Origin of the sequence: Lacihabitans sp. CCS-44 (genome assembly GCF_024343735.1) — a bacterium.
GTDB lineage: Bacteria > Bacteroidota > Bacteroidia > Cytophagales > Spirosomataceae > Leadbetterella.
Genome location: NZ_RJUE01000053.1, coordinates 1 through 57,671, shown reverse-complemented (window position 1 = coordinate 57,671; position 57,671 = coordinate 1). Strand labels below are relative to the sequence as shown.

At 34.5% G+C, this 57,671-nt stretch carries 50 protein-coding genes and 1 tRNA gene (1 of these 51 running past the window's edge); 30 read left to right on the top strand and 21 right to left on the bottom strand.

What is annotated here, in order from left to right; all coding sequences use genetic code 11:
* From EGI26_RS08610 to EGI26_RS08600, 3 genes are all read right to left on the bottom strand, one after another.
* Positions 1-49, bottom strand: the beginning of a protein-coding gene (locus tag EGI26_RS08610; RefSeq protein WP_255077727.1) for an RNA polymerase sigma factor. Its footprint begins 1,190 nt before the window's first position; only the first 49 of its 1,239 coding nucleotides appear in the window; it begins with the start codon at positions 47-49; its stop codon lies off the left edge, out of view.
* Between the two features lies 1 nt (position 50).
* Positions 51-392 carry a YciI family protein gene (locus EGI26_RS08605; RefSeq protein ID WP_255077726.1) on the bottom strand — a complete coding sequence of 114 codons (342 nt, stop codon included), beginning with the start codon at positions 390-392 and terminating at the stop codon, positions 51-53.
* Between the two features lie 236 nt (positions 393-628).
* Positions 629-1,516 (bottom strand): hypothetical protein, encoded by an 888-nt coding sequence (locus tag EGI26_RS08600; RefSeq protein ID WP_255077725.1) that lies wholly within the window; start codon positions 1,514-1,516, stop codon positions 629-631.
* A 438-nt stretch (positions 1,517-1,954) separates the two neighbouring features.
* On the opposite strand from EGI26_RS08600, the gene EGI26_RS08595 reads away from it, so the two are divergent.
* Positions 1,955-3,442 (top strand): APC family permease, encoded by a 1,488-nt coding sequence (locus tag EGI26_RS08595; protein WP_255077724.1) that lies wholly within the window; start codon positions 1,955-1,957, stop codon positions 3,440-3,442.
* Positions 3,443-3,619: 177 nt separating this feature from the next.
* Entirely contained in the window at positions 3,620-5,560 is a 1,941-nt protein-coding gene (locus EGI26_RS08590; protein ID WP_255077723.1) for a KUP/HAK/KT family potassium transporter, read from the top strand.
* A 74-nt stretch (positions 5,561-5,634) separates the two neighbouring features.
* On the opposite strand, the gene EGI26_RS08585 is transcribed toward EGI26_RS08590, so the two are convergent.
* Positions 5,635-7,080 (bottom strand): alpha-L-fucosidase, encoded by a 1,446-nt coding sequence (locus EGI26_RS08585; RefSeq protein WP_255077722.1) that lies wholly within the window; start codon positions 7,078-7,080, stop codon positions 5,635-5,637.
* A gap of 95 nt (positions 7,081-7,175) precedes the next feature.
* Between EGI26_RS08585 and EGI26_RS08580 the strand changes: the two genes are divergently transcribed.
* Both EGI26_RS08580 and EGI26_RS08575 read left to right on the top strand, forming a co-directional pair.
* Positions 7,176-8,915, top strand: a complete 1,740-nt coding sequence (locus EGI26_RS08580) for a DUF4153 domain-containing protein (protein WP_255077721.1) — start codon at positions 7,176-7,178, stop codon at positions 8,913-8,915.
* 4 nt (positions 8,916-8,919) lie between these two features.
* Positions 8,920-9,309 (top strand): DUF3052 domain-containing protein, encoded by a 390-nt coding sequence (locus EGI26_RS08575; RefSeq protein ID WP_255077720.1) that lies wholly within the window; start codon positions 8,920-8,922, stop codon positions 9,307-9,309.
* Between the two features lie 15 nt (positions 9,310-9,324).
* Here EGI26_RS08575 and EGI26_RS08570 read toward each other — a convergent pair whose 3' ends face one another.
* The gene (locus tag EGI26_RS08570) at positions 9,325-10,032 is read right to left on the bottom strand and encodes a glycoside hydrolase family 25 protein (protein ID WP_255077719.1); all 708 of its coding nucleotides are present in this window, start codon (positions 10,030-10,032) and stop codon (positions 9,325-9,327) included.
* A gap of 226 nt (positions 10,033-10,258) precedes the next feature.
* Positions 10,259-12,154, bottom strand: a complete 1,896-nt coding sequence (locus EGI26_RS08565) for a beta-N-acetylhexosaminidase (protein ID WP_255077718.1) — start codon at positions 12,152-12,154, stop codon at positions 10,259-10,261.
* A gap of 201 nt (positions 12,155-12,355) precedes the next feature.
* On the opposite strand from EGI26_RS08565, the gene EGI26_RS08560 reads away from it, so the two are divergent.
* Positions 12,356-12,835: a hypothetical protein gene (locus EGI26_RS08560; protein WP_255077717.1), complete on the top strand. Its 480-nt coding sequence runs from the start codon at positions 12,356-12,358 to the stop codon at positions 12,833-12,835.
* A gap of 84 nt (positions 12,836-12,919) precedes the next feature.
* Here the strand turns inward: EGI26_RS08560 and EGI26_RS08555 are convergent, their stop codons facing one another.
* Positions 12,920-13,762, bottom strand: coding sequence for an endonuclease/exonuclease/phosphatase family protein (locus EGI26_RS08555; RefSeq protein WP_255077716.1), 843 nt, complete (start codon positions 13,760-13,762; stop codon positions 12,920-12,922).
* A 122-nt stretch (positions 13,763-13,884) separates the two neighbouring features.
* On the opposite strand from EGI26_RS08555, the gene EGI26_RS08550 reads away from it, so the two are divergent.
* The 5 genes from EGI26_RS08550 (at position 13,885) to EGI26_RS08530 (ending at position 18,705) form a co-directional block, all read left to right on the top strand.
* Positions 13,885-15,171 carry an APC family permease gene (locus EGI26_RS08550; protein WP_255077715.1) on the top strand — a complete coding sequence of 429 codons (1,287 nt, stop codon included), beginning with the start codon at positions 13,885-13,887 and terminating at the stop codon, positions 15,169-15,171.
* Positions 15,164-15,658: a DinB family protein gene (locus EGI26_RS08545; protein WP_255077714.1), complete on the top strand. Its 495-nt coding sequence runs from the start codon at positions 15,164-15,166 to the stop codon at positions 15,656-15,658. The genes EGI26_RS08550 and EGI26_RS08545 overlap by 8 nt, the downstream gene beginning before the upstream one ends.
* A 68-nt stretch (positions 15,659-15,726) precedes the next feature.
* Complete coding sequence (locus tag EGI26_RS08540) at positions 15,727-16,593, top strand: aldo/keto reductase (RefSeq protein WP_255077713.1); 867 nt, start codon at positions 15,727-15,729, stop codon at positions 16,591-16,593.
* Entirely contained in the window at positions 16,594-17,733 is a 1,140-nt protein-coding gene (locus tag EGI26_RS08535; RefSeq protein ID WP_255077712.1) for a methionine aminotransferase, read from the top strand.
* A gap of 81 nt (positions 17,734-17,814) precedes the next feature.
* Complete coding sequence (locus EGI26_RS08530) at positions 17,815-18,705, top strand: sulfite exporter TauE/SafE family protein (RefSeq protein WP_255077711.1); 891 nt, start codon at positions 17,815-17,817, stop codon at positions 18,703-18,705.
* Here the strand turns inward: EGI26_RS08530 and EGI26_RS08525 are convergent.
* Positions 18,702-19,388: a response regulator transcription factor gene (locus tag EGI26_RS08525; protein ID WP_255077710.1), complete on the bottom strand. Its 687-nt coding sequence runs from the start codon at positions 19,386-19,388 to the stop codon at positions 18,702-18,704. The genes EGI26_RS08530 and EGI26_RS08525 overlap by 4 nt on opposite strands.
* Before the next feature lie 26 nt (positions 19,389-19,414).
* Positions 19,415-21,226, bottom strand: a complete 1,812-nt coding sequence (locus tag EGI26_RS08520; protein ID WP_255077709.1) for a sensor histidine kinase KdpD — start codon at positions 21,224-21,226, stop codon at positions 19,415-19,417.
* Between the two features lie 161 nt (positions 21,227-21,387).
* Between EGI26_RS08520 and EGI26_RS08515 the strand changes: the two genes are divergently transcribed.
* The 5 genes from EGI26_RS08515 (at position 21,388) to EGI26_RS08495 (ending at position 25,635) form a co-directional block, all read left to right on the top strand.
* The gene (locus EGI26_RS08515) at positions 21,388-22,095 is read left to right on the top strand and encodes an ATP-binding cassette domain-containing protein (protein WP_255077708.1); all 708 of its coding nucleotides are present in this window, start codon (positions 21,388-21,390) and stop codon (positions 22,093-22,095) included.
* A 16-nt stretch (positions 22,096-22,111) separates the two neighbouring features.
* Positions 22,112-22,438 (top strand): RNA-binding protein, encoded by a 327-nt coding sequence (locus EGI26_RS08510; protein WP_255077707.1) that lies wholly within the window; start codon positions 22,112-22,114, stop codon positions 22,436-22,438.
* Positions 22,438-23,682, top strand: a complete 1,245-nt coding sequence (locus tag EGI26_RS08505; RefSeq protein WP_255077706.1) for a DEAD/DEAH box helicase — start codon at positions 22,438-22,440, stop codon at positions 23,680-23,682. The genes EGI26_RS08510 and EGI26_RS08505 overlap by 1 nt, the downstream gene beginning before the upstream one ends.
* Before the next feature lie 93 nt (positions 23,683-23,775).
* Entirely contained in the window at positions 23,776-24,456 is a 681-nt protein-coding gene (locus EGI26_RS08500; RefSeq protein WP_255077705.1) for a DUF2490 domain-containing protein, read from the top strand.
* Between the two features lie 12 nt (positions 24,457-24,468).
* Positions 24,469-25,635: a thioredoxin family protein gene (locus tag EGI26_RS08495; protein WP_255077704.1), complete on the top strand. Its 1,167-nt coding sequence runs from the start codon at positions 24,469-24,471 to the stop codon at positions 25,633-25,635.
* Positions 25,636-25,637: 2 nt separating this feature from the next.
* Here the strand turns inward: EGI26_RS08495 and EGI26_RS08490 are convergent, their stop codons facing one another.
* The gene (locus EGI26_RS08490; protein WP_255077703.1) at positions 25,638-26,645 is read right to left on the bottom strand and encodes a sugar kinase; all 1,008 of its coding nucleotides are present in this window, start codon (positions 26,643-26,645) and stop codon (positions 25,638-25,640) included.
* A gap of 40 nt (positions 26,646-26,685) precedes the next feature.
* Positions 26,686-27,879, bottom strand: coding sequence for a mannonate dehydratase (gene uxuA, locus EGI26_RS08485; RefSeq protein ID WP_255077702.1), 1,194 nt, complete (start codon positions 27,877-27,879; stop codon positions 26,686-26,688).
* Between the two features lie 200 nt (positions 27,880-28,079).
* Between uxuA and EGI26_RS08480 the strand changes: the two genes are divergently transcribed.
* Positions 28,080-28,154 (top strand) — tRNA-Val (locus EGI26_RS08480).
* 239 nt (positions 28,155-28,393) lie between these two features.
* On the opposite strand, the gene EGI26_RS08475 is transcribed toward EGI26_RS08480, so the two are convergent.
* From EGI26_RS08475 to EGI26_RS08450, 6 genes are all read right to left on the bottom strand, one after another.
* The gene (locus tag EGI26_RS08475) at positions 28,394-28,747 is read right to left on the bottom strand and encodes a hypothetical protein (RefSeq protein WP_255077701.1); all 354 of its coding nucleotides are present in this window, start codon (positions 28,745-28,747) and stop codon (positions 28,394-28,396) included.
* Positions 28,748-28,751: 4 nt separating this feature from the next.
* Complete coding sequence (locus EGI26_RS08470) at positions 28,752-29,141, bottom strand: hypothetical protein (protein WP_255077700.1); 390 nt, start codon at positions 29,139-29,141, stop codon at positions 28,752-28,754.
* Positions 29,142-29,269: 128 nt separating this feature from the next.
* Positions 29,270-29,446 (bottom strand): DUF4248 domain-containing protein, encoded by a 177-nt coding sequence (locus EGI26_RS08465; RefSeq protein ID WP_255077699.1) that lies wholly within the window; start codon positions 29,444-29,446, stop codon positions 29,270-29,272.
* Positions 29,447-29,514: 68 nt separating this feature from the next.
* Positions 29,515-30,666 carry a VapE domain-containing protein gene (locus tag EGI26_RS08460; RefSeq protein ID WP_255077698.1) on the bottom strand — a complete coding sequence of 384 codons (1,152 nt, stop codon included), beginning with the start codon at positions 30,664-30,666 and terminating at the stop codon, positions 29,515-29,517.
* Positions 30,663-30,974: a helix-turn-helix domain-containing protein gene (locus EGI26_RS08455; protein ID WP_255077697.1), complete on the bottom strand. Its 312-nt coding sequence runs from the start codon at positions 30,972-30,974 to the stop codon at positions 30,663-30,665. Before EGI26_RS08455 ends, EGI26_RS08460 begins: the two co-directional genes overlap by 4 nt.
* A gap of 84 nt (positions 30,975-31,058) precedes the next feature.
* Positions 31,059-32,219, bottom strand: coding sequence for a hypothetical protein (locus EGI26_RS08450; RefSeq protein WP_255077696.1), 1,161 nt, complete (start codon positions 32,217-32,219; stop codon positions 31,059-31,061).
* Positions 32,220-32,326: 107 nt separating this feature from the next.
* On the opposite strand from EGI26_RS08450, the gene EGI26_RS08445 reads away from it, so the two are divergent.
* From EGI26_RS08445 to EGI26_RS08390, 12 genes are all read left to right on the top strand, one after another.
* Positions 32,327-32,836, top strand: a complete 510-nt coding sequence (locus EGI26_RS08445; RefSeq protein ID WP_255077695.1) for a hypothetical protein — start codon at positions 32,327-32,329, stop codon at positions 32,834-32,836.
* Positions 32,837-32,839: 3 nt separating this feature from the next.
* Positions 32,840-33,844, top strand: a complete 1,005-nt coding sequence (locus tag EGI26_RS08440; protein ID WP_255077694.1) for a YafY family protein — start codon at positions 32,840-32,842, stop codon at positions 33,842-33,844.
* Positions 33,845-34,150: 306 nt separating this feature from the next.
* On the top strand, positions 34,151-36,562 hold the full coding sequence (locus EGI26_RS08435) for an N-6 DNA methylase (RefSeq protein WP_255077693.1): 2,412 nt from the start codon (positions 34,151-34,153) through the stop codon (positions 36,560-36,562).
* Positions 36,552-37,775 carry a hypothetical protein gene (locus EGI26_RS08430; protein WP_255077692.1) on the top strand — a complete coding sequence of 408 codons (1,224 nt, stop codon included), beginning with the start codon at positions 36,552-36,554 and terminating at the stop codon, positions 37,773-37,775. The genes EGI26_RS08435 and EGI26_RS08430 overlap by 11 nt, the downstream gene beginning before the upstream one ends.
* Positions 37,776-37,781: 6 nt before the next feature.
* Positions 37,782-39,335 carry a class I SAM-dependent DNA methyltransferase gene (locus EGI26_RS08425; RefSeq protein WP_255077691.1) on the top strand — a complete coding sequence of 518 codons (1,554 nt, stop codon included), beginning with the start codon at positions 37,782-37,784 and terminating at the stop codon, positions 39,333-39,335.
* Positions 39,319-40,554 (top strand): restriction endonuclease subunit S, encoded by a 1,236-nt coding sequence (locus EGI26_RS08420; protein WP_255077690.1) that lies wholly within the window; start codon positions 39,319-39,321, stop codon positions 40,552-40,554. Before EGI26_RS08425 ends, EGI26_RS08420 begins: the two co-directional genes overlap by 17 nt.
* 310 nt (positions 40,555-40,864) lie before the next feature.
* Positions 40,865-41,752 (top strand): hypothetical protein, encoded by an 888-nt coding sequence (locus tag EGI26_RS08415; RefSeq protein ID WP_255077689.1) that lies wholly within the window; start codon positions 40,865-40,867, stop codon positions 41,750-41,752.
* 79 nt (positions 41,753-41,831) lie between these two features.
* Positions 41,832-43,583 (top strand): ATP-dependent endonuclease, encoded by a 1,752-nt coding sequence (locus EGI26_RS08410; RefSeq protein ID WP_255077688.1) that lies wholly within the window; start codon positions 41,832-41,834, stop codon positions 43,581-43,583.
* Between the two features lie 200 nt (positions 43,584-43,783).
* Positions 43,784-44,800: a hypothetical protein gene (locus EGI26_RS08405; protein WP_255077687.1), complete on the top strand. Its 1,017-nt coding sequence runs from the start codon at positions 43,784-43,786 to the stop codon at positions 44,798-44,800.
* A 230-nt stretch (positions 44,801-45,030) separates the two neighbouring features.
* A complete protein-coding gene (locus EGI26_RS08400) occupies positions 45,031-46,119 on the top strand; it encodes an AAA family ATPase (protein WP_255077686.1) in 1,089 nt (362 codons plus the stop codon).
* Positions 46,119-46,763 (top strand): DUF4276 family protein, encoded by a 645-nt coding sequence (locus EGI26_RS08395; RefSeq protein ID WP_255077685.1) that lies wholly within the window; start codon positions 46,119-46,121, stop codon positions 46,761-46,763. Before EGI26_RS08400 ends, EGI26_RS08395 begins: the two co-directional genes overlap by 1 nt.
* 19 nt (positions 46,764-46,782) lie before the next feature.
* Positions 46,783-49,986 carry a type I restriction endonuclease subunit R gene (locus EGI26_RS08390; RefSeq protein WP_255077684.1) on the top strand — a complete coding sequence of 1,068 codons (3,204 nt, stop codon included), beginning with the start codon at positions 46,783-46,785 and terminating at the stop codon, positions 49,984-49,986.
* A gap of 186 nt (positions 49,987-50,172) precedes the next feature.
* Here EGI26_RS08390 and EGI26_RS08385 read toward each other — a convergent pair whose 3' ends face one another.
* The 3 genes from EGI26_RS08385 to EGI26_RS08375 are packed head-to-tail and all read right to left on the bottom strand — an operon-like array spanning position 50,173 to position 54,396.
* Complete coding sequence (locus EGI26_RS08385; RefSeq protein ID WP_255077683.1) at positions 50,173-51,087, bottom strand: hypothetical protein; 915 nt, start codon at positions 51,085-51,087, stop codon at positions 50,173-50,175.
* Complete coding sequence (locus tag EGI26_RS08380; protein ID WP_255077682.1) at positions 51,088-53,034, bottom strand: AAA family ATPase; 1,947 nt, start codon at positions 53,032-53,034, stop codon at positions 51,088-51,090. It lies immediately after the preceding gene.
* Between the two features lie 3 nt (positions 53,035-53,037).
* Entirely contained in the window at positions 53,038-54,396 is a 1,359-nt protein-coding gene (locus EGI26_RS08375; RefSeq protein WP_255077681.1) for an ATP-dependent RecD-like DNA helicase, read from the bottom strand.
* 89 nt (positions 54,397-54,485) lie between these two features.
* Here EGI26_RS08375 and EGI26_RS08370 point away from each other — a divergent pair, with 89 nt between their 5' ends.
* Positions 54,486-55,475: a YafY family protein gene (locus EGI26_RS08370; protein WP_255077680.1), complete on the top strand. Its 990-nt coding sequence runs from the start codon at positions 54,486-54,488 to the stop codon at positions 55,473-55,475.
* Between the two features lie 270 nt (positions 55,476-55,745).
* On the opposite strand, the gene EGI26_RS08365 is transcribed toward EGI26_RS08370, so the two are convergent.
* Positions 55,746-56,966 carry a site-specific integrase gene (locus EGI26_RS08365; protein ID WP_255077679.1) on the bottom strand — a complete coding sequence of 407 codons (1,221 nt, stop codon included), beginning with the start codon at positions 56,964-56,966 and terminating at the stop codon, positions 55,746-55,748.
* A 356-nt stretch (positions 56,967-57,322) separates the two neighbouring features.
* On the opposite strand from EGI26_RS08365, the gene EGI26_RS08360 reads away from it, so the two are divergent.
* On the top strand, positions 57,323-57,667 hold the full coding sequence (locus tag EGI26_RS08360) for a transposase (RefSeq protein ID WP_255077678.1): 345 nt from the start codon (positions 57,323-57,325) through the stop codon (positions 57,665-57,667).
* Positions 57,668-57,671 lie beyond the last annotated feature (4 nt).

Genomic DNA, 57,671 nt, shown 5'->3' with positions numbered 1-57,671 from the left:
TCCTGTACTCTGTCTTAAACAATGATTGGATCAAAATATGCTGTGGCATGTTACATTGGTATTACAGCACGAACTTCCACATGGCCGCCTACAAACAAAATCGGGCAGCCTTCAGCCAAGTGCATGGCTTCGTCCATACTGTTTGCTTTTACGATTATGTTTCCTCCCACAATTTCTTTTATCTCAGCATACGGCCCATCAGTAATTACATTGTTCGATTTCAGAACTTTACTGCCAACCGAGCTCAATCTGTTTGTACTCACAAATTTGCCCTGAGCAGCTATACCGCCTATCCAGTCTTGCCATTGTTTTATGCTTGCTTGCATTTGTTCTGGCGACGGTGTAAAACTTGGGTTGTACTCACTTCTAAAAATCATCATAAATTCGCTCATGTTTTTTTGTGTTTAAATGGTTTTAAAAATCGTTTTCAAATACATGACGATTAGCTATTTTAAAATTGGACAAAAATTGAGATTTATTTTTATCCAGATAAATTAGGTTTCTATTTCCTAGCTTTCTAACCTCATTACAAAGTTTTTTTATTAAAAAACTTATAGGTTTTATATGTCTCCTTTTTTTATGAATGATATTTTATAAGAAGATGAAACAACTACGTGAATCAGTTTTTCTACTTTTTTTTTGAGTTGTAGGCGAGCTTAAATAATCCATTGGGCTTGAGATAAATTTCATTTTTCTGAAAATCAAAAATCACATTGAAACGTTTCAAGAGGTCATTACCAAACACTTTCATGGGGATATCTGAGGATCTCGCAGCAAAGCTTATCGGCACATTTTTGAGTGTTTTATTTCCAATTTTGGCTTTGGGCAATAGTTTAGTTTCTATCTTGAAAACATTACCGTAAGAATCCTTCAGTTCTGAAGTGCTGATGGTTTTGAGCGATTTCATGTTGTACTTCTCAGCTATTTTGGGGTCTAAAAGTATTGCACCACCATAGCCCGAATGAAACATGAATTTATCTTGAAATATCTCTTTGCCAATTTCTAATCTGCCATCAAGAAACATACTTCCGTTTAAAAAAGTCAAGTTCATTTTCTGGTATCCTTTCAATTTTATAGGCAGAGTTTCAGCCACTATCATCAAGTTTTTATCATAATCTAGGCTTACAATCTTTTTGGCAAACAGGTCATGTCCAAACTTGCCGTCTGTATTTGGGCCAGAATTTTCATTTACAAAAACTGTTATGTCTTCCCATTTTAATTTATTGATAAATAGGGTATTGTGTTCACTAAATTCGGCATCTGCTCTTCCGCCCCATGTTTGAATATTTGTGTTTTGTTTGTCTTTCAATAAAATTTTCTCCTTAAGACTTTCTTTCGTAACGGTAATACCTGTAGAAGATGTATGAAACATTAGACTCAATGTATCAGAATTATTTATGCGGGCTTTAATACAAATATTGTTTTGTGCATTGAGAGTAAAATATAGGGTGTCAGAATGGCTCATCGCTGACGCAAAGAATGGGAATAAGTAGAGTATGAGGGTTTTATTAAGCATTTTTAGTATAAACGTGTTTAAAATTAATGCTTAAAAAAGTTAAAATTTGCTATTTTGAATAATAATTAAATTCCTGTATTTATAATTAACTGATTTAGAATAAGTTTCTGAGTATTTTATAAAAACAATTGATTTGATATTTTTTAGAAATGGGCAATCTACTTTACATAAGGTTGTTGAAAAACTCAAATATTATATCTTTAACATAGATTGTTTTGGATGGATTATCACCTCATAATTCCTCCGAAAAACATTCTAAATCTTGGCTGAGGTTGATACAATAAAAAAACGCAGCAAAAATAGTTTTGTAGTTGAAAAGCTGCTTTTTACTATTAAAAATGTTACTATTTGGTTTTTTTTAAATATTCATAATTGCAATACAAACATTTTTTAGATTAAATTGCGTTTGATTTATTAATAAACTCTAAAACTAAAAACATGGAAAAAAGTATTTGGCGAAAAAAACCAATGTCCGCTTACGAGGCTGATATCAAAAATAACCAATTGAAACGCGTGATGGGCAAGTGGAGCCTTACAGCGATTGGTATTGGAGGCATAATAGGCGGAGGTATATTTGTTTTGACCGGTACTGCTGCACATTATCACGCTGGACCAGCATTGGCTTTGTCATTTATAGTTGCTGGCATTGGTTGTGTTTTTGCAGCCCTTTGTTATTCAGAGTTTGCAGGTATGTTGCCGGTAGAAGGCTCAGCTTATGCGTATGCTTATGGAACTATCGGTGAATTGTTTGCTTGGATTATTGGCTGGGGCTTAATACTCGAATACGCCATGGGTGCAATGACAGTGGCAGTTAGTTGGTCCGGGTATTTTAATAAGCTCATTAACTTATTCGGAATTGAAATTCCTTATTATTTAAGAAATGACCCATTTTCTGCAGCTAGTTATGCAACCAATCATAATTTAGAACCATCTTCATTTGCGTTTAATTTACCAGCTTTTATTATTACGTGGGTAGTTACATGGATTTTAGTAAAAGGAATTAAGGAGGCTAGAAATACCAATAATCTTATTGTAGTTCTTAAACTTGCAGCTATACTTTTTGTAATTATTGTTGGAGCATTTTATGTGAATGCTGACAATTGGCACCCATTTATTCCAGAGCCAGAAATGGTTAAACATGAGGATGGAACGTCGGCTGAAGCGTATGGAATAAGAGGTATATTAAGTGGTGCTGCTGCCATATTCTTTGCATACATTGGTTTTGATGTGGTTTCTACATCGGCTGGAGAAGCCATTAATCCAAAAAAAGACGTACCATTTGCTATTATTGCTTCATTGTTAATATGTACTGTATTGTACATTATGGTTTCTTTGGTGCTTACGGGAATGATCAATTACAAAGAAATTACAGGGGACGCACTCAAGGCTCCTGTAGCATTTGCATTTGATCACGTGGGTAAACCTTGGGCAGTACTTATAATTACCGCTGCGGCTACTACTGGTTTGATTTCAGTTATGTTGGTTATGATGTTGGGTCAAACTAGAGTATTTCTAGGAATGGCAAAAGACGGTTTGTTGCCAAAGTTCTTCAAACAAATACATCCAAATTTTCAAACCCCTTGGAAAAGTACAATCCTTGTAGGACTAGTGGTTTCTTTGGTCGCCTCTTTTACTCCCATAGGCGTGTTGAGTGATATGACCAGTTTCGGTACTTTGTTTGCTTTCGCTATGGTTTGTCTTGCTGTGCTAATACTTAGAATTAAAGACCCAAATAGAGAGCGTCCTTTTAAAACACCTATGCTTAAATTGATAGCTCCATTAGGAATTATTACCAATGTTGGTCTAATAGCTTTATTAAATGGCTTGGCTCAAAAGTTGGCTATAGCTTGGTTATTGGTAGGATTGATAGTTTTCTTTATTTACGGACAAAGAAACAGTAATCTCAATCAGATGGACAAGGATTGAAAATGAATTAATCGGTGTTTATTTGCAAAAGAGGAGGCTTCGGCCTTCTCTTTTGCTTTAAAAGCTTGATTATAAAATTCTAATGATACCAATTTTGTTTTATCTAATTATAACAAAAAAGATATTTGTTAAATAAAAATTTATCTTACATTTGCACACTTTTTTACAAAAAAATCAATGTCTAAAGAACACCACGAAACAAATAATTTGAGCCTTGGGGGTTTACTGGTTACACTCGGAATTATTTTTGGAGACATCGGGACCTCTCCGCTTTATGTCATGCAGGCTATTATTGGTAAAGAGATTATAGACGAAGAGTTAGTATTCGGTTCATTATCATTGATTTTTTGGACTTTAACATTACAGACCACGATTAAGTACGTAATACTTATATTAAGGGCTGACAACAGAGGAGAAGGAGGTATTTTTGCTCTTTACGCTTTGGTTCGTCGTCATGCCAAGTGGCTTACCATTCCGGCAATTATTGGAGGTGCCGCACTGCTAGCGGATGGTATAATTACTCCGCCCATTTCCGTTTCTTCTGCCATAGAAGGTCTTCAAATAAAATACCCAGAAATAGAAACAATACCTATAGTTATCGCAATACTAACTGTTTTGTTTTTAATTCAGTCACTTGGAACCAATGTTGTGGGAAGAGCTTTTGGGCCAATTATGCTTGTTTGGTTTACGATGTTAGCTGTATTGGGTCTTTCTCAAGTAATTCATAACCCTGCTATATTTAAAGCTATTAATCCTTATTACGCTTACAAACTTTTGTTTTTACACAAAGATGGATTTTGGTTGTTGGGCTCGGTATTTTTATGTACCACAGGGGCAGAGGCCTTATACTCTGACCTTGGGCATTGTGGCCGTAAAAACATTAGAGTAAGTTGGATCTTTGTAAAAATTACATTATTGTTAAACTATTTTGGACAAGGTGCTTGGGCTATTTCTCAGCACGGAACATACCTTGGAGATAGAAAACCATTTTACGAAGTTGTACCAGATTGGTTCTTGTTGCCGGCTATTCTTATCGCAACAGCGGCGGCTATTATAGCTAGCCAGGCCTTAATTACGGGCTCTTACACGCTCATTTCTGAAGGTATCAGGCTTTATTTTTGGCCAAAGGTTAAGTTAAATTATCCTTCTGATAAAAAAGGACAACTTTATATTCCTTCTATAAACTGGTTTTTGTTGGCGGGCTGTATTGGAATTGTACTGTATTTCGAAAAGTCAACAAACATGGAAGCCGCTTATGGTTTAGCGATAACTATAACTATGATGATGACAACCATATTGGCTGTTGTTTATCTTTATACACACAAGTTCAACAAAATATGGGTTGGTTTGTTTTTTGTGGTCTATTTAGCAATTGAATTGAGCTTTTTGGCAGCTAATTTATTGAAATTCTCACATGGTGGTTGGGTTTCTTTGTTGATTGCTACTTGTATAGCAGGCATAATGATAGTGTGGTATAGGTCAAGCAAAATAAAGAATAGATTAACAGAATATGTAAAACTTGAAAAGTATATTCCTGGCCTTAAAGAACTAAGTGAGGACGAAAGTATTCCTAAATATGCTACTCATTTGATTTTTATGTCAAATGCAAATAGGGTAACAGACATTGAGTCAAAAGTGATGTACTCTATTCTTGAAAAAAGACCCAAAAGGGCGGATATTTTTTGGTTTGTTCATGTAGATACCACCGATGAGCCATACACAAGAAAATATAAAGTGGATGTAATTGCTAAAGACGACATCATTAAAGTTAACTTTAAATTAGGTTTTAGGGTTGAACAGAAAATCAATTTGTATTTCAGAAAGGTAGTGGAAGATTTGGTAAAGTCTGGAGAAGTAGACATTACCAGCCGTTATGAATCGTTGAGCAAACAGAATGTGATTGGTGATTTTAGGTTTGTAGTTTTAGAAAAGTACTTATCCTATGACAACAAATTGCCATTTTTTGAGAAGTTGATAATGGAAACCTATTTCTTCATTAAACAATTCACTACTCCTGAACACAAATGGTTTGGTTTGGATGCTAGCAACGTGAAGGTAGAAAAAGTACCGTTAGTAATTAGACCAAATACAGAAATTAATTTAGAGAGGATATTGTGAGTTTTGTATTAGATTATTGATAAAAAGCCCTTTGAATCCTTGATTCGAAGGGCTTTTTGCTTAAGATTAAGTTATTACCAGACCTTTACTTCACTCAAAATCACTCCTGCTTTTGCGTCTGTAATCCTTATTCTAATTTTCTGGGTTTGAGTGGTAGTTATTTTTATAATTCTCTTGTAGCCAATCGTAGTTTCGTTAGCGGCCTCTTTCCAATTTGATCCGTTCCAGGTGTCTATTGCAAAAGATTTTACCCGTTGACCTAAAGCTATGTATTCTTGCATTTCTACGAAATTCACGGTCTTAAGCTTGTTTAAATCAATTTCAATTGTAGCATTTTTACTATTTTGGGAAGCTGCCCAATATGTTTTTGTATTTCCATCGGTGAGGTTTGTACCGGCTAGTTTTTTATTAAAATTTGAGGATACAGAAACGGAAGCATTTTTAGCTAAGTTTTCTGAAAATCTCTCATTTAAAAGCTTCTTCCAAGCAATTAAATTGGCTACGTCTATTTCATGAATTTGACCACGTTTATCAGGTGGTATATTCAACAGCAAATTTGAGCCTCTGCCTACTGAAGTCATGTAAATATCAAATAGTTGTTGGGCGGTTTTTACTTTTACATCTTCTTCGGCGTGATAAAACCAGCCTGGTCTTATGCTTACGTCTACTTCGGCAGGAACCCAATCTTTGCCGTTTTCATTGCCAGTATTTAATAGGCTTTCAATACCCGCTTTGCCAGCATAAAGAGTGTCTCTGCTTATATTATTCCAGTTCGTTTTGCCGGCTAATCCACGTTCATTTCCTACCCACCTGATTTCAGGGCCAGCGTCTGAGAAAAATAGTATTTTTGGTTCAAGTTCACGTACCAACTCTATAGTTTTTGGCCAATCATAAAAAGTTTTCCCGTTTATTTTTCGCATTTCTTTAGTGCCGCCATAAAAGCCATCTCCGCCATTTGCCCCATCAAACCACATCTCGAAAATTGGCCCATACGCTGCAAAAAGCTCTTTTAGTTGGTTTCTATAATATTCTACATAACTTGGTGAGCCATAATCAGCTCGGTTTCTGTCCCAAGGTGAAAGGTACACGCCAAATTTCAAACCGTATTTTTTGCAAGCTTCTGATACTTCTTTTACCACATCGCCTTTACCGTTTTTGTATGGACTGGCAGCTACTGAATGGTTTGTAAATTTGCTTGGCCAAAGCACAAATCCATCGTGGTGTTTACAGGTCAAAATCACAGCTTTTAAGCCTGCATCTTTTATGGTTTTTACCCATTGGTCAACATCCATATCGGTCGGGTTAAATATGCTTGGGCTTTCGTCACCATATCCCCATTCTTTACCTGTAAAAGTATTGGTTGTGAAATGGATAAATGCATAAGTTTCTAACTCATGCCATGCAAGCTGATCAGCCGTTGGAATAGGAAATACGGGTTTAGGGGAAGATATTTGGGAAGTTTTACAGCTTAAAATCGCAAAAATTAGAGCAAAAAAAACATGATATTTTGAAGTTTTCATTTTGGTTTTTTAATTGATTGGAAGCAATAAAATTAATTCTAAATATCCGATTCAGAAAAAAATATGTTTTATTTGAACATTAAAACCTCCAAAAAATGGCTAATGTTTTTTCTTCCGAAAATTTCAAATCTCTTTTTGGGTCTTTTCTAAAATCCTTCCGCAGGTTTCCGCTTACATTACTTTGTAGTTTGGTGGCTACTGTTTGTGTTATTCTCGTTGCCAAAGATGAGGCTCACAGCAAAGTTTTGGAGAAAATTGCCGCAACGTTTGGTTTGTTTTTACCTTTGTTTTTTAGTGCAGAAATATTTGAGGAAAGAAAACAAACTCCTAGATTTTTGATTTTAGGGTTAAGTGTATTAGCTATTTTAGCTTTTTATTTTCTTGGTTTTCCTGAGGTCGTAGATATTTTTAATAATAAATCTTTTCTGATTCGCTTTGGTGTTTTGGTTGTCGTTTTTCATTTGCTTGTTTCGGTAGCTCCCTATATTTTCACTAAAAATTTATCTGGTTTTTGGCAGTATAACAAAACCCTATTTATCAACATTCTCACTGCATTTTTATACAGTTTTACATTAAGTGCTGGCTTGGTTCTGGCGGTTTCAGGCGTTCAAAATCTATTTGAGATCAAAGTGACCGATGACTGGTTTGTGTATATTTGGTTTGGTGTTAATGGCTTTTTTAATACCCTCATTTTTACTTCTAAATTACCCACTTTAGAGCAAATTGATAGCGAAACTTCTTATCCTGTAGGTTTGAAGTACTTTACGCAGTATGTTTTGTTGCCGTTGGTGGCCATATTTTTAACAATTTTACTGGCCTACGAAGGTAAAATTATTTTAGCTTGGTCATTGCCAAAAGGCTGGGTGAGCATCATGGTTTTAGCAAGTGCAATATTTGGCATACTGGCATTTTTACTCATTTATCCGCTAAAAAATCTGAATAAGTGGATTCAAAGTTACAACAAGGCTTATTACTGGATATTGATTCCGTTGGTTGGTTTAATGTTGGTGGCTATTTATGTCAGAATCTCCCAGTATGGTCTCACTGAGCCACGGTATTTTGTGGCAATGTTGGCAGTTTGGTTGTTAGGTATTGCTATCTATTTCTCTTTTTCCAAAGTTGATAATATTAAGATTATACCTCTTTCACTGTTGTTATTGGGATTAGTAGGGATATTTGCTCCATACAATGCTTTTCAAAGTTCAAGGACAAATCAAATTGGACGCATGGAAGAAGCATTGGTAAAAAACAAGTTACTTAAAGCCGGTAAAATCATTGTTCCTAATAATTTTACGCTTGACAGCATGAATCAAGATAGACTTTATGCAGCCCTCGAATATTTAGCTGAAAGTCATCCGGAGAAACTTAAAGACTATTTGACTGAAAAACAATTCGATGAATTGACGGCGGAGAAAAACGATTTTCAACGGGCTCAAATAATTTACAAATTGACTAACCTTCCTCAAAAAAAGAGTTTTGATGTAAATAAATATTTTAGTGTCAAGAGACCTAGTTTTTATGATTTAAACAAAGCCGATTTTTTGATTGATTCAAAAGAATATCGAGAAGAAAATCAAATTATAAAAATTGAGGAGGATTCATTAGAATGGAAGCTTGAAAAGAATATTTTGACGATTATTATAGGAGGAAAAGAAAAAGTAAATTTTGATGTCAGCAAATTAAAGAATGAAAATTCAACTGAACTGGGAATTGAATCGACGACTTTTGAAAAAGAAAGTTCAAAGTATTCACTGAAGCTTTTGATAGAAAGCGGCAATTCTAACAATGGAATTCTAGAAAACTTACAATGGAAATTGTTTTTGACTAAAAAGTGAAATTATGCCCAATCCTCTTTTCAAAAAACTCGGACTCAAGGATGGCCAAAAGGTAATTTTGGTCAACATTCCTGAAAACTACTTTGATTTATTAATAGAAGTGCCTGAGGTAGAAGAAGCAGAAGACGAGCAATTGGCCGATTTTTTACACATATTCGAAAGCAAACTAAGTGAGTTAGAAAAATCCTTTAAAATGAACGTTTCTAGGCTTAAACCTGACGGAATGATTTGGATTTCATGGCCCAAAAAGACATCTAAAGTGGCCACCGATGTTGATTATCACTCAGCTAAGTTGATTGCTACACAAAATGGTTATGTAGACGTGAAGGTAAGTGCCATAGATGAAACTTGGACAGCCTGCAAGTATATAATACCCATAAAAAATAGACTTTAATTGACATTCTGTCTATTAATCTCCAATTTTTAGACTTTCAAAATCCTCCTCTGCACCTACAAATGCATTGATGTCTACATGTCCAGGTATTCCCGCCACTCTTCCTTTTTCGGTGTATTGCCAAATCTTGAGGTTAGGGTTTTTTACTAAAGAGTGAATATTGCCTGATTTATAGTCAGCCAACCAAAGTGGGTTGCCCTTAAAATGACCCTTGATATATTTTTTGTAAATAAATGTGTTTGTATAAATAATTGGCTTCACACCATAATATTTTTCTACAATTTGAAGCCACTTTGTGAGGCTTTTCCTTACGGTGGCTACATTGGCTGATGGCGAATCTTTTTCAAAATCTAAAACTGGAGCTAAGTCTCCCCTTGTAAGTTTCACAGATTTGATAAAGTTTTTAGCCTGATCAGAAGCATTTCTTGTAGGATGATAAAAATGGTATGCTCCGCGTGCTATCCCGGCTTCTTTACATTCATTCCAATAGGTTTTAAACTTAGTGTCTTGAAAAGTAGAGCCTTCTGTTGCTTTCAGAAAACAAAAACTGACTTTGAAGTCATCATGTTCAGCTATTTTTTGCCAATCTACATTTCTTTGGTGATGGGAAACATCTATTCCATGAATGTTATAGCGTTTGATAATGTGGTTGTTGCTTGGTGCAAAACTTACAAAGAAATTGTGTAATAGTAATGTGAATACTACTGAAAAATTTAAAAACATATCACTCGATAATATTTGATTGTGTATTTAAACTTTAGAGCAACTATTGTGCCGTTTAATAAGTTTTTTGACCAATTATTTCAGTTGTTTAATTCAACATTTTGGTTTTTAGAAAATTACAAATTCGTTTTTTTTAATAAATGCGGCTTCTTATTAGTTTTAGAAACAAAAAGAGAAGGCTATAGTCTTCATAGCCTTCTCTGATAAGAATTAAAAAGAATTCTACTTATTTAGCTCTTTTAGCAAGTTCGGTGAAAGGAATAATTAATTCTCTTCCTAACGATTGGCCGTTTCTAAAAGTTTGAGCTCTTAGATTCAAATTGCCATCTTGGACCTCAAATGCAGAAGTGTATTTTTTAGAATAATTTACAGGGTAAGTGTTGTCTATACTATAGTAAATTTCTGTGTTTGGCACATTGTTAGTTAACTCCACAGTTATTTTGCCAAGGTCTTTTTTTACTTTTACTATAGGTTCATACACTGCCCTAGAAATGTTTGTTTTAGCAGCATCAAATCTGTAAAAATGAGCTTCTGTTCTATTCACAAAGCCATTCCAATTTTTTGCTTCTTTAGGGCTCCAAAGCGTTTCAATTGTAGAAAATGCTCGAGGATAGGTCATATAAAAAGCAAATTGCAAGCTCGGAACAACTTCTGTCCAAAGATTGGCCTGTCCTCCTAAAATATACTTTGCGTCTACACCTTCTGGCACTGGCTCAAACTCAAACGTTTTTTCAAGGGAAAGGTCGGCATAAATTGGATTTTCTACGCTTTTATCTCCTTGTGTGTAATCTATGTAGGCATAGGTGGTGGGCGTCATCACTACTGGAACACCCATTTTGGCGGCTTCTATACCACCTTTCATACCTCTCCAGCTCATAACAGCGGCTCCTGGGGCAAGACCGCCTTCAAGAATTTCGTCCCAACCAATCAGTTTTTTGCCTTTGCTACTTACTATTTTTTCAACACGTTTTACAAAATAACTTTGCAATTCATGGGTATCTTTTATGTTGTTCTTTTTCATAAATTCCTTGACAGAAGCATCTCTTTCCCAAAAACCGTGGTAACTTTCGTCGCCACCCATGTGAATATATTGGCCAGGGAAAAGTGCTGCCACTTCGGTCATTACTTTGTTTACAAAATCATAAACTTTTTCATCACTAGGGTTCAATGTGTTCTCAATTAGCATTTCAAAAGTTCCGTTTGCAAACCACTCGGCAAACTTTGCTCCGGGGTTTACCGAAGTTGGTTTTTTCAATGTAGATAGCTCAGGATAAGCTGCCAAAGCTGCCATGCTGTGTCCAGGAATGTCTATTTCAGGAACTATTGTGATGTTTCTTTCGGCAGCGTACTTAACTACATCCTTAATCTGCTCTTGTGTGTAGAATCCTCCATAAGTAGCTTTTTCTCCTTCTTTTGGTTGAGGACGTGTATCACCAAACCTCCCGTAGCGTTCCACTCTCCAAGCACCTATTTCAGTCAGTTTTGGCAATGATTTTATTTCAATTCTCCAGCCTTCGTCGTCTGTCAAATGCCAATGAAATACATTGAATTTGTACTGTGCCATTTTATCTATATAAGACTTCACTTCGTCAACCGTAAAAAAATGACGACTCACATCAAACATCAATCCTCTCCAACCAAATCTTGGATAATCTTTAATTTTGCAACCCATCACCATACCTATTCCCATTGGATGGTCTTTAGACTCAAAATCTCTTGGAAGCATTTGTCTCAAAGTCTGAAGTCCATTAAAAATACCGCTGTTTGTGTTGGCCAAAATTTCAATTGTATTTTCGTTAACTTCTAAAAGATAGCCTTCATCTCCGATGGTCACATCTTTGGTTTTTAGCAAATCCAGAATAATTGCCTTATTACTTCTATCAGGGTTAGGTACTGATTTAAAGTTGATATTTGTACCTGCATTTTTTAAGAACATTTGGAAGTTTTCGGCCATTTTTCTTAAAGCAGGGTTATTTGTTCTAAGGTCTACACTGGTTTGATTATCAAGCATAAACATGCCATTTGTGTTTTGAAAACTCACTGGTGCAGGTATGATATTGTGTTGTGCCTTTACAGTTAAAACTCCTAATAAAATTATTATAAGAAAAAAACAATTTCTCATTGGTTTACTCAATTTTGGTTGAAATGTAAAGTTATTAAATTTTTTTAAAAACTATTAAATTTTAGAATAGTTTTAATGGAATGTATATCTTTTTGGTATTAAAATATATTTTCTTGGAATATAATTTTGGAAATAATCTTTTTTTCGATAGTAATTTGGAATGTATCTTTACCTCATTATCCATTATTTAAATATTACAAAATGAGAAGAACTTTGACATTAGCAGTTTTTATGTTTACGCTTTCATTTAGCGTTCATGCACAAGTAGTAAGAGTTGGTCTAGTAGGTGTAGGTGTTGGGGGAGGACAAAACTCAGGAAGATTCGCTCTTCATTTATTGGAGGCATCGTATGCTCCTCAACCAAGAATAGACTTCGGCGGGTATTTTGGAGCAGCTCTAGGAGCCTCTACAGATAAGGCTTCAGCAGGAGTTAGATATGGTGTTCAAAGTAAATTTTATTTGATGACAGAAAAATTTAAACCTTTCGTTGGATTACAAGCAGGATTAAATTCTGGGGGGTTTGTGGATGTAAATACTGAAGAGGTAGCTACAGCAGGCACTAAATTCCAAGTTACTCCTCAAGTGGGCTTCAGAGTTGGCCCCTTAAATATTTGGGCGTCTTATCAAAACGGTTTTATGGTTAACGGAGGACTTGTATTTGGGTTTGGGAAATTTGAGTAGAATAAATTTCGATTATCGTGATAAATATGAACATCAAGTCCCAGGATATTATTCTGGGACTTGATGTTTTAGCGTATGTAAATTCTACTTTTTACCTAAAGAAATAACCGCCATCACAGGATGATGATCCGAAGCAAACAAACCTGCCCATGTATTCGTCAATGTTGCATGTTTAAAGACTTTGAGTTTTGGATTATTAACAAAAACATAATCTATTCTTCGGTTGTCTTGTTCTTTACTTTCAAAACCATTGAATGAGCTTTCGGGTCCGAAATGTGGTGTTTGGCTTAATTCAGAAGATTCGGTAAGTTGCCCCATAATTATTTTAATTGGCTCCTCGGTTGGAGTAGCATTAAAATCTCCCATCAAAATGACATTTTCGCCTCCGGCAATTTCTTTGATTTTCTTCAATACAAGTTTCGAACTTTCAGCTCGGGCGACTTTGCCAATATGGTCATAATGCGTGTTGAAAACATAAAATTTAGTCTTTGACTTTAAATCTTTAAAATAGCCCCATGTAACAACTCTTGGGAGGTTGGCGTCCCATCCTTTGCTGGGCTTTTCAGGAGTTTCGCTCAGCCAAAAGGTCTCTTGTTTGAGAAGTTTAAACCTAGTCTTGTTATAAAAGATAGGGGAGAATTCTCCTTTTTCTTTTCCATCGTCACGTCCTAGCCCAAAATGTTCGTAGTCAGGCAAGCGTTCTTGCAAATCGTTGATTTGGCCAATTAGGGCTTCTTGCATTCCACAAAAATCAGCTTCGTAGAATTTCACCATTTCAGCGGCTCGGTCTTTTCTATTGTCCCATTTATTGATGCCATCTTTTTCAGTATTATACCTTATGTTGAAGGTCATGAAATTGATTTTCTGTGCATTGGCATTGATAATGGAGATTATGCTAATCGCAATTGTTAAGATTGAATATTTCAAGGTTGTTATAATTTTAAGTTTACGAATTTAGGGTATTAATTTACTAAAATGTAATTTCAAAAAGACATTTTTATGAACAGATTTTTTAGCTTTACTTTCTATTTTATTAAAACCATTATTGTATGCCCAAAACGCACAAGATTGGATGGAAAACAGCTCTAATGCTTGTTATTTCCAACATGGTTGGTACAGGAGTTTTTACGAGTCTCGGGTATCAGTTGGCTGAGGTTCAGAATGTTTGGAGTATTGTATTGCTGTGGGTTCTTGGAGGTATTTTGGCCTTAATAGGTGCGTTTACATTTGCGGAGTTGGGTACTCATTATAATAAATCTGGTGGCGATTATGTTTTTATAAGTGAAGGTTTCAGTCCATTTTTTGGGTACTTATCGGCGTGGACTTCGCTTATCGTTGGTTTTTCAGCTCCAGTTGCCATTGCGGGATTGGCGATGGAGGCATATTTGTCGCCATTTCAAATCGCAAATCTGCGATTATATATAGTTTTGGTTATTATTGGTATTTCTCTTTTTCATACATTTTCACTTAAGCATAGCAGTTTTTTTCAAGCTGTTACCACACTGTTTAAACTGCTTTTCGTCTTGTTTTTGTTGGGAGTAGGACTGTGGTTTGCATCTACCGAAGGCAATGCAATCAGTGTAGAAACCTCTGTGTTTTCAGAAATTTCAAAGTCTGGTTTTGCCGTTTCATTGTTATATGTAACTTATGCCTATACAGGCTGGAATGCCGCCGCATATATTGTTGGAGAAATCAGAAATCCTCAAAGAGATCTTCCAAGAGCCTTAATACTGGGTACTTTAGCGGTCATGATAGTTTATGTTTTGCTTCAAATCGTCTTTCTGAAATTTGGAACCCTTCTTCAGTTAGAAGGACAAGCAGAAGTTGCAATCATTTCTATTCAAAATGTTTTGGGAAAATCTAGTATGCCTTGGATAAGTGCAGGAATCGGCCTTCAATTGATAGCTACAATGAGTTCATACGTTTGGATTGGCCCAAGAATTATTCATGCCATGGCGAAACACTACAGTTTGTGGAGTTGGCTTAGACCTTTAAATGCCCATGATATTCCAGTAAGAGCCATTTGGTTTCAATGTTTGGTCATTTTAATTTTACTTTTGTCGGGAAGTTTACAGCAAGTTTTGATTTATACTTCATTTTTGCTACAACTTATGGGAACACTGGCAGTGGCAAGCTTTTTAAAAATCAAAAGGAATACGAATGGATTTAGGAGTCCGTGGAGTCCATTTATTCAATACTTTTATGTAGTTTTTAGTTTATTTGTCCTTGCTTTTATAATTTATGATAAGCCATTTGAAAGTATTATAGGACTAGGAATTTTAGCTTTTGGAGCTTTTACTTATTTAATCTCAAAAAAAGAATTAGAAAATGGATGATTTAGAATATTGGTTGAAAGGGCCTGTTCCAGAAATACCCCTGTTGTTGCAACCTGTTGCACATGCATTACTACAAGTTCAGAAAGAATTGAAAGAAGTTTTCATAGACTTTGACGAAAAGAAACTATGGGAAAGACCCAAAAATGTGGCTGCTGTGGGTTTCCATCTTAATCACCTCACAGGAGTTTTGGACAGACTTTTCACTTATGCAAAAGGTGAGAACCTAACACCTGAACAATTAGTGTTTCTGAAAAATGAAGGGAATGAAAATAATGCAACAAACTCAATAGAGTTATTGAAAGCATTTGATTTACAGGTGATTAAATCTCTTGATCAACTGAAATACACTAATCCAGAGACCTTAACCGAACCCAGATTTGTAGGCAGAAAAATGTTGCCATCTACCGTAATTGGCCTATTGTTTCATGCTACAGAACATACCACCCGACATTTTGGTCAGTTGTTGGTAACTATCAAAATTCTTTAGTATTTGTTCAATAATTCAAAAAATCTTAATGATAACTGTGCTAATTTTGGGAAATAATTAATCTACTGATGAAAAAGATATATTTAAGTGACAGCGGCCCGAAGGTTTCCAAAGCAATTTATAGTTTTTGGCGTTGGGAAAACGAGAGTGGTCTTACGGACGAAGTGGCTAAAAACGTAATTGAGCATTGTGTAAGTTTAGGAATAAACACATTTGATTTAGGAAATTATGAGACGAGCTCAAATTCTCAAAAAATATTTTTTAATGAGATAAACAAGCTTGGTTTAAAACGCCAAGATGTAGTTCTTTTTGCCAAGTTTGGACTGCAAAAGAAGAATGGCGTTGAGTATTTCAATAATTCAAGAAGCTTTTTGCTTGAAAGTTTGGACAAGTTTTTGGCAGCACAAAATTTAGATTACATAGATATTTTCTTGCTCGAAGGACTTGATTTTATATCTGACTTGGAGGAAATAGGTGCGACTTTGGAATACATTGTGCACACTGGCAAAGCTAAGCATATCGGGATTGCGAATCTCAACAATAGCCAACATAAACTACTTTCTAAGTTTTTGTCTATTCCTATTGTGACCAGTCACATAGAAATGAACCTATTGAAACCCGATGCTATTTTTGATGGAAGGCTCGATTTTATAAAAGAAACTTACAGCAAACCATTGGTTTGGGCTCCGCTTGCTGGGGGCGAAATACTGAGCGGAGGTTCGGAGAAAGCTATAAAAATTCGTAAAATATTAAATGAAATAGCTCAAAAGCAAAACGTAAACATTGAACAATTGGCCGTAGCATGGTTAATCCAATTAGGAGCACTTCCAATTATTGGTTCTTTGAGTTTAGAAAGGATAACAAATGCGGCTCAAGCTACGGAGGTAAAGTTGTCACACGAAGATTGGTATAAAGTATTTTCAGTTGTAAAATAAATGTTTGCATCAAAGCTACCCAATTTGGGAACTACGATTTTCACCACAATGTCGGCACTAGCGGCTGAATATGGTGCTTTAAATTTATCTCAAGGGTTTCCAAATTTCGAGGCTGATTCTGAGCTTCTTAAGCTTTTAGGTGAATATGCCGAAAGAGGGTACAATCAGTATGCTCCCATGACTGGCTTGGCAGCATTAAGAGAACAACTCTCCATAAAAACTGAAAAACTTTATGGTGCATTTTATGATGTTGACCATGAAATAACCATAACCTCAGGTGCAACAGAAGCTATTTTTGCTGCCATATCAGCCACTGTTAGCAAAGGCGACGAAGTTATTGTCTTTGAACCAGCCTACGATTCTTATCTACCAGCAATAGAACTCAATGGAGGCGTGCCCGTTTATATTACCTTGCACTATCCTAATTTTGAAGTTGATTGGGACTATGTGGCAAGTAAAATAACCAACAAAACAAAGCTGATTATTGTAAATACGCCGCACAATCCTACAGGAAGTGTATTTTCAAAAAGTGACTTAGATAAGCTTGCTGAAATAATTCAAGACAAAAACATTTATCTGATTGGAGATGAAGTGTATGAACACATTATTTTTGATGGTTTGGTGCATCACTCATTGTGTACACACCCATTTTTGAAAGAAAGAAGTTTTATCTGTGGTTCATTCGGCAAAACTTTCCATGTGACAGGCTGGAAAATCGGCTATTGCTTAGCCCCCAAAGTATTAAGTGTCGAATTTCGTAAAATTCACCAATATCTGACTTTCAGTACTTTTACTCCTGCTCAATACGCTCTAGCAGAATATTTGAAGAACGAAGAACATTATCTTTCGATTCCAACTTTTTATCAAACCAAAAGGGATATTTTTCTAAAGAGTATTGCCAATTCAAGATTAAAATTTGTTCCAAGTCAAGGGAGTTTCTTTCAAAATGTTTGTTATAAGCACATTACGGATCAGAAAGATGTAGATTTTGCGGTTTACTTAACCAAAGAACTTGGAGTGGCCTCTATTCCTATTTCGGTATTTTATCATAAAAACGTAGATGAAAAAGTACTTCGCTTCTGCTTTGCAAAGGATGAAGCAACTTTACAGAAGGCTGGAGAAATATTATCGAGTTTGTGAATTTGTTTAATTTATTAATCTACTAATTTGGTAGATTAAATAGGACGTACTATATTTGCAAACATTTTAACGCAAATTTTAATGGCATCAGCAAAAAATAGTACTACTAAATCGGTAATATCCAGCACCCAATGGTGGTATATTATTCCGGGTTTTCTTTTGATTGGCTTATTTTCTATCATTTATTATAATTATTCTAGCCAATTTTCTTTTTCAAAAATAGCAGATGGATTCACATCTGAATTTTTTATATTTCTTATAATAGGTGTTTTTGCTCAGTTAGTTGACGGTACTTTAGGCATGGGTTATGGTGCCACATCTACATCGTTTCTGTTATCTTTCGGTGTTCCTCCTGTTATAAGTAGTACAGCAGTACACGTTTCAGAGATGTTTACAACCGGTGCATCTGCTATTTCTCATCATAAATTCGGAAATATTAATCGTAAGTTGGCCAAAATGTTGATAATTCCTGGAGTTATTGGTTCAATTATCGGAGCATATTTATTGTCAGATGTGATAGACGGAAACGTAATTAAGCCTTTTATTGCGATATATATGATTGCATTGGCCATAGTTATCATCGTAAAAGCAGTAAGAAAAAAACGTCCGAAAAAACCGACAAAACAATTGGGCTTATTAGCTATTTTTGGTGGTTTTATGGATTCAGTTGGTGGCGGAGGCTGGGGACCCATCGTGACTTCCACACTCATAGGTCGTGGGCGTGATCCTCGTTACACTATTGGTTCGGTAAATGCAGCTGAGTTTGCCATTTCCTTTGCGAGTGGCATTACTTTTTTGCTTTTTGAAGGCATTCACGGTTGGCAAGTTATAGCTGGTTTAATACTCGGGGGTGTGATTGCAGCACCGCTAGGAGCATATTTTATCAACAAAATCCCAAGAAAACCAGCAATGGTGGCCGTAGGTTTAATGATTATCTTCTTGAGTTTGAGGACGTTGATTAAGTGGTTTTAACACACCAACTTAAATCCTTCTCCATGAAGATTCATGATTTGTATGCTGCTGTCGGATTTAAGATATTTCCTTAATTTGGTAATATAAACATCCATACTTCTGGCATTGAAATAGGAATCGTCACCCCAAATAAGCTTTAAGGCATAGCTACGGCTCACTGTTTTATTTTGATTTTGACAAAATAACTTCAGCAAATCCGACTCTTTGGTAGTTAACTTATTCATTCCTTCAGCACTTTTTAGCTCATGTTGTAAGGAATTGAAAGCAAATTTACCAAGTGTAAAAACCTCAGCTTCGGGGTTTATCTCTCCTTTTTTTGATCTTTTCAGAATCGCTTTTATTCTAACTAAAAGCTCTTCCATGCTAAATGGCTTAGTAATATAATCATCAGCCCCAACTTCAAAACCCTTGATAGTGTCTTCGGGCATACTTTTGGCTGTAAGAAACACGATAGGAATATCAGGATTCTTGGTTCGTATTTCTTTGGCCAAAGAAAAACCGTCTTTTTTTGGCATCATGACGTCTAAGATACAAAAATCGAATTCTGAGCTTAAAAATATATCTAAACCCTGGTTTCCGTCTTTAGCCAATGTTACGTCGTAGCCTTTCGCTGTGAGATATTCATGGAGTAATGAGCCTAAGTTATGGTCGTCTTCTGCGAGAAGTAGTTTTATTTGATTCATATAGTTTATTTAAGCGTAGGTTTGTTTTAAGCCAAAGGTAACAGCACCGAAAAGTCTGTTCCTTCATCAATTTTACTGTTTACAGAAATCGTCCCATTGTGCATTTCAACCATGTTTTTAACATAGCTTAGGCCAAGTCCAAATCCCTTCACATCATGGAGGTCGCCTTTGGGGACTCTATAAAATTTCTCAAAGATTTTGCTCAGCTGGTCTTTAGGAATTCCTATTCCTTTGTCTGATATTTTTAAAAGTAGGCCTTTTTCAGTATTGCTTGTCGCTATCGTGATTTCAGGCTTTTCTTTCGAATACTTGATAGCATTATCCATGAGATTAAAAATAATGTTCGTCAAATGTACCCTATCTGCTGAAATATTAGTTTCTTCGGCTTGAAGGTCTAAATTGAGTTTTACTCCAAATTGTTCCATCTGAACACTCTGGTTTTTCACCACTTGATCTAGCACTTCATTGATATCAATAGGTTCGAAATTGAGGCTTAAATCGCCCTTTTCTAGTTTTGCGATTTGTAGAACTTTTTCTATTTGGGTTCCTAATCGTCTGTTTTCTTCTGTTATTATGTTGAGATATCTATCGGTTTTTTCTGGGCTTTTATTTATTTCTTTATCTTTTATAACCTCCAAAGCAAGGGCAATTGTAGAAACTGGCGTTTTCAATTCATGCGTCATATTATTTATGAAGTCATTTTTGATATTCGAGAGTTTCTTTTGAGTCAAAAGACTGTTTACTGAATAGTAGAAAATACCGCCCACAAAGGCAATCAATAGAAATGAGCTTCCAAAAATCGACCAAAGGTTTCGTAGAATGTAGTTTTCTTTTTCAGGAAAATACACCTGGAGCGTCTGGTCTTGCTGAAAAGTATCGTTTGGAAAAAGCTTTACTTTATAGGTTTTAGAGTTGGAAAAAGATTCATTCTTATTGAATGAAGCAAAAACCATATTTCCATTGTCTTTTACGCTATACTTGAAGGGTAGATTGATTCCACTTTCAGTAAATTCCTTTTTCAATAAGGTGTCGAGCATAACATGACCCAGTCGCTCGTAGATGCTTCGCTTGCCTATGATAAAATCCTTGAATACATCTTTCATCAGATTTACCTTTTCCTGTTTCTTTTCAGATACCCAACTCTTTTCAGTGGTTCTTTTCTGCGGCTTAAGATATTCTTTTGTCTGATTTTCTTCACCCAATACATTTGCTGATGAGTTGTCTTCAGTAACAATAAAATTGAATCTAGGCAATTGCTCAGAGAAATCAAAGAAGGGGTCTTCTTCAAAAACCCTAGAGAGCTCGTTTAAATTGCTCTGTTTTTTGGCTAGTTCCATTGATCTTTTTCGAAATTTTTCAAAAGACCGATGTTCATCTTCCAAAAATGCCCTTAAATATTCGCTTTGTTGCTCGGGGTAGACATACATGCGTTCAGCCAGAACATCGTTTTTTGGTTCAAAACTTGGACTCACATTTACAGTGACTACATGTCGAGGGTCTATTTTGAGAAGATTTCCCTCGTTATAAGCAAAATTAATAGTGTCAGAAGTGATTTTTGTATGGTTTACAATTTCAGGGTTTCTCCGAGAAACTCTTTTTTTGGGTTTCGAAATATTTAATAATCGATTTTTTTCCTCTTGAATTATTCTTTGTTTGGTCATAAATATGACCTCTTGTTTTTCTATTTGTCGAGATGTTTCTCTAAGTATTTCATTCACTTTCCTGTCAAACTGCTCGTTTTTTTCGGCAATGGCATTCTCTATCCAATACCATTGGAAGGCTATCAAAGAAACCAATGCTAGGAGCATTAATCCAATCAAAACATTAATTCGGTTCAATTTTCAAATATTTGATTTTCCAAAACTAGGTTTTTTAACAGAATAACGAAAGAGCTTTAACACTTTTTAACTATGCTACTGGCGGCATCATAATGGCTAATTATCACGTGTTTTAACGAATTAATGATTAATTTTGTGAAAATTTTTTCTTAAATATTTTTATGGCGATATCAGTAAATCAGCTGACAAAGACTTACGGAAGCCAAACGGCTGTTAACAATATTTCTTTTTCGATAGAAAAAGGACAAATATTGGGATTTTTAGGGCCAAATGGAGCTGGGAAATCAACAACCATGAAAATACTAGCGGGCTATATAAGTTCCACATCGGGAGAGGCACAATTGGATAGTGATGTCATCACGGTGGACTCTTTAATTACGAAAAGTAAAATTGGATACTTGCCCGAGCACAATCCTTTGTATTTAGAAATGTACGTAACAGAATACTTGAGTTTTGTTGGCGGTATGTTTGGATTGAAAGGAGCTGTTCTTAAAGAAAAAGTTGCAAAAGTTATTGAGATGGTTGGACTGATGCCTGAAAAACACAAGAAAATTGAACAACTTTCTAAGGGATATCGACAAAGAGTAGGACTCGCTCAAGCCTTAATTCATGATCCCGAAGTATTGATTCTCGATGAACCAACGACGGGTTTAGATCCCAATCAATTGGTGGAGATACGAAAGCTGATTAAAGAGGTTGGAAAAAATAAAACGATTATACTTAGTACTCACATTATGCAAGAAGTGGAGGCTATTTGTGACAGGGTAATCATCATAAACAAAGGGAACTTAGTGGCAGATGACACTTTAGAAAACCTAAAAAAAGACGGTGGAACACTCGAAGAAATTTTTAGAAAATTAACAAACTGATAAAAGAAATTGAGATATGGACATTTTTGTAGGCAGTATTCCTTTCAAATTTAAAGACCAAGATTTGGTAGATTTGTTTTCGCCATTTGGTGAGGTAAAGTCTGCCAAAATAGTAATAGACAAAACTACCAGACAAAACAAAGGATTTGGTTTTGTTGAAATGGGAGACAGAAAAAGCGGAACAGCTGCTATAAAAAAGTTGCATGGTTCTGATCAAATGGGCAGAGCAATTGTGGTTTCTGAAGCCAACAAGGATAAGGAAGGCCAAAGAATAGACAAGGCTCCGAGAGATTGGCACAAACCAAAAAAGAAGAACGATAACATTATAACTTTTGGCGGTTAATGAAATTTGACGATTACAGAATATCGCATGACATAAAGAAAAGTTTAGCAGAGAAAGGATTTAAAAAGCCAACTGATATTCAGTTTAAGGCTATTCCAAACATTCTGAAGGGCGAAGATGTGCTTGCTATAGCCCAAACTGGTACAGGTAAAACCGCAGCATTTGCCATTCCAGTCATAAATATTCTACATAGCAATCCTCCTGAGTGGTTTGCCAAAGGTTCGGTACGGGCTTTGGTAATGGTACCTACGCATGAGCTTGCCCAACAAATAGCAGAGGTTTTTAAGGAAATAGCCAAATACACCAAATTGCGTATTCTGGCATTGTTTGGTAGTACAGACCAAGATCCACAGATTGCCGCTTTTCAAAAAGGCGTGGATATTTTGATAACTACACCAGGCAGGATGTTTGACCTTCGTGCCCAAGGATTTATAGACTTTAGAGGAACGGAATTTCTTATACTTGACGAGGCCGACAGAATGTTGGACATGGGTTTCTACAAAGATATAGAAGACGTCATGCGGTTTTTGCCCAAAAACAAACAAACGCTTTTTTTCTCTGCGACTATAGATGAAAAAATCAAAAAACTGGCGTATTCTATCGTAAAGAATGCCATTCGAATTCAAATCTCGCCCGATGACCCCATCTCCAAAAACATCAGTCATTCGATGATTCTGATAGAGATGGATGATAAGCGATTCTTTTTGGAGCGATTTATCAAACAAAATCCAGAGAAAAAACTGGTGGTGTTTGTTCGTACCAAAGTGCGAGCAGATAGGGTAGTGGCTGCCATGGATCGCGTGGGCTTGGTTACAGAATCTATCCACTCCGGAAAAACCCACCAAGAGCGGAATGATACCATGAAAAGGCTAAAAAGTGGCCAATTGAAGGTCCTTATTGCTACTGACGTGAGTGCAAGAGGCGTGGATATTCCTAATGTAGATTATGTAATTAACTACGATTTGCCAGATGTTCCAGAAAATTATGTTCACCGAATTGGTAGAACGGGAAGGGGAACACTAAAAGGAAGGGCATTGTCTTTTTGTAGCTTAGAAGAACGTCCGATGTTAGATGTCATTGAAGATTACATTGGACATTCTATTTCCACTCAGAAATTAGAAGATTTGGATTATCAAGAAACTATAATTTTTTCAGAAGCAGACCAAAAGACTTACAAGGACGTTTTTAAAGAGATTGCAGAGTTTGAAAAGGCCATGGAAGTTAAAAAGAAAAAGAAAAAATAGGTGAGATTTTTTCCCTGATTTAGTATTCCGTAATAACCATTTTTCTTGCCTCAATTGCTATGCTATATTTCTATTGATACAGATTTTACCTTTATGAATTTCAAAAAATTAACAACACTATTAATTCTTCAGTTTGTAGTAGTTTCACTGTTTGCTCAATCAACAAATACGGGCAACTGGGTGGCGTATTTCGGTAATCAAGCATTTAATAAAAAATGGAATTTACACAGCGAAATCCAGTACCGAAGCTATAATTTTATTGGTGATACTCAGCAACTTTTGTTGCGAACGGGCTTGGGGTATAATTTTAGCGAGAAAAATAATAATTTGCTATTGGGTTATGCATTTATAAACACACAGAATTACGTTGCGAATACAGACGAAAAAGTTGACTTTGACGAACATCGGATTTTTCAACAGTTTATAACCAGGCAGAATTTTGGAAGAATTTTTACCCAACACCGCTACAGGACCGAGCAAAGATTTTATAATGATAGCTTTCGATTTAGATTTCGTTATTTCTTAGGTATTAATATTCCTGTTACTCATAAAACTATGGCTCCTCAAGCCGTGTATTTATCCATGAGTGATGAGGCGTTTATCAACGCAAAAGCGAACGTTTTTGACCGTAACCGTCTTTATGGCGGACTAGGTTATGTAATCAACAAAAACCTCAGAGTGGAGCTGGGTTATATGTCGCAAATGCTCGAAAATTCTAAAAGAGGACAACTGCAAATTTTGTTATTTAATAATATTCCATTTCATAAGAACTAATCCATTGTGAAGATGAAAAAGTCTGTTTTTTCTTCATTTATACTTTTACTTTTTACCACAAATGTCTTTGGCCAAATAACCTGGCAAACCGATTTTGAGCAAGCAAAGAAAACTGCGGCAAGAACAGGGAAAAGTATACTTATAGAATGTTTTCATCCTGAGTGTTCGCATTGTCAGGTTTTGAATCAGAACTTAAAAAATCCAGAGTTGTCGAAATATCTAAACGATAATTACACAAATATGAAACTCGACTTGACCAATCAGAGTCAAGTGAAATTGCTCGAGGAAAGAAACATTAGGTTAATAAATTATCCAGTTTTTTTGTTTTTGGACACTGAGGGCAAACTTCAGTATTTTCTGGAACCCAAGGAAACCGCCCAAGATATTATAGTTCAGTTTGAAGAAGAAAGGGGAAATAGCTGTTTGGAATGCGAAAAAAAGGCAAATTCGACTTTAAACGAAAACGTAAGGTGTGCAATCTATTATAGACTTTTAAAGGATCAAGACAAGGGAAATGTCCTCAATAACAAGCTTTTCGAAAGTCTTGAAGAGTCCGAAAAAGCCAGTTTGGGTTCATGGAATATTTTCAAGAAAACTGTTTTTTCTCCCAACAATATGTTTTTTCAATTTTGGATAAAAAATCATCCCCAAGCAGCTGGTTTAGAAGGGAATAGCGGCAAAGAGAAAGATGCTTTTGCTTCAATTATTCAAATACACACCAAGTATCTTGAAAACAAGGATGATTATCCAAAATGGGAACTTGATTCGCTACACGCATATTTGGCAAAACTCGGAGCTGACGAGAAACGCAGACTCTCATGGCTTTGGAGTTTAGAATTAAATTATTATTTAACTTCAAAGGATTATAACTCCGCAAAAAATCTTTGCCGCAAGATGGCATTTATTTATCCTGATGCTAATACGTTTTCTTTTTTATCGGAGAAAATAAATGCGAAAGTAGAAGGCGTGGAAATGTACGATTATTTTCTAGAAATAAAGGATAAATGGCTAGCTGGATTGAGAGAACCAAAGCACAAATCTGCCTATTTCATTCAAGCAGCCCAGTATTATAGTAAGTCGGGGCAAAAAACAGAATGTATTAATTCTTTAAACCAAGCCACTCAATTTGGTTTATCAGTTTTAGAAAAAAACGCTTTTATCCAAAAATATTGTAAGTAAATTTATCTTTTCAACTTCCCACTACCATCTCCTAACATGAGATTTTCTACCTCAGCAATATCCACTAAGTTTTGATCGCCAGGAATAGTATGTTTCAAGGCACTAGATGCGTTACCGAATTCTAAAGACTTCAAGTCGTCTTTATAAATCAATTGTCCATATATAAATCCGCCAAGAAATGCATCTCCAGTGCCTACTCTGTCAACAATGTGCGTAATGTCCAAATTGCCCGTTTTCAAGTATTCTTGCCCGTTCCACATGCGTGCATTCATGCGGTTGTGGGAAGCACTAATTTGTATGCGTTCGGTATCGATTATTTTTTCTATGGAAGGATAACGCTCCATCAGTTTTTTCGCGGTGTCCTGAAACTTGCCCTTTTCTTCGTTAGAAATTATTCCAAATATCTCTTCAATATTTTTTCTTGAAGCCAATATCACATTAGAATAAGAAGCCAACTCAGGAAGAATATCTTGGGGCGTTTTGCCATAATTCCAGAGGTTGCTTCTGTAATAAATATCCGAAGACACTTTTATGCCCAGTTTTTTGGCCACTTTTAAGGCGTCTAAAAGTGCAATTGCAGGTTTTTCGCCCACAGCTGGAGTAATTCCACACCAATGAAACCAATCAGCATCTTTTAGTATTTCTTCCCAGTCAAACCAACTCGGGTCAAGATTGACAAATGCAGAATCTGCTCTGTCATAAACTATCTGACTCGCACGACTTACAGCACCCGTTTCGAGAAAAAACAATCCCATTCTCTGGCCTTTTAGATGTATGTTTTCATCAGAAATGCCCAGTTTTCTTATAAATGCTTTTGCTTTTTTCCCAATATGGTTTTCCGGGAAAACACCCACATGAGTCACATCAAAGCCAAAATTGACCAATGCCGCACCAACGTTCATCTCTGTACCTCCAAAAGTACAGTCGAAGGATTCCGCTTGTGCTATTTTTTGGAAGCCGGGCGTAGAAAGACGTAACAGTATTTCTCCGAAAGTGACGATTTTAGGCATTGCAAAACGATTTAATTTTCAACAAAAATAGCATTTAAGATTAAACGCCCAAATTTCTTCTAATACCCAATTCCAATCCACGCAACTCGGCCAACCCTCTCAAACGACCAATTGCAGTATAACCAGGATTAGTTTTCTTATTTGGATTCAAATCATCTAACATTCTATGTCCATGATCCGGGCGGAATGGCAGTCTATAATCCTCTCTATTTTCAGTTTTACGTTTTTCTTGCTCTTTTACCAAAGCTTGCATTACGCCGAACATGTCTACATCGCCGTCCAAGTGATCAGCTTCATGGAAATTCCCCATTTCGTCACGCTTGGTAGCTCTTAAATGTATGAAATTTATTCGGTCACCCATTCTTTCTATCATGCCTACCAAATCGTTATCGGCTCTCACTCCGTAGCTGCCTGTGCAGAAACAAAGACCATTGTATTTGCTTGGATATGCCTCCAGCAAAGCCTTAGCATCTGCCTCGTTGCTTACCACACGTGGAAGACCAAGAATAGTATATGGCGGATCATCTGGGTGAATAGCCAGCGAAACTTTATTTTGTTCAGCCACTGGACCAATTTCGGCTATGAAGGCATAAAGGTTATTTCTGAGTGTTTGGTCGTCAATACCATTGTAGGTAGCCAATACTTCACCAAACTGCTCTATTGTAAAGCTCTCTTCGCTACCGGGTAAACCAGCGATTATATTTTTGACCAATTTAGATTTTTGAGTATCAGTGGCCGATTGAATCCATTGCTCAGCCTTTTCAAGAATATCAGCCGAATATGCATCTGGGGCATTTTTTCTTTTCAAAAGATAAACTTCAAAAGCACAAAATTCAACTATATCGAACCTCAGGGCTGTGGAGCCATCTGTCATTGGATAGTCAAGGTCAGTCCGTGTCCAATCCAAGACAGGCATGAAATTATAACAAACGGTGTCTATTCCACAGGTGGCGAGGTTAGCAATAGAAGTTTTATAATTTTCTATGTAAGTCTCAAAATTTCCTGAGCGTTTTTTGATGTCTTCGTGCACTGGGATACTCTCTACCACTGACCAGGTTAGTCCGGCAGCTTCGATTATTTCTTTACGTTTCTGAATTTCTTCCACAGTCCATACCTGACCGTTTGGAATGTGATGAAGAGCAGACACCACACCAGTAGCTCCAGCTTGGCGTACATCCGAAAGGCTCACGGGGTCATTGGGGCCATACCATCTCCAAGTTTGTTCTAATGCCATAAAATTCGATTGATATTATTTTGACAAAAATAATGGATGGAGTATCGAATTACTACCATTATAGATTTAAATAATTGTATTTTTTTGCCAAAAACTTGTGATGAATAATGAAAGTAAAAAAAAGTATAATTTTTTTTACGCAATGTTTGGAAATAAAAAATCAGTCCTGCATCTTTGCACTCCCAACGCACAGGGAATAGGGGAGTTTAGCTCAGTTGGTTCAGAGCATCTGCCTTACAAGCAGAGGGTCGGGGGTTCGAATCCCTCAACTCCCACAGTATAAAAAGCCTCATAATCAGTAGATTATGAGGCTTTTTTCATTTTCGGCCATACTTTTAGAAATCCTGGTTTAAACATGGTTTAAACATTTTGATTTTTAGAGGTGTTGAAAATTAGCCATTTACAGAAGGATTCGAAAAATCTAGATTTTCGAAAATCAAAAAAACCATTCGAGATGAATGGTTTTCGGGTATACAAGGAAGCCGTTCTATTAGTGTTCTAATATTTTTGGAGTTTAGTCACCTGTTTTTAATGCTTCCATTGGCCTGAGACTTTTTTCGATAAATGCATCTATGTCATCCTTCCAGTACCAGTATGCTAAAATTAGAATACCAAAAATTGGTAGCAACCACAACCACCAGTATGATTTTTGTTTTGGCTCTTTATAATAAGTTTGATTTATTGGTGGCTCATACCAGTAACTTTGGGTATTGTTGTTATTATAGTTGGTTTTGGGATAATAACCGCTTCGAGGTCTTAAACCTACGTATTTGCTGTTCGTAGCAAGTCGTACTGCTTCTTGATTAATTGTTTTTTCGCCTTCCTGATAATTATAATCCGAAAATGGCTGGTAATTGAACTCTATCATGACTTTACATTTTTAAGGATTCCATTATTGCAAAATATACATCGGTCAGATCTGACACATTGATTTGTCTCTCTATGGCATTTATATCTCGATAAGGAATGGGCTTCCCCTTGTATTTTTCAAAAAGCTTCTGGAGCTTTTCATTCTCATAAATACCCAAGCGTTTTTTGAGGCGTTCTACTTCTCCTCGATTTTCGTTTTCTGAATGATTTTCGTGCCTTCGGGATACTAGAACTTCAACATACTCTGAAAGGCTCATCGAATACCTATCGGCTTCTATGGCCAGATCCATTTTTAGTTGAGCTTCGCATTTAAAGCCTAAGGTTACTTTTGCTGTGGCATTGGCTAGAGCATTAACATCTAGGCCTCGTCCTGTTCGTGTTGTGTTTGTCATTGTGTGTGTTTATTTATTAATACCCAAATATTACATTTTCTAAAAAACTAGTTTATAGTTACTACTGGTTAATGCTCGTTATTTTGGGTTAATGTTGGTTAATTAAAGATATTTTATTTTTACCAAGTTTAATTCCCAGGCTCCCCTAAGTGTAAAAATATTATCTCTACTTGCTTAGGGGTAAGTATTCTGCTGTTTGCTTCTATTTTAAGTTCTTCAATTTTTTTCAGCCATTTGTTTAAGGTTGTCAATGAAACATTGTAACTCGCTGCTAGCTCAGTTCTCGTGGATGTTGTAATTTTCATTTGTTTTTAAAGTTTATCCTGCTTACTTGCTTAAGTAAGTAAGCAAGATGAATTTGATAATTTTTTAATTATTGCTCTTCACCGAATACAAGTTTTACATAGTATCCATGCCTACACTTGAGTTGGGTTTGTTCATATCCGAGTTTTGAAAGGGCTTTGCCTAATTGTACTGGCTTAGGAATAACTTTAGAATGGAAATGTTCTCGCAAATAGGCATTGATATCAGTTGCACTCATGAATTTGTCATGTTCCTCTTTAGAGGCTGGTAGTAGGGCAGAAACTAGCATATCTTCTTCAGGAGATATATATTGAAATTTCTCATTTTCAATTTCATTTTCTTTAATTTCTTCTGCATTTAATTGGTATTCGAAACCAGTAGTATAAAGATGATAGGCTTGGGACCAGATAAGGTCAATATCAAGCTCGTTTCTATAATTCCAGTCTATTTCCTCAATTTTGAAACAAAGCCACCGTACAGAGCCTGTTTCATCGTTTAAAAAGTCAAATTGATTGATAGACCCAAGAAAGTTAGCTCTTCTTGGCGATCTGATTGACTTCGTACCATAGGGAGGGCGAACCTTTACATGATCTCTAGAAAAAACACTTTTTAATGTGTTCAATTCAAATTTGCTCAAAGAGGAGAGTTCGTCTAGGTTAATTATGAAGTTCTCAGTGAGGGCAATAAGGCCATCTTTATCCATCGAGATATTCTCTGTAAAATATTCTTTCAATCTTGGAGGACATAACCATCTACAAAATGTTGTTTTACCATTATTTTGCTTCTTTTGGACCAAAACAAAGGCCTGTTTATTGAAGACATTGGTATCTAAAGCACAAGCGATTGACCTAACCAACATTTTTTTAAATTGCCAGTTAAATCGTGTCTGGTTTTCCGCATTAATGTAATTTGCCAAATTTTCGATGTAATCTATATTTCCCTCTGGGTTATAGAGGCTACTAATATTATCGAAGTATTCTTGAAAAGGATTGTACTTTGTAACATAACTAGATTTTAATATGGCTAATAGTGTGGCCATAGATATTCCCTTATGCTGCTTATGAAGGTCTCTGAAAATGTCATTTTCATTCAATTCATGGAAAAGTTCGTTGGAACCAAATTCACGGACTTCTAATTGATAGTTGACCTCATTGAGTCTTATTTCATAGTTGGCATCCAAGAAGTCCTCGACTTCTTGGATACTAGTGCTTTTTCTGCTCATAGTTTTTTTGGATTTAGTTTTTCAGCAATCTCCTTCCTAGTGGCTTTCTTGTTATCCGCAAGCCAAGCATCTAGATCCATTTTTCTGAATCTTAAAGAACGGCCAACTTTGTTGAAACAAATCTCACGTCTGTGGGTGAGCTGATAGATGGTACCTTTCGGTACTTGTAGATAATCCGATGCTTGACTTAAAGTAAGGATAGCATCTGATTGAACCGTGGCTTCTGGTTTAGAAGCTAAAAGGTCTCTAAGAATTTGCTCTATAATAGCCTTGAGCTCAGGTTGTGTAGTTACTATTATTTTTTCCATTGTTTTGTTTAGTTATGTGAAACAATGGGCCAAAGGAATTATCAAAAAAACTGTTCCCTGGGGGGGGCCTCCCAGGAGATGTTTTCATTTTTTGCTGTTTTTTTTAAAATTAGCTAAGTTTAAATCAGAAAGTTGGTTTTTTACAAAAGTCAAATCATCATTTTCATGTAGGATATCAACCAGGGATAGGTTCTTATAAATTGTTGTTTTTTCGATTTTTTTTTGAGTTAGTCCAATTTTCGTAACAAATCTTATAAAATGAGCTATTTCTTTATTGTTGAGTGAATTAAAATCCACCCCAGCCTCTTTTAAAAGTAGCAAAATTGCGATTATTTGCCTTTTTAATGTATACTCTGTGGCTTCTTCTATATGAGGTTCACCTTGAAATTTTTTAATACTTTCAATATAGTTATTTAATTCTGTAACATAGAAAATCTTCATCAAGTGTTTAGAAACAAACGATTTCCAATGTTTTTCAAACATCAAATCATGATTTTCTAGAAAATATGATATATCGATTGAATTTAAATACTCAAATGAAAATTGTGGTTTTTTAGAAAAGAAATCAAAGTCTCTCTCAAAATCCCCTGAAATTGCTGAAAGTGAATCATTAAATCCAGGAATGTCATTTAAGAAATCTTCAAATTTTATCTTACAAAATTCAATTAATTGTGTTCCTCCAAATTTATTAAGCTCTTCATTTAAAATATCAACTTCATTATCAATAATTGTATTCAAATGCAATTGTTTTAACCTTTTCTCCTTGTACTGTTCTTCAAAACTAAACATTTTAAGTTCGAAACTTTTCTTAGTTTTTGCCAATTGCTTCGGATAAATTTTGCTTAAAATTTCATTAAGTTTTTTTGAATTGATGATAGATAAAAGAATTCTTTGTCCTGAAAGCGATTTTGAATAAATGGAAATCGAATCTTCTTGTATAATCTCGGAAATTTCAAGAAAACCTGCCTTTAGCGTTACATTATTTTTCAATTTTTCTATACCTTCCTCGCTATTTAGAATTTCCAAATATACGTTTTTCCCTTTTTTATATTTACAATAATCTTTGATATACTTAGCAATTATCTCTTTTTCATTAGGTAATAATCCTTCTAGATCTTCATTTTCAATAAAATGAATAAATGGATTGGAATCTAAAAAATGATCATAGGTAGAAAAGGATATAATTGAAGGAAACAGGCCGCCTGATTGTTGGTTTAATAAGTTGTATTTTTCTTCAGTTGTCATCTTTGTTTACCGAATAGGGTCTTATTTTAGGGATAAATTACCAGATATGTTTTTTCTAGTTTACCAAATACTCGAAAATTTTCCTAAATTTATGAAAAAACTAATTCATGCCTTCAATTTATTATGCCTACGACAAAGTTGAATTTAGATGTGACGCAACAGGCCATTTTGGCTTGTATTTAGACTTCCATTTGGTTTGGTACGAAACAATGCTAAAAGAAGAAGGGAAGTCAGTTAATGTTTATAGAAACTTCATGCTTATATCCAAAGGGGATGGTTTTTCTAGAATTCCTAAAACCATTTTTTTTGACGAACAGACACTTTCTTTAAGCCATGTACCCCTTAAATTGGCGTTTCGAAAAAATGGTGGCATAATGCCTCTCTTGTGTCAAATTTTAAACCCTTTGACAGTTTACAGTGGAAGTGTCTCCATTAGTAGAGTTGACATAGTATCGTTTACCGAGGTTTTGCGGAGGTTAACCATTTGGGGTTATGAAGATGTGAGAGACAATTTCAAACAGTTTGTAAGATTTGAGGAATTTTCGGGCTACACAGAAGAGCAAATGCTTGAAACAGACAATCTTTTGAAATTAAAGAAGCTATTGGACAATCTATAAAACATGGCAACAAACAAACACGCCACTATACGCTACCATGCTCTCGACAAATGTTTCAGCAATTTTGGCCGGAAATACTTCATTGATGATTTAATATCAGCATGTAATAGGGCTATTTTTGACCATGCAGGTATTGAAGATGGTATCAAACGCCGACAAATATTTGATGATATTACTTTTATGGAAAGTGAGGCTGGCTGGGCTATTCCTTTGGAAAGGCACAAGGATGGTAAAAAAGTGTATTATCGATATGAATCCAAAGACTTTTCTATCAAGAATCAGGGAATTAACGAAACAGAAGCTCGACAACTACAAGAAACCATCATGACATTGTCCCGATTCAAAGGTATGCCACAATTTGAATGGATAGAAGAATTATTGATTAGACTAGAAAGCTCATTTAATATTAAAAATACCAAATCTGCGATTGTTGGTTTTGAACAAAACCTTTACCTAAGAGGACTTGAACATTTCTCCAGGATTTTTGAGGCGATTCAAAATCAAAAAGTACTGAACATTGTTTACAAAAGTTTTAAAAATCCAGAAGCTAATAGACAAGAAATACATCCATATTATCTGAAGCAGTACAACAATCGGTGGTTTTTATTTGGGATATCAGAGCAATATGGCACAATTTCAAACCTTGCTTTAGATAGGATACAAGAAGTGAAAGAATGCAATTCCAAGTATTTGCCCAACCAGACCATTAACTTCGAAGAGTACTTCGATGATGTAGTTGGTGTAACCATATCAGGCGAAGAGCCACAAAAAGTATTGTTAGAAATAGAAGATTCACTATGGCCTTACATTGAAAGTAAACCAATTCATGGTTCTCAAAAATACAAGGGCAAAACAGAAAAAGGAGTCCAAATTGAATTGAATCTTCAAATTAATTATGAACTAGTAGCAATAATTTTTGGGCTAGGTGAGAGGGTAAAAGTGAAAGAACCCGAAAGTTTATTAAAAGAAATAAAAGAAAAAATTAAAAAGCTTTTTGAAAACTATTAATATCTGTGCAGTTGTAGTGCACAGATTGGTTTTACCTTTGTAAGGTAATATTTAACAGATTATATGACTAATACTAAGGAGGATATCACCAATGGTTTTTGGAATTTAATTAATTCTTTGAGAGGAAGAATTGAAATTTCTAGCATTCTAAATCAAATTCTTACTTTAATTTTTTTGAAGTATTTATATGATTTAAAGAGATCAAACATATTCCACAAATATTTTTTATCCTACCCTGATCAAGTTGATGCAATATTTTTTGGAACTAACAATTCTTCTGATGTACATAATGCTCTAAACAGGATAATGTTTTCATTTTTTCAAGAAAACGGTCCTTTGCTTGGCCACCTAAATATTCAATACGTAATTGATTTCGCGTCAAATGAAGACCGGGATTCTGCCGAATTTATTTATTTCAACACTATTGAATTCTTAAATAGTATTAATTGTAATGTTGACCGAGAACCACATAATGAATCAATTTTGAGTTGTCTGTTTGATCAAACATTAAATTTAGTTTCTCAAAATTTTGGCAAGACGTCAGGTAATATCCAAACCCCTACTGAAATTAATTCACTTATTGCTGAATTACAGTTTAGAGATGAGAACAACGAATCATTAGAAATATATGACCCTACCTGTGGAAATGGAGGTTCTTTGGTAAGTATTTCGTTAAAAGCAAAAAATGCCAAGGTTTATGGCCAAGAAATCAGCTATAATGGTACCTATTTAACGGTTTTGAATCTGCTTATACATGGCGTTAGAAATTATGAAATTACAGACGGAAGTGTCCTCAATAACCCTCGATTCCTGGATGAAAATAATAATGTTAAAAAATTTGATATTATCGTAAGCCATCCTCCTTTTGGATTGAAAATGTGGAATGAAAATCCAAATTTCGACTTTTTTAATAGGTGGAATGATAAAACAGGTATTCCATCAAATAATAATGGAGATGGTGCCTTTATCTTGCATAATATAAAATCTCTTAGAATTGGTGGAATTGCCTATTGCATTATACCAAATGGTTTTTTTTACAAAGAAGGAGTCGACAAAAAAATCAGGGAATATTTAGTTGATAAGGGCTTCATAAAGGGGATTATAGCATTGCCTCCTAGATTGCTTTATGCTACTTCTATACCTTGCAGTATATTAATTCTAGAGAATAATCCTAGTAAACCTTCGAATGACATTTTCCTAATTGACGCCAGTGGTGAGTTTTCAAAAGAAAGGTTCCTTAACAGGCTAAATGCTGGCAATATTACCAAAATAGCGGACACTTGGCATAGAAATGACGAAATAAGCGGGTTCTCTAAAAAAGTAAGCATCGAAGAAATTGTAGAATCAGATTACAATTTACAGATAACAAGATACACTGATTTTGTTGGTTTAAAAGAAATCCCAGAAGGGTTTAAAGCAATAAAGTTATCAAACATACTTTCTACTTTACCAAGGGTAAGAGAAACCAATGGACTTGGAAAAATTATTAAAATTTCCAATTTGTCCTCGGACCCTTTTCTCTACGAATTAGATTATAGTATATTGCCAAACGCCGAAATCAATAGGAATTTTGTTAAAATCACATTGCCTTGTCTGTTATTGTCAAAGCGATTTAACAAACTGAAGCCAAGTTTCATAAAAGCCTCTGAAGAATATCCCGTGTTCATATCTCCAGAAATTGAAGCTTTTAAACTTGACAATGAATCGGTAGATATTTCATTTTTAGTTTTCCAATTGTATAACGATTATACACTGAAACAGCTAGAAAATTCTTCCACTGGTGACATAATGCCAATGATTAGAACAAATGACCTTTTAGCTATTCAAGTCCTGGTTCCAATCCTAGAAATTCAAGATTCTCTGATAAAACAAAAAGCTTTAGTAGATGGTGCGAGGATTCAGGAGGATAAAAGTAAAATAGAGAAGCTTCAGCTACAATCTACAATAGACAGGTTACTAACTGAGCGATTGAATGATTTTCAATGGAAACTACACGACATTCGGAATGGTGAGCTATTGCGTTTAAAAGGACAAATTACAACATTGGATGTATTTTCTGATTTAAATCCTGACTTGTTCAATAAACCTTTTGTTGAAGATTCAGGTGAGACATTAAAAACACTCATTGGTGGAATTTATAAAAGCTATCAAAATGTAGCAAACTTTTTATCTGACTTATACGATTCATCTAGCCAATCCATAGTTAAAGAAGAAATTGATGTTTTGAAGTTTCTTGAGGATTTTTGTGAAAGACAAACTAGTCTTGCAGGTAATCTTTATCAAATAATCTATGATGACATTGATGTATTAAGAAAAGACTATGAGAAAAGAAAACTTACTATCATTTGTAATAAAAAAGATTTAGAAAGCATACTATTTAATATTTTTGAAAATGCCATAAAGCATGGAGAATTTGCAAACTCTAATAAAACCAATAGAATCAGAATAAGCCTTACCATTGATAATTCCATTCAAACTATTACCATTGGAATATTGAATAACGGCAGAAAATCTAGTATATCGGAATTGGACTATTTTGCCGATGGTGGTAAAGCTGGCCCAAATGCGAATTCAGGAAAAGGGGGACATATTGTAAAAACTTTAGTTGAAAGAAATAATGGAAAGGCATCTCAAATAAATTATTTTGACAACAAAGTTGAGGACTATACCTTTGAAATTAGTTTACAATTTAACTTAGAAAAATCTCATGGCTTATAAAGTATTGATTATTGATGACCAACATCACCAAGCTCCATTAGAAGAAATAAAAAAACTAGCTAAGCTTTTCAAAATTGATTTAGTTGGAGAAAGATTTCACGTGAAGGGAATTGAGAAATTAAAGAATGATGTTGCTTTCGAATATCAAGCGGTAATATTAGATGCTACTGGCTTTAAAAAGTCGGATATTGAAGAAGATAACCAAACCAATAGAGGCTTGTATTATTCTTTAAAGGAACTAAGTGAGCATAAAGCTAAAAGGCTTATTCCATGGTTTGTTTATACTGGAGCTCCAAGAAACCTAGATAACGAAGATTTTATTGACAAAATTGCAGAGTATCAAACCGAAATTAAATTTGGAAGAAAAGAACTTTGCTATTACACAAAAACAGAAGATGAAAGAGAGCTGCTTGAAGATATAATATTTGAAATTGAAAAGATTTCGACTACTCAAATCGAATATAAATACCGAGAGGTCTTAATGGATTGTAAAAAGATTGGAGTAGGTTCAGAACTTATAGGTAATCTAATACAAATATTAAAATCTACCCAGTCCAATAATCTCGATTTGGAGCCATCTCTTTATTTCACACAATTAAGAATGATACTCGAATATGTTTTCAGGGATGCGGCGAAACTAAATATTCTTCATGAAAGGTGTATTACTGATGGGAGAGTAAATTTAACGGAGTCGAGTTTGTTTTTGGCTGGAGAAAGGACAAAATATTTAAACGTCAGTTGCTCAAAAGCCCATTTCTCCAAAATAATGGCTGACAACATAAAGAATTTAATATTTATTACAGGAGCGGCTTCGCATACATCTGATGTAAATCCTGCAGAAAATAGGGATTATCAAGATTATCATAGACAGGTAAATACTCCTTATTTGCTATATCAATTGGTCTATATTTTGTGTGATTTATTAATTTGGTATGATGCTTATTCAGAAAAAAATAATGATATAAATAAAAACAAAAGTTTATGGGTTGAAGGACCATTGACAAGTTCAGTGGAGAATCATGAACCATTTACTGGTGCATTAAAAAAAGATACTAATGGAAATTATCATGTTGGACATGCTTTGATGCCATACAGTAAGGTAGAAGGAAATTTCATGATAGGCGATATGTTTGAAATAACCAAAACAATCGTAAATGACAAGAGTACCAAAAATATTTACCCCTATTTTGTAACACATTTTAAAAAGATATAAACATCAATGGCCAAACAAGAAAAACAAAAATCCATAGAAGAAACCCTTTGGGACTCTGCCAATAAGCTTAGAGGTAGTGTAGAATCAGCCGAATACAAACATGTAGTACTTGGTCTTATATTCTTGAAGTTTGCCAGCGATAAATTTGAGGAACATCGAAAGGCAATGATAGCCAAAGGGCAAGAAAAGTACATCGAGATGCCAGATTTCTATGGAAAGGAGAATGTTTTTTATTTAGATGAAGCGTCTCGTTGGAGCTACATCATCAAAAACTCTAAGCAAAACGACATTGCTTTAAAGATTGATACAGCACTACATAATATTGAGAAAAAAAACAAAGCCCTGAAAGGTGCCTTGCCTGATAACTACTTTTCTCGATTGGGTCTAGATGATACAAAACTTGCTTCGCTGCTTGATACCATCAATAAAATTGATACCTTGGTAGACAAAGCTCAGGATATTGTTGGACGAGTTTATGAATACTTTTTATCAAAATTTGCCTTGGCCGAAGGTAAAGGCAAAGGAGAATTTTACACCCCAAAAAGCATAGTAAACCTCATTGCTGAAATGATAGAACCCTATAAGGGCATTATCTATGACCCTGCTTGTGGCTCAGGTGGTATGTTTGTGCAGAGTATCAAGTTTATCGAGGCACATCATGGCAACAAAAAAGAGATAAGTATATATGGCCAAGAATATACCAATACGACCTACAAACTGGCTAAAATGAATTTAGCCATAAGGGGAATTACAGGTAATTTGGGCGAAAAAGCCGCAGATACCTTTGCCGAAGACCAACACAAAGACCTCAAGGCTGACTTTATTATGGCCAACCCACCATTTAACCAAAAAGACTGGCGAGCTGAAAACGAACTAAAGGACGACCCACGTTGGCGTGGCTATGATGTGCCACCAAAAAGTAATGCCAATTACGGTTGGATTTTGAATATGGTATCTAAACTTTCAGAAAACGGTATTGCAGGTTTTATTCTGGCAAATGGTGCTTTGAGTGGTGGCGGTGAAGAATACAAAATACGCAAAACCTTAATTGAGAATAAATTGCTTGAGGCCATTTTGGTATTGCCTCGAAATTTGTTTTATACCACTGATATAAGTGTTACGCTTTGGATTTTGAATAAAAACAAAAAAGCACAGAGCAAAACCATTGGTGATGAGCAACGCCAATTCCGTGACAGAGATAAAGAAATCTTGTTTATGGATTTACGACAAATGGGAGAACCATTCGAAAAGAAATTTACACAGTTTTCTGATGAAGATATTCAAAAAGTAGTAAGCACTTACCACCAATGGCAAACCAAAGAAATTGAAAATATACCAGAGTTCTGTTATTCAGCGACAATAAACGAAGTTATTAAAAAAGATTTCTCTTTGGTGCCAAGCAAATACATAGAATTTGTAAATCGAGACGAAAACATAGACTTTGAAGAAAAAATGAAGGCGTTGCAAGGAGAATTTAAAGAACTTCTAGACGCTGAAACCCAAAGCAAAAATGATTTATTGAAGGTATTTAAAGAGCTAGGATATGAAATCAAGCTATAAACCACTTGGACAATACATTCAGCCTGTTGTTGGGCGAAACAATGACCTCGGGGATTTGCCTTTGGTTGGTTTGAGTATTCATAAAAAGTTTATTCCATCGATAGCCAATACGGTTGGGACAGATATGTCAACTTACAGGATAATAGAAAAGAACCAGTTTGCTTATGGGCCTGTAACCTCGAGAAACGGAGATAAAATCACCATTGCTTTGTTTACTGATTATGAAAAGGCATTGATTTCTCAGGCATATATTCCATTTGAGGTAAAAGACAAAAAAGAACTTGACCCCGAATATTTAATGATGTGGTTTCGCAGACCAGAATTTGACCGTTATGCAAGATTTAAAAGCCACGGCAGTGCAAGAGAGATATTTGATTGGGAAGAAATGTGCAATACGCAACTCCCCATCCCCCACATTGACAAACAAAGAGAAATCGTAAAAGAATACAACGTTATCCAAAACCGCATAGCCCTTAACCAACAACTGATACAAAAACTTGAAGAAACCGCACAGGCTATTTATAAGCAGTGGTTTGTGGAGTTTGAGTTTCCAGATGTAAATGGGAATCCTTATAAAAGTAGTGGCGGTGAAATGGTTTGGTGCGAAGAATTGGGGAAAGGCATTCCATTGGGTTGGGAATTGAAATGTTTAAAAGATATTTCTGAAATTAAGACAGGACCATTTGGTAGTGCTTTGTTAAATGAGCAATACATTTCAGGAGGAACCCCTGTGATTACAGTGGAACACATTAAGGACTTTAAAATCTCGAACTTAGATTACCCATCCGTTACAAAAGAGGATTCAAAAAGATTAAAGGCATATGCCCTTTTGGAGGGCGATATTATATTTTCAAGAGTTGGCTCTGTCGATTTAAGTGCCTTAATCCAACCAGAAAATGAAGGTTGGCTATTTTCAAGTAGAATGCTTCGATTACGCCCTAAAAAAGACAAAATACATCCTATTCTGCTTTCTAATTTTCTAAAACTTAAAGAAACTAGAAATATGATAATTAGTCTTTCAGTAGGATCAACAATGCCGTCAATTAACACTGAAATTTTAGCTGGAATTCCATTTTGTTATTTTCCCAATTTTATTGGAGATAAAATATCAAATGTGTTTGTGAAATTTGATAAGCTAGTCTCGATTCATTATCTAGAAAACCAGAAGTTAAAAGAATTAAAGGAGTTGTTGCTTTCGAGGTTGGCGACGGTGGAATAAAATAGAAATACATTAAAAACCGAAAAGTGATGGAGTTCAATTTTTCAAAAACTTGGTTTTCAGTCAAATGCCCCAAATGCTTTTACAGCTTTGATATTCAGACTTTTGATATTATTAATGAATCAGTGGTTTATTGTAATAATTGCAAATGCCAAATTGAAATAATTAATGAAGATGCATCAGGCAGCAGAGCTAAGAAACAAATTGAAAATTCAATAAAAGATTTAAACAACACTTTAAAAAACTTATTTAAATAATGTTTTACAATCACCAACTCAGAACCAGTCTGCAAGAATGGAGAAACAGATTTTTGAAATCTGACTTCGATACATTTAATAATAAACTAAAATTCCTTTTTGATAAAATTAAGGGGGAACCAATTATTAATAATTTATTAGCTGATCTATCATCAAACTTTCCTTTTCCAAAAGAAACTATTAAAAAAATAATAGATGACAGGAATTATGAATTTGAATTTAAATCTGAAGAAGAATCTGCGGCATTTAATTTTCAGCACATTATATATATTCTTGAAGAAGTGAAAGACCCACGTTATTCATTTAATATGGGAGTTAAGGAAACTTTAGAGCATATAAAAGATAATATGGTAACCCCGTTATTTGAATATTTACATGACCAATTAGATGAGATTAGTTACGTATTATATATTATTGAGAAATATAAACTAAAAACTGAATGGTTTACTGGTAAAGAGCTAATTAACAGGTATAAACAAATTAAGAGCAACTTTGAAAACCTTTTGGAAGATGATTTGCGGCTTTTTTTGTTCGAACAAGGAATTGATTATCCGTTTTCCACACCAAAATCAACATCAGGAAGAGCTGATATTGTGAGCTTAATTGACACAAAAGATCCATTAGTTTTGGAGATTAAAATATATGATTCTGAAAAAGGTTATCGAAAGGATCGAATAATAAGTGGTTTCGCTCAAATTGTAAAATACTCAAATGACTATCACAAAAACACTGGTTATTTGGTGGTTTTCAATTTAGATGCTACAGAAATAATAATAACAGGAGCAGAAACTGATAAGCATTGGCCAAATAGGTATTTATTCAATGGAAAAACGTATTACATAATTTTTATCAATTTAAACAATGATGTTTCAGCAAGCAAAATTGGAAAATTGAAAATTGAAAATATAAGTTTTGAAGAACTGACCAGTGAAGTCAAATAAAATCAAATTTGATGTTTTTATTAGTTCTACAATTTAATTAAATCGATATTCTAGAAAATGCGTTTAAAAAATAACTATTATGAAAATTGACAGAATAGAAATCTCGAACTTTAGATCTATAAAGGCCGCTTCTATAAAATTGGATAGTAATTGTATCATTCTCATCGGTAAAAATGAAGCTGGGAAAAGCAATATACTAAAAGCTATTGCTTCGGTATTCGGTGAATATAAAATTAGCGAGAGTGACAAGAGAAAGAAAATCAAAAACGAAATTATTGAAAACTATTATGTTAGAGTCATTTATAAATTGAGCGATAATGATTTAAAAGAGATTGAAGATACAATTTTGGAAAACTATTCAAACATTGAAGCTATCAGTTTTGATAACAATTACACACTAACCAACTTTATTAAGTTTCATTTCTCGGAAATATTACAAACTGTTTCAATTCAGGCTGACCCTGAAATTAAATTATCATACTGGGCTACGAAAAATAAACCCTATAAATTTAGCAAAGATTTATTTTTAACAAATAGTAAATTTTTTAATCATCCAGATGAAGGAAAAAAAGTTGAATTGGTATCTGAAATATTTGCAACAATTAAAGAAATTTTTGGCATAAATCACACAAAATGCCACTATTGGAAATATTCTGATGAGTTTTTATTGCCGGATAGGGTAAATATTGTTGAGTTCACCACAAGACCTTCCGAATTCAAAAGTCTTCAAAATATATTTAGTTTATGTGGCAGAAATACGATAAAAAAAGAATTTGAAGATGCAAAATTACAGGATGGAGACTATTCTAACCTATTAGATCAAGTTTCTGAGGGAGTAACAGAAGTCTTTCAAAATATTTGGGAAGATTTAAAAGAAACCAAAATTTCTCTAATTCCTGATGGAAACGAAATACTAATTAAAGTAGTTAATAATGCAAAATATACCTTTTCTGACAGAAGTGATGGATTTAAAAAATATATTAGTATCCTACTTATGTTATCAACTCAATCAAGATCTAATATCATCGGAAATGAAGATATAATCCTAATTGATGAACCGGATCAAAGTCTTTACCCAACGAGTGCATTTCATTTAAAAGAAGAATTATTGAGAATCTCAGAAAAAACTCCAATAATTTATTCTACTCATTCTCAATATATGATTGATTCAGAAAGGATTGATAGACATTACATAGTAAAAAAGCATAAGGATATTACAACAATTGAAAAACCAAGTGAAAATTCTCCATTCGGAAATGATGAGTTATTACGAAGGGCAATAGGTACATCGTTATTTGAAGTATTAAAAAATATTAATTTGGTTTTTGAAGGGTGGTTAGACAAGGAATTCTTCTTAAAATACTGCGTATTAAAAAATAAAAGTAAAGATTTTAATAAATACGGAATGACTTATTTAAAAGGAATCTCTGTTGCGGAAACAATTATTCCAATTTTAAATCTTGCAAATAAAAAATATATTATAATATCTGATTCAGACCAAATTTCAAAAAGTAAAAGGAAAGAATTAGAAAATACATATAAAGACCCAAATGGAAGCTGGGTTTCATATGGAGATATTGATAATTCAATAGAAACTTTAGAGGATTTCTACAATAAAGATTATTTTATAAAAGAATTAAATGAATTTGGAAAATTTAAAATCAATGTAGAACATAAGAATAGTCATATTATTGAGAAATTAGATATTGAAAAATCTCTAAAGCAAATTTTCAAAAATAATTTAAAAGAAAACTTTTCGGAAAATGATATTTTACCAGCTTTTGAATTGTTTTTGACGAAATTGAATGAAAGCATAAAAAAATTAAAATAGAAAATAATAACTTTTTAATTATTAGAGTAATCAATTACAAATAACACACCTTTACAAATGAACAGCTTATTGAATCAATATATTTAATGCTAAATTTTATTGAATCACATTCATAAATGAAACGAAGTGTACCAACGGTAAATTAGGTCTGGCGTCTGCTGAATTGATGGGTTTAGAATGATAATAAAGAGATTAAAACAATGGCCAAAAAAGAAATCAATGAAAAAACCTTTGAGCTTAATATCACAAGCGAATTGCTCAATTTGAGCAAATCGTTTCTGTGGTATTTGCAAGAATCCCCCGTTTATCAAAAAATACCACCTACTGTTTTTCAAGATTTATTAAAGAAATCAACATTTTTTGCCGAGGGATTAACTCAAAAGGAGGAGGCAAATATAGAAAGTGGTGGTTATGATGTTTCAATTAATTTTCCAGCAGCAAACGGTATCGAGAACAGGCTTATGATCCTCCAGTTTAAGTCAGGAAGTAGATGTCAATTTTCAAAACTAGAAGGTTCTTTATTTGAGAAATCTAAAAATACAGATCCCGAACATGTTTTGTATTCTTTCAATGATGATTCTCAAAAATCACAACATGCAACATTAAGAGCTTTGGCTGATAAAGGTGATATTAAACCAGAATCGGTAATGTATGTCTTCCCCAGAGTTACAGAAAAGTCAGATTTTTATAGCAAAGTGGGGGAATTATTGTATCACACTTCATTTGTTCCGGTAAAGGAACTGGATAGGCAGGCTGAATTAAAAGATAAAATAATTGTAAATGGGAAACGGCATAAGTTTAGAGTTAATTATAATGGGAACAAAAGCGAGGTAAACTTACTACTTCTTCTTTTAGATCCAAATCCAAACATATTAAATGATATTTTATCAGAATTGATTTGTGTTCAAATTGAGCGTTTTGTAAAAATTATTAGCATCGAGGACTTGGATTTTTATCAGGAAATTATCGAAGCCATTAGAGTTGCCATCATAAATTTTGTAGAAAATTATGCGAGCTATGACACACTTCTGCCAAAAGTCATGAACGGCTCGTCTATAAAAATTGAGGTAAATAAATACTTAGATCAATTAATAAACTCTCCCAATAATATACCATTTGCACCATCAAAATATACCACCATCATTCCCCTAAACGGTTTAAAAATGGAATTTGATAAAACAATTGATTTGTCAAAAGTGGCGTATCAGATTTTCTAATTTAATTTTTAATTCTGGATGAAATGAGCATGGACTTGTACATCCGCCTGCTGGAACTTTATATAACCATAGACCCTGAAGGTGCGGTGTTTTAATGGGAGGCTTTTGATGGGGAGGAAGGGTAATGAGTGAATGAAATGATGGAATATTACAATCAAAAAACCCTTTTTCGATTCAAATTTTAATCTTGGCATTATTTTGTATTAAATTAGCATGAATATCAGTTTATAATGATTACCCGAATAAACATAGAAGGCTACAAAAGCATCAAAAGCATGGATCTAACCCTTGGACCCATCAATATCCTTTTGGGTGCCAATGGAGTGGGTAAATCCAATTTTGTCTCTGTTTTTTCATTGGTGAAGAATATTCATCGGCAAAATTTTCAAAAATTTGTTCTTTCTAAAGGCGGAGCAGATGGTCTTCTACATTTTGGAAAGAAAAAAACGCAGTTAATTAAATTAGAAATTGAATTTACTAATTCTGATACCAATAAGAACAGATTTTACATCGAACTTGGAGTAATTCAGAATACCCTTTTCATAAATACACTTAAAACCGCATTTTTAAGCAAATCGACCTGGCACTATAAAGAATTTGACAGCAATACAATGGAAACAGTATTTGCTGATGTCCCCTTTAGTCAAGCTCATTATGTAAATCAGCGACTGAGAGAATTCGACGTATATCATTTCCATGATACCAGCGATACGTCGCCTATGAAAGGTATTTCGAATATCAATGACAATTTCCGACTTAAGCCAGATGCCTCCAATTTGGCGGCTTACCTGTATTTGTTAAAAATAAAGCATCCAAAACATTTCCAACGCATCGAAAAAATGGTGCAAACTATTGCCCCGTTTTTTGAGCGTTTTATTTTGGAGCCCGACCGCCTCAATACCAACAACATACAGTTGGAATGGAGAGAAAAAGGCCAGCCAGAGGGATATTTTAATGCCTATCATCTGTCTGATGGTACTTTAAGGTTTATTTGTTTGGCCACATTACTTATGCAGCCAGAGCCACCCGCTACCATTATCATTGACGAGCCAGAGTTGGGCTTACATCCTGTAGCTATCAATAAGCTTGCGGCCATGGTACGAGCAGCCTCCGAAAAATCACAGGTGATACTTTCTACTCAGTCTGTCAATCTGATTGATAATTTTTCACCTGAAGACATAATTGTTACCAACAGAACTACTGAAGGGTCAACATTCGAAAGACTTCATGAAGAAGATTTTTCAGAATGGTTGCAAGAATATACGCTTGGAGACTTGTGGGGTCAAAATAAATTTGGAGCTCAACCTTACTCTGTCTGATGAAAAGGCTAGCGTTTATAGTAGAAGGAGATAGTGAAATAATTCTAGTCGAGAAGTTAATCTTGCCGTATTTAGTAAGCCTTGGTTTCAATATACCTATACATGCACAAACTATTACAACAAACAGAAAACAGTTTAAGAAAGGTGGAGTGGGGAGTTTTGGGAAATATAAAAATGAAATCACTAGAACTTTAGCACAAGGAAACGTAATTGTAACATCCATAATAGATTTTTTTAAGCTGCCTACCGACTTTCCTTCTTTTAGCATTGATGCTAGTAAAATAACTGAAATTGAGTCAGCTATCCATTCAGAATTAGGAAATCATCCCGATTTTATACCATATATTCAGAAACACGAATTGGAAGCTTTAATGTTTTCTGAAATGAGTGGGTTTGATTTTGTTATTGATTCAAATGAAAGTTTAGAGCAGATTAATCAAATAATGATTTCATATCCTAATCCAGAAGACATTAATAATTCGCCCCAAACGGCTCCTTCTAAAAGACTTGAAAACATATTCAAATATAAAAAAGCATTTCATGGGGATTTGATATTTGAAATGATGGATATTAAAAATATATTAGAAAAATGTCCACGATTTGCTTCATGGATAGAAAAGATCGTCAATAAATTACAAGAATGATTTAAGAATTTAAAAAGCCATGAAATTCACAGAAGCAAAACTTGAACATTCATTCACAGAGCTTTTAGCGGTTGAAGGCTATTCGCATAATTTGGGTATTGCTCTTATGCGAAGACCCGAAGAAGTATTGATTGAGGAAGATTTGGCCACATTCTTATTATCACAATATGATTCAGAAGGGATCACTCCCAATGAAATCAGGTCTATTATTCTACAGCTAAAGTCACTTCCTTCATCAGACATTTACGAAAGTAATAAAACCTTCTTAAAAATGCTTTCTGACGGCTTTATATTAAAGCGAGAAGACCGTAGCCAAAAAGATATTTATATAGAACTGATAGATTACAAGGGTTTGAATAAACATTTGAAACCCAAAGAAGAACAATTGCTTAAAGTTTGGGCAGAAGAAGAGCAAGAATATGGAAAGGATAGCAATATTTACAAATTTGTAACACAGCTCGAAATATTGGGAACCGAAAAGCGGATTCCAGATGGGATAGTTTATGTTAATGGATTACCCTTAGTAGTTTTGGAGTTTAAAAGTGCCATCAGAGAAGAAGCTACAATACATGATGCTTTCAAACAACTCACAGTTCGGTATCGCAGAGATATTCCAGAGTTGTTTAAATACAATGCATTTTGTGTAATCAGCGATGGGGTTAATAATAAAGCAGGGTCTTTCTTTGCACCCTACGATTTTTTCTATGCATGGCGGAGAGTAGCTGGTCTTGCCAAAGAAGTTGACGGTATAGATAGCATGTACACGCTCATTCAAGGCATGTTCAATAAAAACCGTTTGCGTGATATCATTAGAAACTTCATATACATACCAGATACCTCGAAGAAAAACGAGAAAATAGTTTGTCGGTATCCACAATACTATGCTGCGAGGGCATTGTTTGATAATATAAAGCAAGCTCAAAAACCTGATGGCGATGGTAAAGGAGGCACATACTTTGGAGCCACTGGTTGTGGCAAAAGTTTTACGATGCTTTATCTCACAAGGTTGTTGATGAAAAGCGAATATTTTGGAAGCCCAACCATCGTATTAATTACAGATAGAACCGACCTTGATGACCAGCTATCTGGGCAATTTACGAACGCAAAGAAGTTTATTGGTGACGATACCATAGTGAGTGTAGAAAGCAGAGCAGATTTACGAGCATTGATACAAGGCAGGCAAAGCGGTGGAGTTTTCTTAACCACCATTCACAAGTTTACAGAGGATACCCAGCTATTGAGCGATAGAACCAACGTGATTTGTATTTCAGATGAAGCACATAGAAGCCAGACAAACTTAGACCAAAAGATAAAAATAACAGAAGAGGGGGTTTCTAAAACCTTTGGATTCGCCAAATATTTGCACGATTCTTTGCCGAATGCCACATTCGTTGGCTTCACTGGAACGCCCATAGATGCTACTCTCGATGTTTTCGGTAAAGTAGTTGATGCTTACACCATGACGGAGTCAGTGAAAGACGAAATCACGGTCAGGATTGTGTATGAAGGTAGAGCAGCCAAAGTAGTACTCAACAATAGTGAACTAGAAAAAATAGAAAAGTATTACGAAAAAGCAGCAGAGGCGGGTGCCAACGAATACCAAGTAGAGCAGAGTAAAGAGGAATCGGCAAAGATGAATACCATACTTGGTGATCCCAAAGTACTAAAAGACTTGACCTTGGATTTTGTGACTCATTATGAAAATAGAATTGCGGAAGGAGCAACTGTAAAAGGCAAGGCGATGTTTGTTTGCAGTACAAGAGAAATTGCCTACGAATTTTACAAAAACGTAATAGCACTCCGGCCTGAATGGAATGAGATAAAAGTTGCGGCAGATAATGCAGTGCTGACTGAAGAGGAGCAGAAACAAATAAAACCTATGGAAAGAATCAAAATGATTATGACCAGAGGTAAAGATGATGACGAGACACTTTATAAGCTATTAGGCACCTCAATTTATAGAAAAACACTTGACACTGAATTTAAAAACGAGAAATCTAACTTTAAGATTGCCATTGTTGTAGATATGTGGCTTACGGGCTTTGATGTACCGTTTTTGGATAGTATTTATATTTATAAGCCTATACAGCAGCATAATTTGATTCAGACAATATCAAGAGTAAACCGCAAGTATGAAGGTAAAAACAAGGGTTTGGTGGTTGATTATATCGGTATAAAAAAACAAATGAATCTGGCCCTAGCCAAATACAATAAAGGTGATGAAAACAACTTTGAAGACATAGCTGAGTCATTAATCATCGTTAGAAATCATCTGGACTTATTAGCTAAGCTTTTCCATGGTTTTGATAGCACCAAATATTTTAAAGGCACCACGTTGGAGGCATTGAACACTTTGAACCTAGCAGCAGAATATGCCCAAAAAACCAAAGAGTTTGAAACCCGATTTATGGGCATGGTGAAACGATTGAAAGCCGCCTATGATATTTGTGCAGGAAGTGAAAGCTTAAAACAAAAAGAAAGGGACTTTACGCATTTTTATCTAGCTGTGCGGTCTATTGTATTTAAGTTAACGAAGGGGGAAGCTCCAGATACTGCACAAATGAACGCTAGAGTGAGGGAAATGATTAAAGATGCTCTAGAAAGCGACGGTGTTCAGGAGATATTTAAAATGGGTGAAGAAACAGAGCATGACCTTTTTGATGAAGATTATTTGGCCAAAATAGATAAGATAAAACTACCCAATACTAAGATAAAATTGTTGCAACAATTACTTGCCAAGATTATCGGCGAAATTAAAAAGGTAAACAAAGTAAAGGGTGTTGATTTTTCAAAAAAAATGCAGGCATTGGTTGAAAAGTACAATCAGCGAGATGAAAACGATGTATTACGAAGCGAAGTTTATGAAGAGATGGCTGAGCAGCTAACCAACCTGATTTGGGAAGTTCATAGGGAATTCAAAGCAGGGGACGCCCTAGGAATTGACTTTGAAGAAAAAGCTTTTTATGACATATTAAAAGAGTTGTGTGCGAAATATGACTTCAAATACCCTGACGAAAAACTAATAGAGCTAGCCAAAGCAGTTAAGGACGTAGTCGATGCCCAAGCCAAATTCCCCGACTGGAACAAACGTGACGATATAAAATCTGCATTGAAAGTGGAACTTATCCTACTTTTAGATGAGTTTGGTTATCCACCAGTAGAACGTGACGAAGTATATATCGAGATTTTTGAGCAGGCAGAGAATTTTAAGAAGAATAGGTAGGTATTTGCGTTTTACGAACCTACCCAGCTACACTGTATTATTTTTATAGGTTATTCAGTTTACTCTATTTAAATTAGATTGATGGTTCATTTACCTCCCATTTAGTAATACAGTTTTCTTTCGATTTCAGAAAATATCGCCAGTATGAAACGCCAGCCATATTTCATCTACTTTGTTGTTTTAGTTCTACTGTGATAATAGGGTGTTGGTTTGTAATAGTCTATTTGTGGAATTGGGAAATAAATTTTTTAATTCATCTATTCGTGAAGTATACGCCTCCATAGAGGCGATTGAATTAAATGTTGTTGTGACATGAAAATCATTTTTTCTAGAATTAGCATTATTCATTAAAAACCCTTTGTCGGAGGTAAGATAATAATAGTTCGTTAGTAAAATTCTCTTGTGGAAATTGTGAGCTAAAATCTCTAACTTTAGATCGTAAGGGTAGTTTTGGAAAATCAAGCCTATTGACTCCTTTAATTCATCGTCATTAAATGTTTTATTTGCTGTAATTATTGTCAAATGATATTCTATAATTTGTTCTTTAGGTAATATTTTCGATAAAATTTTTCTAAAATTTTCTCTTAAATCCTCAATGTTTTGAGAATTTTTGAAGAAATAATCATCAGTAATTATCATGGAATTGTGTGGATGTTTATGGTACTTATGCAAGAAATCAAAATTTTTAAATGTGTTATTAAAGTTATAATTATATGAATTTTCAACAAATAAATCTTTCAGCCGTGACTTCTCCTCAAAATTGAGTGACCAATTCCCTAAGCTAGAATGAGTTTTATCGATATATGTTCTATCCTTATCAATTAAATATAGACCTGTGTATAAGGGAAGATTATTGGAAGTAAAACAAGACTTAATATTGCCTTGACGCATTAGTTTTTTTACATAAGGGTTTTTGGAATTTGTAATTTCGTCAACCGATAAATCAAGATAAACAATTGAATTCGAAAAGATTAGCTCGAACAATTTTAGAATAAAAAATTCACCAGTTTCCATAAAAGTTAGTAAGTCTAATCCAGAAAGTGATTTGATGAATTTATCCAAAAAGGCGAATTCGCAAAGTATTTGAGATTTGTGTTGCATTCAGTTCTTGTTATTGAGATTAAAAAGGCTGATTGCTAAATTATCAGATTCATCAAAAAAACCAGGGTAAAAATTCTTTGAAAGACCACCATTTTCGTCAATATCAATCCTTTTTACTATTTCTGGGTTGTCGTCCGTAGCTTTTCTAAAATTATAAATTACTGTATCTTCGGCTTTAAAATCTTTTTTTGCTACTAAATATTGAAGTTTCCTAATAAGGTATTCACTGTGGGTTTCGATTATGAATTGAATGTCGTACTTTTCATAACATTCTATAAATAAATCAGCTAGTTTTGATTGGAGTGCAGGGTGCAAGTTGGTTTCTGGTTCTTCAATAACAATTATTGAAGATTTATAATACCACCTCATTTTATAATCAGGTTCATTTTCTGTAACATTTATCGCTATTCGCAATAATATTGGAAGCAATTGACTAATTCCATAACCTACATCAGCTAAAAATATGAGAGAATTACCTATAGACAGCTTTACTGTTGTTAATGATGTATTTTCGTCAATGTCAATAAAAATGTCATTTGCTATTTCAAACTGTAATAGGTTCTTTTTTAAAAAATATAATGCTTCTTTGGATAATCCAATTTTATTGATTTTTTCAACGCATGTTTCAAAAAAACTTCTTTCCTTATTATCAAACAGAATTCTTTTTATATTAGATCTTAAGGATGGTACAAACTCAAGCTGACTGTAGGTTTCAAATAGAGAACTTATTGCGGAATTTATTCCTTTGAATATAAATTCGTCAACAAAAAAATCCATCATAAAGTATTTAGTCAAATAATCATTATGAAGATACATTGTTTGCAATGTGGATTCCTCTGATCTTTCAAAGTTTTGAAATAGTATTGGTGGTTCTAATAAAGTCCAACTAAAGAAGTCATTTTTTTCAGTGACATCGTTATAGAATGGAAAAAAACTATTTTCAGTCATTTCCTTAAGTTGTAGTTTCAATAAATAATCTTTCCAATTTTCACCATACTTGGCAAGTAACTCCTTTTTATATGATTGTAATCTGATTAAAGTATCTATGTAATTTTCTTCTGGAATTATTTTTTTTAAATAATCCTCGTTAATGAACACAAAAAAAGGCAGTATTGAACTATTTAATCTGCTTTTTGAGGTTTCCAAATCAGCTTTTTCAAGAAAATCTGGAGTTTTTAGTTCTTTAAAACCTATCAAAAAAGATTTAAAAGAGCCAAAATCTACTCCATAATGCTTATAAGTCAAATCGTCTAATACCTCTTTTTCGCCGTTTTCATCAATTTGTGTTAATAAGATTCTTTGAACGTTCCAATGTCTATTAATCAATTTTTCATTTGGCACTATTTTAATATTATTATATGAAAAAGTATCAATCCATTCGTTTTTATCATAATCATACCTCTCGCGAACTTTGAAAAAATTTGTTTCGCTTTCTTCATGATTGTTTTTTATAGTACCGTAATTATTAACCAAAATATCATGAAGTTGGGTAAAGTCAATTTTTAAATGTTCTTCAAAGTGGTTTTTAAAAACAACTGGGTTTTCTGGATTATCTTTTCTAAAAACTTTCACTTCAAAAATATCTAACCCATTTTTCGATTTACTCGACTTCTTGTAACTAATTGTTATTCTTAAACTCTCTGTAGTTCCTGGTATAAAGAAAGGATAGGAAAATGAGATGATTTCAGACTCATAATTATTGTTATTCTTGATATTGTTAAATCCCCCTAGTTCAAGGCCTTTGGAGATTTCTATGTTCATAAAATTTGCTACTTTGTTTATGAAGTTAATTCTAAAATCACCCTTTAAAAATTCAATAGCTTTTATTAAGCTACTTTTGCCACTGCTATTTGTACCAACTAAAACTGTGATTGGCTTTAAATCGAAGCTAGTATTTTCTTTAAAGACTCTAAAATTTTCAACTCCAAAATAATTCAAATGTGCCATATATTATTTATTAAACCACCAACTAAAAAGCTCATTTTTTGCCCTTGTAACCGCCGTGTACATCCACGCATGGTCGTTGGAGTGTAATTTGTCAGGGGTAATAAGTACTCTTTTCCACTCACTTCCTTGGGCTTTGTGGCCAGTGAGTGCATATCCATAGCTAAGTTTCATAGCGTTCATATAAAGGTCGTCTTTGGCACGTTGCGATGCTCTAAAGACAGTGTTTTTTATCATTCTATCATTTTTGAGGTATTTGATGGACTCAGTATCCACTTTGGCAGTAGGATTATCAAGCGAATCTATGAAAACTTTGGTGTTTATCCTTATGTTTTCCTCTCCATTCTTGAAAATTATTTCGGCATCTTTGAATTTTAGGCCTGCTATTTCCTCTGTGTTGTCTGACAAAGAAGCTATCACCCCCATATTGCCGTTTACCATTTGGTAGGTGGTGTCCATCCAAGCACTTCGAAGCATTACTACATCTCCAACACAAAGCGTAAAATGTCCGAAACCCAATTTTTCTCTGATTCGGCGGTTCCATTGCTGAACTTGATCATTGGATTTACAAATCATCATGATTTCATCTAAGTGTTGGCAGTCAAAAAAGGTGGTGTAATAGTCCAATGCTAAAGCCTCGCTTGCCAGTCTTGGTGGCCTTAGACTGTATAAACTAATATTGTTGTCTCTAGCAGTTTTTATTTGGTTGGCCAATGTCAACACAGGTGAGTCACCAGCTTGTCTGGTAATTTCAGTCAATTGGACCTGCTTCACTGTCAACTCGAAAATTTCATTAATACGTTTTGCGGAGAGTGCTATAGATTCGTCTTCCAAAACGGGAGTTAATTGGTAAGCATCGCCTAAGAACACTATTTGGTTTAGAGGGCTTCCCGAAAACACAAATCGCATCAAATCGAATAAAAGAGGATTGGTAGAAATGTACTCTCCTGAGGATGCATTTTTTGCAGGAATCATCGAGGCCTCATCCACAATATAAATTGTCCGAACCTCAGATGAATTTCCTTTGAAGTTGAATTTTACACGTCCATCTTCTAGCTGTTCAGGATGATAAACCAATTGATGTATAGTCTGCGTTTCCAACCCAGATTTTGATTTTAGAATAGATGCAGCTTTGCCAGTAGGAGCTAACAGTATAACTGGAAGATCGAGGTGGTTTAAATAATCAACCACAGCCTTTGTTAAGGTGGTTTTACCGGTACCAGCTGAGCCACTTAAAATAAATACTCTATCCTCAGAAGCATTTTCTATAAATTCCTCTAACTCATAGAGAGCTTTGGCCTGCGAATTGGTAGGCTTGAAGCTAATGTTTTCGAAAATAGAAACTGAAGTAGAAGTATTCGCCATGAATCATTTTTTTTGTGATGCAAAAGTGATATTATTTTGAAGATGTTGAAAACTTCAGCTACATTTATAGAGTAGTTGAACTTACATTTATGGCAAAGAAAAGTGATAGTGTTTTACGTATCAGAAGAATCTTCGAGATTCACAAAATTTTAAGAAATAGAGAAGGAATTTCAGCAATTGATATTGTTGAAAACCTTTTAAATAAAGGTTATGAAACAAACGAGAGAATGGTGGCATCTGATATTGCCGACCTACGACTTCTGGGAACGGAAATATCTGCAAATAGACACAAGGGTTATTGGTATTCCAAACCTTTTTCAATGTTGGAGGCACTTGAAGGAGTAGATAGTGGTAATATGAATGAGATTTTGGCTTTTGTAAGGAAAAAGACCAACGATGAGCTATTCAAAGTTAATCTTGCAAAACTCTTAATTGACCTTGAGCAAGAGGTCAGGAATCCAAATATGGAAGAAAATCCATACATACAGTTTGAGAAGGTGGAGCTAAAAAACATTGAAAAACTGGATTTGTATTATAAGTATATCACCGAGAAAAGAGTTTTGGATATAGACTACCATTATTTTGGAAGTATGGAGCCAGCAAAAATTACTATTGTTCCCATCCAACTTAGGGAATATAATAACAGATGGGCTCTTATTGGATTTTCAAAAGAGAAAAACGATTATCAAAATTATGCTCTGGATAGGATAATGAATGAGCGGTTTAGTTCTGAAAGTCTTTCAGGTAAAAGTACCTTTGATGCTCGAAATTACTATAAAGACGTAATTGGTAATAGTGTTGACAAAAAAAATCAGGTAGAAACCATAAGGTTTAAAGTTAAGAAAAGTAGGGCTTATTATGTTGCAACCAAGAAATGGCATCATTCCCAGACTAATCATGTGGAATTAGAGGACTCTACTTCCATGACCTTTTCTCTGCGAGTAATTCCAAATCGTGAATTCTGGGCCAAAGTTATGGAGCATATCGAAGATATCGAAATTTTGGAGCCTAGGTGGATGGCGGAGAAGTTTAGGGAAAGGGTTAGGAGGGTTTGGGAAAGTGTAGTGGGTAATTTATAATTTGTACAGTTTTTTATGAAAAAAACTGTACAACCAGCTCTAGGTTTCTATTTTATTTTTGCTAACTAAGTATTTGATAACTTCTATTCTATTTCGTTTTTATTGCCTATTATGTAATTGACACCCATAAGTGTTTATACCATATACTTAATAGTAATTAATTATGTTTTTCTATGGATAAAATTTTGATAAAAAACTATCAGATAATTTAAAATAATAGTGGTTTACGAGAATTAATTTGGGTTAATAGGGGAGAGAAATTGACCTTTTTTACAAATTCAAGCTTGCGTCATATTTGACTGAATCATCAAATGAATCAAGATATATTTGGGTAATAGCTTCAGATTTATGACCCATCATTTCGCTTATTATTGCTGTAGAAACAAAGGATTTCTTTAATGTAGTAGCAAATGTATGCCTCGCAACGTATGAGGTAAGTTTTTCATCGACCCCTGCAAATGAGCACAATTCTTTTAGGTTTAAATTTACTTCTCGAAGTGTTTTTTTTAACCTATTGGCAATAGTCATTGGTTTTATATGCCTTTGGCTGTCTAGGAATGGGAAAATGTAGTTTTCCGGGCCATAAGTCAAACTTTTATATTTGTTAATAATATCAACGGCTTTTGGGGGTAGTTTAATAGTCATTTTTTTGCCCGTTTTGCTTCGTAAGTAGTCCATTATTATATCCTCTTGAACTATCTTTAAATTTTTCCATTTCATCAATGCAACGTCTTGAAAATTTGTACCCGAGCTATAATAGCTAAACATAAAAAAGTCTTGAGCAAGTGATAGTTTAGTGTTTGCTGTCGTTGGAATATTTTCAATCTTTCGGACATCTTCTTTCGAGATCGCCCTTTTTTCGGTTTCGTTTTTTAAGTGCGAAATAGAATAATCCGAAAATGGATTTTCGCCTTTACCTAAAATTTCTTGATCAATGGCTTTATTTATTGTAGCCCGAAGAGTTCGGAAGTAAACACTCATAGTATTCGGATTTAGTCCTTCCGTTTTTAGATGTTGTTCAAATTTCGTGAGGAAGCTCTTTTTGATATCTGTAAATTGAAGTTTCCTATCTCCGAGGTAAAGCTTCAAAACCCTTCTTAGGTCGTTATAGACTCTGGAATTTCCAATCTTGCCCACCGCTTTTAGTTCCTTTATTATTTGGTCAAGAAATTCAAAAACTGACAGCTTATTGATTTTTTTGGCAAGTTTGGTTTTTACATCTTGTGAGGAAAAACTTATGTTTTCATTTTCGATATTTAGCAGAACTTTGTTTGCTTCGGCTTTTTTCGCTTCAATTAAAAGTGTGAGTTCTGTAAAGAGTGGGTGTTTTCTTTTGGGCATTTCTTTTTTCATGTCCCAAAGCTCTTGATTACAACTATGACCCACCGCCAAATATTTGGTTTGCCTATCTTTTATTATCCGAATCATGATAGGATGTTCTCCATTTTTTAATTTTTTGGATTTATATAATACTACACTTGCTGATGCCATTTGATTCTTTTGTTTTGTTTCTGGTTTAAACATGGTTTAAACAAATGTATAAAAAAGCAAAATATTTTCCAAATTATGAAAAAATAAATGTTCATAAAATGCTTATAATAAATAAATTAAAAAAAATTAGAAAATATTAAAAAAATAAAGCTTACTGCCTTACAAGCAGAGGGTCGGGGGTTCGAATCCCTCAACTCCCACATTGTAAATTATTTAGCTTAAGGCACTTATATTTTTATAGGTGCTTTTTTATTTATTAGCGATTGATTGTATCAATACACATCTTAGAGTGGATCAATCCAAAAAGTTGGGGGGAATGAAAAAAGTTATTTATTTTGGGATCAAAATGATATATATTGAACCAAGACCTTATCCGATTACTTCTACCAGAAGGCTTATTTGAATATTTTGAAGTAGTTAAAGTAGAAAAAGTAGAAAATTCTTACAATATCCATATTACCGAACTCAACCTTATTCCCAAAGAGTTCGATGGTCAAAAGCTTGAATCCAAAGGTTACTTTGAGGAAGAAACAGTTAGGGATTTCCCACTTCGTGGCAAGGCTTGTTTTCTAAAAATCAAGCGACGTAAATGGCTCAATCATGATAGTGGAAAAATAGTCTATAGAAACTGGAATTTAGTAGCCTCAGGAACGCGAATGACATCGGAATTTGCGGCTTTTTTAAAAGGAGCTCTTGGATAATACG

Coding starts and splice junctions, on each gene's coding strand:
- EGI26_RS08605 (WP_255077726.1), bottom strand. CDS start 392: ATGAGCGAATTTATGATGATTTTTAGAAGTGAGTACAACCCAAGTTTT.
- EGI26_RS08600 (WP_255077725.1), bottom strand. CDS start 1,516: ATGCTTAATAAAACCCTCATACTCTACTTATTCCCATTCTTTGCGTCA.
- EGI26_RS08595 (WP_255077724.1), top strand. CDS start 1,955: ATGGAAAAAAGTATTTGGCGAAAAAAACCAATGTCCGCTTACGAGGCT.
- EGI26_RS08590 (WP_255077723.1), top strand. CDS start 3,620: ATGTCTAAAGAACACCACGAAACAAATAATTTGAGCCTTGGGGGTTTA.
- EGI26_RS08585 (WP_255077722.1), bottom strand. CDS start 7,080: ATGAAAACTTCAAAATATCATGTTTTTTTTGCTCTAATTTTTGCGATT.
- EGI26_RS08580 (WP_255077721.1), top strand. CDS start 7,176: ATGGCTAATGTTTTTTCTTCCGAAAATTTCAAATCTCTTTTTGGGTCT.
- EGI26_RS08575 (WP_255077720.1), top strand. CDS start 8,920: ATGCCCAATCCTCTTTTCAAAAAACTCGGACTCAAGGATGGCCAAAAG.
- EGI26_RS08570 (WP_255077719.1), bottom strand. CDS start 10,032: ATGTTTTTAAATTTTTCAGTAGTATTCACATTACTATTACACAATTTC.
- EGI26_RS08565 (WP_255077718.1), bottom strand. CDS start 12,154: ATGAGAAATTGTTTTTTTCTTATAATAATTTTATTAGGAGTTTTAACT.
- EGI26_RS08560 (WP_255077717.1), top strand. CDS start 12,356: ATGAGAAGAACTTTGACATTAGCAGTTTTTATGTTTACGCTTTCATTT.
- EGI26_RS08550 (WP_255077715.1), top strand. CDS start 13,885: ATGCCCAAAACGCACAAGATTGGATGGAAAACAGCTCTAATGCTTGTT.
- EGI26_RS08545 (WP_255077714.1), top strand. CDS start 15,164: ATGGATGATTTAGAATATTGGTTGAAAGGGCCTGTTCCAGAAATACCC.
- EGI26_RS08540 (WP_255077713.1), top strand. CDS start 15,727: ATGAAAAAGATATATTTAAGTGACAGCGGCCCGAAGGTTTCCAAAGCA.
- EGI26_RS08535 (WP_255077712.1), top strand. CDS start 16,594: ATGTTTGCATCAAAGCTACCCAATTTGGGAACTACGATTTTCACCACA.
- EGI26_RS08530 (WP_255077711.1), top strand. CDS start 17,815: ATGGCATCAGCAAAAAATAGTACTACTAAATCGGTAATATCCAGCACC.
- EGI26_RS08525 (WP_255077710.1), bottom strand. CDS start 19,388: ATGAATCAAATAAAACTACTTCTCGCAGAAGACGACCATAACTTAGGC.
- EGI26_RS08515 (WP_255077708.1), top strand. CDS start 21,388: ATGGCGATATCAGTAAATCAGCTGACAAAGACTTACGGAAGCCAAACG.
- EGI26_RS08510 (WP_255077707.1), top strand. CDS start 22,112: ATGGACATTTTTGTAGGCAGTATTCCTTTCAAATTTAAAGACCAAGAT.
- EGI26_RS08505 (WP_255077706.1), top strand. CDS start 22,438: ATGAAATTTGACGATTACAGAATATCGCATGACATAAAGAAAAGTTTA.
- EGI26_RS08500 (WP_255077705.1), top strand. CDS start 23,776: ATGAATTTCAAAAAATTAACAACACTATTAATTCTTCAGTTTGTAGTA.
- EGI26_RS08495 (WP_255077704.1), top strand. CDS start 24,469: ATGAAAAAGTCTGTTTTTTCTTCATTTATACTTTTACTTTTTACCACA.
- EGI26_RS08490 (WP_255077703.1), bottom strand. CDS start 26,645: ATGCCTAAAATCGTCACTTTCGGAGAAATACTGTTACGTCTTTCTACG.
- uxuA (WP_255077702.1), bottom strand. CDS start 27,879: ATGGCATTAGAACAAACTTGGAGATGGTATGGCCCCAATGACCCCGTG.
- EGI26_RS08475 (WP_255077701.1), bottom strand. CDS start 28,747: ATGATAGAGTTCAATTACCAGCCATTTTCGGATTATAATTATCAGGAA.
- EGI26_RS08470 (WP_255077700.1), bottom strand. CDS start 29,141: ATGACAAACACAACACGAACAGGACGAGGCCTAGATGTTAATGCTCTA.
- EGI26_RS08465 (WP_255077699.1), bottom strand. CDS start 29,446: ATGAAAATTACAACATCCACGAGAACTGAGCTAGCAGCGAGTTACAAT.
- EGI26_RS08460 (WP_255077698.1), bottom strand. CDS start 30,666: ATGAGCAGAAAAAGCACTAGTATCCAAGAAGTCGAGGACTTCTTGGAT.
- EGI26_RS08455 (WP_255077697.1), bottom strand. CDS start 30,974: ATGGAAAAAATAATAGTAACTACACAACCTGAGCTCAAGGCTATTATA.
- EGI26_RS08450 (WP_255077696.1), bottom strand. CDS start 32,219: ATGACAACTGAAGAAAAATACAACTTATTAAACCAACAATCAGGCGGC.
- EGI26_RS08445 (WP_255077695.1), top strand. CDS start 32,327: ATGCCTTCAATTTATTATGCCTACGACAAAGTTGAATTTAGATGTGAC.
- EGI26_RS08440 (WP_255077694.1), top strand. CDS start 32,840: ATGGCAACAAACAAACACGCCACTATACGCTACCATGCTCTCGACAAA.
- EGI26_RS08435 (WP_255077693.1), top strand. CDS start 34,151: ATGTTTTCATTTTTTCAAGAAAACGGTCCTTTGCTTGGCCACCTAAAT.
- EGI26_RS08430 (WP_255077692.1), top strand. CDS start 36,552: ATGGCTTATAAAGTATTGATTATTGATGACCAACATCACCAAGCTCCA.
- EGI26_RS08425 (WP_255077691.1), top strand. CDS start 37,782: ATGGCCAAACAAGAAAAACAAAAATCCATAGAAGAAACCCTTTGGGAC.
- EGI26_RS08420 (WP_255077690.1), top strand. CDS start 39,319: ATGAAATCAAGCTATAAACCACTTGGACAATACATTCAGCCTGTTGTT.
- EGI26_RS08410 (WP_255077688.1), top strand. CDS start 41,832: ATGAAAATTGACAGAATAGAAATCTCGAACTTTAGATCTATAAAGGCC.
- EGI26_RS08405 (WP_255077687.1), top strand. CDS start 43,784: ATGGCCAAAAAAGAAATCAATGAAAAAACCTTTGAGCTTAATATCACA.
- EGI26_RS08400 (WP_255077686.1), top strand. CDS start 45,031: ATGATTACCCGAATAAACATAGAAGGCTACAAAAGCATCAAAAGCATG.
- EGI26_RS08395 (WP_255077685.1), top strand. CDS start 46,119: ATGAAAAGGCTAGCGTTTATAGTAGAAGGAGATAGTGAAATAATTCTA.
- EGI26_RS08390 (WP_255077684.1), top strand. CDS start 46,783: ATGAAATTCACAGAAGCAAAACTTGAACATTCATTCACAGAGCTTTTA.
- EGI26_RS08385 (WP_255077683.1), bottom strand. CDS start 51,087: ATGCAACACAAATCTCAAATACTTTGCGAATTCGCCTTTTTGGATAAA.
- EGI26_RS08380 (WP_255077682.1), bottom strand. CDS start 53,034: ATGGCACATTTGAATTATTTTGGAGTTGAAAATTTTAGAGTCTTTAAA.
- EGI26_RS08375 (WP_255077681.1), bottom strand. CDS start 54,396: ATGGCGAATACTTCTACTTCAGTTTCTATTTTCGAAAACATTAGCTTC.
- EGI26_RS08370 (WP_255077680.1), top strand. CDS start 54,486: ATGGCAAAGAAAAGTGATAGTGTTTTACGTATCAGAAGAATCTTCGAG.
- EGI26_RS08365 (WP_255077679.1), bottom strand. CDS start 56,966: ATGGCATCAGCAAGTGTAGTATTATATAAATCCAAAAAATTAAAAAAT.